This is a genomic window from Microvirga sp. jy35 (genome assembly GCF_056148915.1).
In genome coordinates, this window is record NZ_JBWBEW010000030.1 from 1 (window position 1) to 54,708 (window position 54,708).

57 protein-coding genes and 1 tRNA gene (1 of these 58 only partly in view) are annotated in these 54,708 nt (G+C 62.6%); 19 read left to right on the plus strand and 39 right to left on the minus strand.

Annotated features, from left to right (window positions below; translation table 11 throughout):
• Positions 1–391: 391 nt before the first annotated feature.
• Complete coding sequence (locus AC0QTX_RS19130; RefSeq protein WP_474605410.1) at positions 392–619, plus strand: DUF6894 family protein; 228 nt, start codon at positions 392–394, stop codon at positions 617–619.
• 164 nt (positions 620–783) lie between these two features.
• On the opposite strand, the gene AC0QTX_RS19135 is transcribed toward AC0QTX_RS19130, so the two are convergent.
• Positions 784–1,305: a calcium-binding protein gene (locus tag AC0QTX_RS19135; protein WP_474605411.1), complete on the minus strand. Its 522-nt coding sequence runs from the start codon at positions 1,303–1,305 to the stop codon at positions 784–786.
• 196 nt (positions 1,306–1,501) lie between these two features.
• Between AC0QTX_RS19135 and AC0QTX_RS19140 the strand changes: the two genes are divergently transcribed.
• From AC0QTX_RS19140 to AC0QTX_RS19150, 3 genes are read left to right on the plus strand one after another with little or no spacing between them, the layout of a single operon-like run.
• Positions 1,502–2,620, plus strand: a complete 1,119-nt coding sequence (locus tag AC0QTX_RS19140; RefSeq protein WP_474605412.1) for a M20 family metallopeptidase — start codon at positions 1,502–1,504, stop codon at positions 2,618–2,620.
• A 29-nt stretch (positions 2,621–2,649) separates the two neighbouring features.
• Entirely contained in the window at positions 2,650–3,081 is a 432-nt protein-coding gene (locus AC0QTX_RS19145) for a GNAT family N-acetyltransferase (RefSeq protein WP_474605468.1), read from the plus strand.
• Complete coding sequence (locus tag AC0QTX_RS19150) at positions 3,074–3,574, plus strand: RNA pyrophosphohydrolase (RefSeq protein WP_474605413.1); 501 nt, start codon at positions 3,074–3,076, stop codon at positions 3,572–3,574. The genes AC0QTX_RS19145 and AC0QTX_RS19150 overlap by 8 nt, the downstream gene beginning before the upstream one ends.
• Before the next feature lie 6 nt (positions 3,575–3,580).
• Here AC0QTX_RS19150 and AC0QTX_RS19155 read toward each other — a convergent pair whose 3' ends face one another.
• Positions 3,581–4,219: a MarC family protein gene (locus tag AC0QTX_RS19155; protein WP_474605414.1), complete on the minus strand. Its 639-nt coding sequence runs from the start codon at positions 4,217–4,219 to the stop codon at positions 3,581–3,583.
• A gap of 70 nt (positions 4,220–4,289) precedes the next feature.
• Between AC0QTX_RS19155 and AC0QTX_RS19160 the strand changes: the two genes are divergently transcribed.
• Together AC0QTX_RS19160 and gyrA are read left to right on the plus strand one after the other, a co-directional pair.
• Positions 4,290–5,144: a PP2C family serine/threonine-protein phosphatase gene (locus AC0QTX_RS19160; protein WP_474605415.1), complete on the plus strand. Its 855-nt coding sequence runs from the start codon at positions 4,290–4,292 to the stop codon at positions 5,142–5,144.
• A 1,213-nt stretch (positions 5,145–6,357) separates the two neighbouring features.
• The gene (gene gyrA, locus AC0QTX_RS19165) at positions 6,358–9,039 is read left to right on the plus strand and encodes a DNA gyrase subunit A (protein ID WP_474605469.1); all 2,682 of its coding nucleotides are present in this window, start codon (positions 6,358–6,360) and stop codon (positions 9,037–9,039) included.
• A 52-nt stretch (positions 9,040–9,091) separates the two neighbouring features.
• Here gyrA and AC0QTX_RS19170 read toward each other — a convergent pair whose 3' ends face one another.
• Both AC0QTX_RS19170 and AC0QTX_RS19175 read right to left on the minus strand, forming a co-directional pair.
• On the minus strand, positions 9,092–9,682 hold the full coding sequence (locus AC0QTX_RS19170) for a hypothetical protein (RefSeq protein WP_474605416.1): 591 nt from the start codon (positions 9,680–9,682) through the stop codon (positions 9,092–9,094).
• 78 nt (positions 9,683–9,760) lie between these two features.
• Complete coding sequence (locus AC0QTX_RS19175; protein ID WP_474605417.1) at positions 9,761–9,961, minus strand: hypothetical protein; 201 nt, start codon at positions 9,959–9,961, stop codon at positions 9,761–9,763.
• Between AC0QTX_RS19175 and coaD the strand changes: the two genes are divergently transcribed.
• From coaD to AC0QTX_RS19210, 7 genes are all read left to right on the plus strand, one after another.
• A complete protein-coding gene (coaD, locus tag AC0QTX_RS19180; RefSeq protein ID WP_474605418.1) occupies positions 9,960–10,460 on the plus strand; it encodes a pantetheine-phosphate adenylyltransferase in 501 nt (166 codons plus the stop codon). The genes AC0QTX_RS19175 and coaD overlap by 2 nt on opposite strands.
• 31 nt (positions 10,461–10,491) lie before the next feature.
• Entirely contained in the window at positions 10,492–11,040 is a 549-nt protein-coding gene (locus AC0QTX_RS19185) for a peptidylprolyl isomerase (RefSeq protein WP_474605419.1), read from the plus strand.
• Positions 11,040–11,549: a hypothetical protein gene (locus AC0QTX_RS19190; protein WP_474605420.1), complete on the plus strand. Its 510-nt coding sequence runs from the start codon at positions 11,040–11,042 to the stop codon at positions 11,547–11,549. The genes AC0QTX_RS19185 and AC0QTX_RS19190 overlap by 1 nt, the downstream gene beginning before the upstream one ends.
• Positions 11,550–11,594: 45 nt before the next feature.
• A complete protein-coding gene (locus AC0QTX_RS19195; protein WP_474605421.1) occupies positions 11,595–12,062 on the plus strand; it encodes a peptidylprolyl isomerase in 468 nt (155 codons plus the stop codon).
• Positions 12,063–12,176: 114 nt separating this feature from the next.
• The gene (queA, locus tag AC0QTX_RS19200) at positions 12,177–13,253 is read left to right on the plus strand and encodes a tRNA preQ1(34) S-adenosylmethionine ribosyltransferase-isomerase QueA (protein WP_474605422.1); all 1,077 of its coding nucleotides are present in this window, start codon (positions 12,177–12,179) and stop codon (positions 13,251–13,253) included.
• Positions 13,254–13,375: 122 nt separating this feature from the next.
• Positions 13,376–14,557: a tRNA guanosine(34) transglycosylase Tgt gene (gene tgt / locus AC0QTX_RS19205; protein ID WP_474605423.1), complete on the plus strand. Its 1,182-nt coding sequence runs from the start codon at positions 13,376–13,378 to the stop codon at positions 14,555–14,557.
• 117 nt (positions 14,558–14,674) lie between these two features.
• Positions 14,675–14,750: transfer RNA gene (locus AC0QTX_RS19210), tRNA-Lys, on the plus strand.
• A 78-nt stretch (positions 14,751–14,828) separates the two neighbouring features.
• Here AC0QTX_RS19210 and AC0QTX_RS19215 read toward each other — a convergent pair.
• The gene (locus AC0QTX_RS19215; protein ID WP_474605424.1) at positions 14,829–15,002 is read right to left on the minus strand and encodes a hypothetical protein; all 174 of its coding nucleotides are present in this window, start codon (positions 15,000–15,002) and stop codon (positions 14,829–14,831) included.
• Between the two features lie 223 nt (positions 15,003–15,225).
• On the opposite strand from AC0QTX_RS19215, the gene AC0QTX_RS19220 reads away from it, so the two are divergent.
• Positions 15,226–16,410, plus strand: a complete 1,185-nt coding sequence (locus tag AC0QTX_RS19220) for a metallophosphoesterase (RefSeq protein ID WP_474605425.1) — start codon at positions 15,226–15,228, stop codon at positions 16,408–16,410.
• Positions 16,411–16,637: 227 nt separating this feature from the next.
• Here AC0QTX_RS19220 and AC0QTX_RS19225 read toward each other — a convergent pair whose 3' ends face one another.
• The 21 genes from AC0QTX_RS19225 to AC0QTX_RS19325 form a co-directional block, all read right to left on the minus strand.
• Positions 16,638–17,189: a Spy/CpxP family protein refolding chaperone gene (locus AC0QTX_RS19225; protein ID WP_474605426.1), complete on the minus strand. Its 552-nt coding sequence runs from the start codon at positions 17,187–17,189 to the stop codon at positions 16,638–16,640.
• A gap of 28 nt (positions 17,190–17,217) precedes the next feature.
• The gene (locus tag AC0QTX_RS19230; protein WP_474605427.1) at positions 17,218–17,700 is read right to left on the minus strand and encodes a DUF411 domain-containing protein; all 483 of its coding nucleotides are present in this window, start codon (positions 17,698–17,700) and stop codon (positions 17,218–17,220) included.
• A 23-nt stretch (positions 17,701–17,723) separates the two neighbouring features.
• Positions 17,724–18,734, minus strand: coding sequence for a CDF family Co(II)/Ni(II) efflux transporter DmeF (gene dmeF, locus AC0QTX_RS19235; RefSeq protein ID WP_474605428.1), 1,011 nt, complete (start codon positions 18,732–18,734; stop codon positions 17,724–17,726).
• A 115-nt stretch (positions 18,735–18,849) separates the two neighbouring features.
• On the minus strand, positions 18,850–19,287 hold the full coding sequence (copM, locus tag AC0QTX_RS19240) for a CopM family metallochaperone (RefSeq protein ID WP_474605429.1): 438 nt from the start codon (positions 19,285–19,287) through the stop codon (positions 18,850–18,852).
• A gap of 26 nt (positions 19,288–19,313) precedes the next feature.
• Positions 19,314–19,688: a hypothetical protein gene (locus AC0QTX_RS19245; RefSeq protein ID WP_474605430.1), complete on the minus strand. Its 375-nt coding sequence runs from the start codon at positions 19,686–19,688 to the stop codon at positions 19,314–19,316.
• A 23-nt stretch (positions 19,689–19,711) separates the two neighbouring features.
• Positions 19,712–22,837 carry an efflux RND transporter permease subunit gene (locus AC0QTX_RS19250; RefSeq protein WP_474605431.1) on the minus strand — a complete coding sequence of 1,042 codons (3,126 nt, stop codon included), beginning with the start codon at positions 22,835–22,837 and terminating at the stop codon, positions 19,712–19,714.
• A 7-nt stretch (positions 22,838–22,844) separates the two neighbouring features.
• Positions 22,845–24,566, minus strand: a complete 1,722-nt coding sequence (locus AC0QTX_RS19255) for an efflux RND transporter periplasmic adaptor subunit (RefSeq protein ID WP_474605432.1) — start codon at positions 24,564–24,566, stop codon at positions 22,845–22,847.
• Between the two features lie 63 nt (positions 24,567–24,629).
• Positions 24,630–25,094, minus strand: coding sequence for a hypothetical protein (locus tag AC0QTX_RS19260; protein WP_474605433.1), 465 nt, complete (start codon positions 25,092–25,094; stop codon positions 24,630–24,632).
• Positions 25,095–25,227: 133 nt separating this feature from the next.
• Positions 25,228–25,656 (minus strand): cupredoxin domain-containing protein, encoded by a 429-nt coding sequence (locus AC0QTX_RS19265; RefSeq protein WP_474605434.1) that lies wholly within the window; start codon positions 25,654–25,656, stop codon positions 25,228–25,230.
• A 69-nt stretch (positions 25,657–25,725) separates the two neighbouring features.
• Entirely contained in the window at positions 25,726–26,232 is a 507-nt protein-coding gene (locus tag AC0QTX_RS19270; protein ID WP_474605435.1) for a DUF4396 domain-containing protein, read from the minus strand.
• A gap of 10 nt (positions 26,233–26,242) precedes the next feature.
• Positions 26,243–26,473 (minus strand): heavy-metal-associated domain-containing protein, encoded by a 231-nt coding sequence (locus AC0QTX_RS19275; protein WP_474605436.1) that lies wholly within the window; start codon positions 26,471–26,473, stop codon positions 26,243–26,245.
• A 61-nt stretch (positions 26,474–26,534) separates the two neighbouring features.
• Positions 26,535–26,801: a heavy-metal-associated domain-containing protein gene (locus AC0QTX_RS19280; protein WP_474605437.1), complete on the minus strand. Its 267-nt coding sequence runs from the start codon at positions 26,799–26,801 to the stop codon at positions 26,535–26,537.
• A 154-nt stretch (positions 26,802–26,955) separates the two neighbouring features.
• The gene (locus tag AC0QTX_RS19285; RefSeq protein ID WP_474605438.1) at positions 26,956–27,183 is read right to left on the minus strand and encodes a hypothetical protein; all 228 of its coding nucleotides are present in this window, start codon (positions 27,181–27,183) and stop codon (positions 26,956–26,958) included.
• Positions 27,184–27,378: 195 nt separating this feature from the next.
• Entirely contained in the window at positions 27,379–27,588 is a 210-nt protein-coding gene (locus AC0QTX_RS19290) for a hypothetical protein (RefSeq protein WP_474605439.1), read from the minus strand.
• A 614-nt stretch (positions 27,589–28,202) separates the two neighbouring features.
• Positions 28,203–28,958: an alpha/beta fold hydrolase gene (locus AC0QTX_RS19295; RefSeq protein ID WP_474605440.1), complete on the minus strand. Its 756-nt coding sequence runs from the start codon at positions 28,956–28,958 to the stop codon at positions 28,203–28,205.
• Between the two features lie 246 nt (positions 28,959–29,204).
• A complete protein-coding gene (locus tag AC0QTX_RS19300) occupies positions 29,205–29,933 on the minus strand; it encodes an amino acid ABC transporter ATP-binding protein (RefSeq protein ID WP_474605441.1) in 729 nt (242 codons plus the stop codon).
• The gene (locus AC0QTX_RS19305) at positions 29,930–30,676 is read right to left on the minus strand and encodes an amino acid ABC transporter permease (RefSeq protein ID WP_474605442.1); all 747 of its coding nucleotides are present in this window, start codon (positions 30,674–30,676) and stop codon (positions 29,930–29,932) included. The genes AC0QTX_RS19300 and AC0QTX_RS19305 overlap by 4 nt, the downstream gene beginning before the upstream one ends.
• Before the next feature lie 2 nt (positions 30,677–30,678).
• The gene (locus tag AC0QTX_RS19310; protein ID WP_474605443.1) at positions 30,679–31,377 is read right to left on the minus strand and encodes an amino acid ABC transporter permease; all 699 of its coding nucleotides are present in this window, start codon (positions 31,375–31,377) and stop codon (positions 30,679–30,681) included.
• 66 nt (positions 31,378–31,443) lie between these two features.
• Positions 31,444–32,277: an ABC transporter substrate-binding protein gene (locus AC0QTX_RS19315; RefSeq protein WP_474605444.1), complete on the minus strand. Its 834-nt coding sequence runs from the start codon at positions 32,275–32,277 to the stop codon at positions 31,444–31,446.
• A gap of 57 nt (positions 32,278–32,334) precedes the next feature.
• Positions 32,335–32,967 carry an RraA family protein gene (locus AC0QTX_RS19320; protein ID WP_474605445.1) on the minus strand — a complete coding sequence of 211 codons (633 nt, stop codon included), beginning with the start codon at positions 32,965–32,967 and terminating at the stop codon, positions 32,335–32,337.
• A gap of 40 nt (positions 32,968–33,007) precedes the next feature.
• Positions 33,008–34,210: an aminotransferase class I/II-fold pyridoxal phosphate-dependent enzyme gene (locus tag AC0QTX_RS19325; RefSeq protein WP_474605446.1), complete on the minus strand. Its 1,203-nt coding sequence runs from the start codon at positions 34,208–34,210 to the stop codon at positions 33,008–33,010.
• A gap of 18 nt (positions 34,211–34,228) precedes the next feature.
• Between AC0QTX_RS19325 and AC0QTX_RS19330 the strand changes: the two genes are divergently transcribed.
• Positions 34,229–35,224 carry a LysR family transcriptional regulator gene (locus tag AC0QTX_RS19330; protein WP_474605447.1) on the plus strand — a complete coding sequence of 332 codons (996 nt, stop codon included), beginning with the start codon at positions 34,229–34,231 and terminating at the stop codon, positions 35,222–35,224.
• 197 nt (positions 35,225–35,421) lie between these two features.
• On the opposite strand, the gene AC0QTX_RS19335 is transcribed toward AC0QTX_RS19330, so the two are convergent.
• The 7 genes from AC0QTX_RS19335 to AC0QTX_RS19365 all read right to left on the minus strand — a co-directional run bounded on the left by AC0QTX_RS19335 (position 35,422) and on the right by AC0QTX_RS19365 (position 42,521).
• The gene (locus AC0QTX_RS19335) at positions 35,422–35,637 is read right to left on the minus strand and encodes a hypothetical protein (protein ID WP_474605448.1); all 216 of its coding nucleotides are present in this window, start codon (positions 35,635–35,637) and stop codon (positions 35,422–35,424) included.
• Between the two features lie 393 nt (positions 35,638–36,030).
• Complete coding sequence (locus AC0QTX_RS19340) at positions 36,031–37,074, minus strand: hypothetical protein (RefSeq protein ID WP_474605449.1); 1,044 nt, start codon at positions 37,072–37,074, stop codon at positions 36,031–36,033.
• Between the two features lie 323 nt (positions 37,075–37,397).
• A complete protein-coding gene (locus tag AC0QTX_RS19345) occupies positions 37,398–38,420 on the minus strand; it encodes a DUF2279 domain-containing protein (protein WP_474605450.1) in 1,023 nt (340 codons plus the stop codon).
• Positions 38,421–38,882: 462 nt separating this feature from the next.
• Positions 38,883–40,586: an acyl-CoA dehydrogenase family protein gene (locus AC0QTX_RS19350; protein ID WP_474605451.1), complete on the minus strand. Its 1,704-nt coding sequence runs from the start codon at positions 40,584–40,586 to the stop codon at positions 38,883–38,885.
• Between the two features lie 70 nt (positions 40,587–40,656).
• Complete coding sequence (locus tag AC0QTX_RS19355; protein WP_474605452.1) at positions 40,657–41,313, minus strand: DsbA family protein; 657 nt, start codon at positions 41,311–41,313, stop codon at positions 40,657–40,659.
• 48 nt (positions 41,314–41,361) lie between these two features.
• Positions 41,362–41,892, minus strand: a complete 531-nt coding sequence (locus tag AC0QTX_RS19360; protein WP_474605453.1) for an isochorismatase family protein — start codon at positions 41,890–41,892, stop codon at positions 41,362–41,364.
• Positions 41,892–42,521 (minus strand): TetR family transcriptional regulator, encoded by a 630-nt coding sequence (locus tag AC0QTX_RS19365; RefSeq protein ID WP_474605454.1) that lies wholly within the window; start codon positions 42,519–42,521, stop codon positions 41,892–41,894. Before AC0QTX_RS19365 ends, AC0QTX_RS19360 begins: the two co-directional genes overlap by 1 nt.
• Before the next feature lie 107 nt (positions 42,522–42,628).
• Here AC0QTX_RS19365 and AC0QTX_RS19370 point away from each other — a divergent pair, with 107 nt between their 5' ends.
• Complete coding sequence (locus AC0QTX_RS19370; RefSeq protein ID WP_474605455.1) at positions 42,629–44,179, plus strand: 4-hydroxyphenylacetate 3-hydroxylase family protein; 1,551 nt, start codon at positions 42,629–42,631, stop codon at positions 44,177–44,179.
• A 398-nt stretch (positions 44,180–44,577) separates the two neighbouring features.
• On the opposite strand, the gene AC0QTX_RS19375 is transcribed toward AC0QTX_RS19370, so the two are convergent.
• From AC0QTX_RS19375 to AC0QTX_RS19385, 3 genes are all read right to left on the minus strand, one after another.
• Positions 44,578–45,672 (minus strand): site-specific integrase, encoded by a 1,095-nt coding sequence (locus AC0QTX_RS19375; RefSeq protein WP_474605456.1) that lies wholly within the window; start codon positions 45,670–45,672, stop codon positions 44,578–44,580.
• Positions 45,673–45,682: 10 nt separating this feature from the next.
• Positions 45,683–47,362, minus strand: coding sequence for a site-specific integrase (locus AC0QTX_RS19380; RefSeq protein WP_474605457.1), 1,680 nt, complete (start codon positions 47,360–47,362; stop codon positions 45,683–45,685).
• A 240-nt stretch (positions 47,363–47,602) separates the two neighbouring features.
• Complete coding sequence (locus AC0QTX_RS19385) at positions 47,603–47,809, minus strand: helix-turn-helix transcriptional regulator (protein ID WP_474605458.1); 207 nt, start codon at positions 47,807–47,809, stop codon at positions 47,603–47,605.
• 1,607 nt (positions 47,810–49,416) lie between these two features.
• Between AC0QTX_RS19385 and AC0QTX_RS19390 the strand changes: the two genes are divergently transcribed.
• Positions 49,417–49,650, plus strand: coding sequence for a helix-turn-helix domain-containing protein (locus tag AC0QTX_RS19390; RefSeq protein WP_474605459.1), 234 nt, complete (start codon positions 49,417–49,419; stop codon positions 49,648–49,650).
• Between the two features lie 77 nt (positions 49,651–49,727).
• On the opposite strand, the gene AC0QTX_RS19395 is transcribed toward AC0QTX_RS19390, so the two are convergent.
• On the minus strand, positions 49,728–50,030 hold the full coding sequence (locus tag AC0QTX_RS19395; RefSeq protein WP_474605460.1) for a hypothetical protein: 303 nt from the start codon (positions 50,028–50,030) through the stop codon (positions 49,728–49,730).
• Positions 50,031–50,159: 129 nt separating this feature from the next.
• Here AC0QTX_RS19395 and AC0QTX_RS19400 point away from each other — a divergent pair, with 129 nt between their 5' ends.
• Both AC0QTX_RS19400 and AC0QTX_RS19405 read left to right on the plus strand, forming a co-directional pair.
• Complete coding sequence (locus tag AC0QTX_RS19400) at positions 50,160–50,684, plus strand: hypothetical protein (protein WP_474605461.1); 525 nt, start codon at positions 50,160–50,162, stop codon at positions 50,682–50,684.
• A gap of 968 nt (positions 50,685–51,652) precedes the next feature.
• Entirely contained in the window at positions 51,653–52,393 is a 741-nt protein-coding gene (locus AC0QTX_RS19405) for a DUF4339 domain-containing protein (protein WP_474605470.1), read from the plus strand.
• On the opposite strand, the gene AC0QTX_RS19410 is transcribed toward AC0QTX_RS19405, so the two are convergent.
• A complete protein-coding gene (locus AC0QTX_RS19410) occupies positions 52,373–53,776 on the minus strand; it encodes a tyrosine-type recombinase/integrase (protein WP_474605462.1) in 1,404 nt (467 codons plus the stop codon). The two genes, AC0QTX_RS19405 and AC0QTX_RS19410, sit on opposite strands and share 21 nt — an antisense overlap.
• Before the next feature lie 718 nt (positions 53,777–54,494).
• Positions 54,495–54,708 carry the final stretch of a L,D-transpeptidase family protein gene (locus AC0QTX_RS19415; RefSeq protein ID WP_474605471.1) on the minus strand. The gene runs 491 nt beyond the window's last position, so only the last 214 of its 705 coding nucleotides appear in the window; its start codon lies beyond the right edge, outside the window; it ends in the stop codon at positions 54,495–54,497.

The following is a 54,708-nucleotide window of genomic DNA, read 5'->3' on the forward strand; positions in this document are numbered from 1 at the left end:
GCCGCGGCGGCGGCTCATCCGAGTTCGGCGACGAGGAGCCCGGCCAGATCAGAAGCGGCGGAGACTTCGGACGGTCGCCCTCGCAGGACCGCCGCCCGACGCCGTCCTCAGGGGGAGGCGGCAGCGGCGGAGGGGGAGGCTCCCGCTACAACGACCTCGACGACGACATCCCCTTCTAGGATTTTCTCCCTCGGGATCCCGCGATCCAAGCATCGGGTGGGGCCGCTGGCCGGCGGCCTTTCCCTGGCGCTGCCAGACGTTCAAAGGTGCCCTGGTATTCCGGCAAAACGGAAAACTTACCTTGCGTCAGTGCACGGAAACTGCTCATTTAGGAGTAGGCTCCGGAACAGCTTGAATCCGGTGGTTGACGAGTTTTCAAGGCTGCTTTTGAGTGCATTGTTTTTTTCACCTCGTGCACAGGCATGAACGGATCCTGGATGAGACCGGTATCGAAGTCTCGGATCTGGAAGCAGCCCATTACCAGGCCATCAAGGCCATCCAGGAGCTGCGCGACGAGGGCGAGCCGGACGAGGTCGACTGGCGCGGGTGGCACCTGGAGGTTGCTGACGCATCAGGCAGGGTTCTGTTCTCGATCCCCTTGGATGCGGCGCAGCATTGAAGCCGCTTCGGCCTTTCCGGCATGACGAGAGAAGAGGCGCCGGTGTACTACGTATAGTTATCTCAAGGTTATCGCGTAGAGTCCCGCCAGAACCCGGAGCTTCAGCGAAGTGGTTCTTCTTCGCCGAAAGCCGGAAGAGGGATCTCGGGATCGGGATTTTTTTTCTAGAGGATGAAGTCGGCGGCTGAGAGCTGAGCCTTCAGAACCTTCTCGAGCTTGATGTAGTGGCTCGTCCTAGAGAGGTTCAGGGTGTCCGCCCCGCCGCTTGCGTGGCTCTTCAGGCTGTAGCCGTCCCCGAAGAGCCGGTCATTGTCGTTGCCGCCGGACAACAGGTCGCCGCCCCTGGCCGAGCCCGTCATGGTGCGGGCATCGCCATAGAGCACGTCGTAACCGGCTTCGCCCCAAATTTTGTCCGCCCCGCCACGGGAGGAGGAACTCATCGTATAGGCATCGCCGTAAACGGTATCGTGATCGTACCCGGCCCAGATGGAATCGGCTCCGCCGCGCGCTGTCGACCTGAACGTCCTCGCATCGCCGTAAAGGTAATCGGCCCCGGCATAGCCGTGAATGGCGTCGCCGGCATTGACGCCTGAACTGCGGGTGCCGTCGCTGTCGCCATAAATGCTGTCGGAGGAGGAGGTGCCTTCGAGGAAATTTCCACGCAAGGAACCGATTTTGAGAACCATTCTTGCCGTACCTGAATCATCTGCCAAGTTAAGGATGCATACACTATCTTGATGTTATAAAGTCCCCATCAGGTGCGGCTGCGTCATATGGCCTTAGGTTCGCAAACTCGCGGCCGGCCCCGGCGCGCATGCGGACTTGATGTTTCCGGTCAGGGATGCTTAGCCAACAAACACATTCCCCCGGCATGAGGACATCATGAGCCGCTCCTCCCCATCCCTCGACACGCTCTTCACCTGGATCCGCACCGAGAGCCCGACTTCGGATCGGGCCGGCGTCAACCTGATGATGGACCTCGTGGTCGCGCAGATGCAGGACGCCCCGGTGGCAGTCGAGCGTGTTTCCGGCACCGATGGCCTGGGGGATGTGCTCGTGCTGCGGGCAGGTCCCCAGACGGGGGAACCCGGCATCCTGGTGATGTCGCATCTCGACACGGTGCATCCGCTCGGCACCATCGACCGCGACCTGCCCTTGCGGATCGAGGGTGACCGACTCTACGGGCCAGGCATCTACGACATGAAGGGCGGCGCCTGGTTCTGCCTCGAGGCCTTCAAGGATGTAGCGCGCAGGGGCACTGCGGCCCGTCCCATCACCTTCCTGGTGACGCCCGACGAGGAGATCGGCTCGCCGATCACCCGGCCCATGATCGAGGATCTCGGCCGCCGTTCGGCCTATGCCCTCGTGACCGAACCCGCCCGCGACGGCGGCCAGATCGTCACCGCCCGTAAAGGGGTGGGGCGCTTCGACGTGCATGTGGAGGGTCGTCCCGCCCACGCGGGCTCGCGCCACAAGGATGGACGCAATGCCATCTACGAGGCTGCCCGCCAGATCCTCGCGGTCGAGGCCATGACGGATTATGCGCGCGGCACCACCACGACAGTGGGCATGGCCTCCGGCGGAACGGCGATGAACACCATTCCCCAGCATTGCCGCTTCTCAGTGGATCTGCGGGTCGAGACCGTGGCGGACGGAGAGGCCGTGACGGCGGCGCTCCTCGGGTTGAAGCCCCAGAACCCAGATTTCAAGGTCTCTGTCACGGGCGGCATGAACCGGCCGCCCTATGAGTGCAATGAGGCGACTGCCCGGCTCTTCGACCATGCGAAGTCGCTTGCCGCCGAGATCGGCTTCGATCTCGTCTCCGCACCTCGAGTCGGCGGGGGCTCCGACGGCAACTTCACGGCGGCGCTCGGCGTCCCGACCCTCGACGGCCTCGGCATCGACGGCGACGGCGCCCACACGCTCCATGAATACGGCCTTGTCTCCTCCATCGCGCTGCGCCAGAGGCTCATGACGCGCCTGCTGGAGACCCTGCGCTGAGCAGCATCACGATCAGCGATCTGCGCGACCTGCCGGATTTTGCCGAGGCCGTTGCGGATCGAGTCTGGCGTGCCTTCTGGAAGGACAAGGGGCACCCGTTGAGCCTGCTCACCGGCCTGGTGCAGGAGAATTTCGGACCGGGTCCCATTCCCACGGCACTCGTGGCGCATGACGGCGGGCGCTTCCTGGGCACCGTCTCCATCATCGCATGCGATGAGGACACGCGCCCGCAATACACCCCCTGGGTCGCCGCTCTCTGGGTTGAGTCCGAACATCGGCGCCGGCGAATCGGCGCGGCGCTTGTCGAAAGAGCCGTCGAATGCGCGTTCGGGACGGGCGCAAGGCGTATCCATCTTCTCGCGGGTCCCCACCGACACTCCTACTATGAAGGACTCGGATGGTTCGTCATCGAGCAGACCGAGGATGGGATGTTCATTCTGGCCAGGGACAACAATGACTGAAGCTCTCTACCGGCCGAATGTCGGCATCGCTCTCTTCAACCGCGAGGGGCGGGTGCTGATCGCGCGGCGCCTGCGCGACGACGGCCCCGAGATCGTCCTGCCGGGGCATGAATGGCAGATGCCGCAGGGTGGCATCGACGGAGACGAGGATCTTCTGACGACGGCCGGGCGGGAGCTCTGGGAGGAGACGAACGTCACGAGCGCGGTTCCGCTCGGACAGTCGTCCGAATGGGTCACTTATGACTTCCCGCCTTATTCCGGACCGCCGCACAGGTTGTCTCCCTTCCGCGGACAGCGGCAGCGCTGGGTGGCCTTCCGCTTCACGGGCGAGGAGAGCGAGATCGAGGTGGCGGGCGTTCGTGGCGGCATGGTGCCCGAGTTCAGCGAATGGCGCTGGGAGAGCCTTGAGCGGCTGCCGGAACTGGTGGTGCCTTTCAAGCGCGCCGTCTACGAGCACGTTGCGCGGGAATTCCGGGCGTTCGCTGACGTCTGAAGGCGGTTACAGGGCTGCCGGCTGCAGCAGCGCAAGGATGCCGTTGATGATGAACTGCACGGCCAGCCCAGCCAGGATCACGCCCAGCAGACGGCTCAACACGATGTTGCCGGTCACGCCGAGCCAGCGCGAGACGCGCTCGGCCGCCATGAACACGGCAAAGCAGCTCGCGACGCCGAGGGCGATGAGGGCGATCAGGAAGCCGAGATAGACCGGGTTGCCGTCCGCCCGGCCGGCGAGCAGGATCGTCGCGGTGATCGCGCCGGGGCCGGCCATGAGCGGGATGGCGAGGGGGAAGGCTGCCACGTTGCGGATATGGTCCTCGGTGATGGCGATGTCGGCGGTGTGCTGCTTGCGCTCGTTGCGGCGCTCGAACACCATCTCGAAGGCAATCCAGAACAGCAGCAGGCCACCCGAGATGCGGAAGGCCGGGATGCCGACGCCGAGAAGGCGCAGCAGCACCTCGCCGCCGAGGCCGAAGAAGGCCAGGATGCCGAAGGCGATCAGGCTTGCCCTGAGCGCCACCCGGCGTCGCTCCGACGCGTTCATGCCCCGGGTCAGCGACACGAAGATCGGGGCCAACGCCGGCGGGTCGAGGGTGACGAGCAGGGTGACGAGGGCGGCGGAGATATAGTCGAAGAGCATCGGCTGGACCTTGGCTTAAGCTTTGCGTTATGGCGTTGCTGGCCGGATTTGGCGAGGGGGCGGGGCGACGATGTTCACGGTTTTGGATCGGATCAGCTGGCCCGGGCACCCCGACAAGCCCAACGAGGACATCTGCGGCGTCTCGGGCGACTGGGCCTGGGTGATCGACACCTCGATCTTTCCCGGCACGGCGCCGGTCATGCCCGGCAAGAGCGATGCCGCGTGGCTGGCGAAGTTCGCCGACGAGCGGCTCTCCAACCTCGCACCCCAGGCCGAAGATGGCGCTGCCCTCCTGCGGCACGTGATGGAGGAGGCCCGCACGGCCTACCGGGCCGTCGCGCCGGCCGAGCGGCATGAGGATTTCCTCACCTGGCCTCTCGGGGCCATGACCCTGGTGCGCCGCAGGGGGAATATGCTCGATGCCTGGACCTTCGGGGACACCACGGCCTATGTCCGGCAGCCTGACGGCCCGGTGCAGGTCTTAGGCGATGCGCCCGGCCTGCGCGACTTCGAATCCGCCAAGGCCGCCGAGCTGATGCGGCAGTCCGGCTCCAGGCCCACCGCCATCCTCGACGAACCCGTCTTCCTCGCCTGGCTCGGGGAGCGCCGCGAGCGCCAGCGCAGGAGCGGCATTCCGGCCGCCCTTCTGAGTCTCAACCCGGACGCCGCGGCTCGACTGCGGCACGAGAGGACGCCCTGCGGGGACGGCACGGTCATCCTGCTGGCCTCGGACGGCTTCTCGGCCCTGGTCGATCTCTACCGGGCAATGGACGCGGTGGCTCTGGTGGAAGCCGCGCTTACCTCCGGCCTGGAGCCCCTGGCGAGGCTGGCGCGGACAATCGAGACCGAGCGCGATCCGAACGGAACGCTCTATCCGCGGTTCAAGCAGAGCGACGATACGACGGCGATTTTGCTGAGAGCTTAACCCCGTCACCTTCACCGATGTAGGCAATGACGGGGGTGTCATCCCGGCGGCCGCGAGGCCGGGAAGAGGATCCATGGTGCCGAGCGTATGGGTGGCTTGCTTTCCCCACCGTTGCGCTCGTCGGGAACGACACCCTCCAGTCCTGCCGCCCTTCTCGTCATCGCCAGCCTCGTCCGGGTGGCCTGTGTCTTCACACGCTCTGTCCTCCTCAGGATGAGTGCGGAAGGGAAAGGGCAGTGTAATGTTCTCATTTTGTTCTTGACGGCTGGTGCAAGCTCGGCTATATCATCACCCATCCTCGTCCGATGAGGGGCGCGCTCGCGAGGCGTCGCAGATGCGGGGCAAGGAGCGGTCCTGCCGCAGGTCTCGCAACCCTGTGCTCGCGGGTGGCCGATCTGGCATGCCTCCAGGTCCGCTGAAACAAACCGCGCGTGACGAGCAGTTCGGCTCTCACTTCCCACCACACATCATCGAGCCGGGCTGCACGACACGCCACCCTCGATCACCCTGAAGGCTCGCAGCTCATGCTGCGGGCCCGAAGGCGCTGGCTCTTTGACAGCGAACGTCATCCCGGACGGAGCGTCAGCGCAGATCAAGATCGTGCAAACCAGCCGGCCCTGTCATCCCGGGGCGGCATCGCCGAGCCCGGGATCCATAAACGCCGACGGTGCAGAACAATGCGCCACGTGGATTGCCCTTTTCTGAGACGTCATGGTTATGGATCCCCACCTGCGCGGGGATCACAGCGGTGAGGATCCTGCACCAGTTCCCGAGCTCTGCTCCACACCTCCGAGTGGCGGAGGAAAGCAAGAAGTCCAGTCATATCAGCAGTTTAGAGTTTGCGGCAGGCCGGTGCCTTGCCTTCCGGGCAGGTCTGCGAAGGGGTTATGCTCCCAAGCCTTTCTCGAACCATGCTCGATCAGATAATAAGTTGCTGAAACGTAAACGGATTTTGGTCGTCTCCTTGCCTCTGGAAAACCCGTCAAAAAGCTTGAAAAAGGCGGCATTCTCCCCCATGTAAGAGCCTGATTTCAATTGGATTCGCGGGCCTGCCGGACGGCTTGACGAAGCGGCACCAAAAAGCCGCCTCTCGCGAAAGGGCAGACCGTTTTAAGAAAGACCAACCTTGACCGATCCGAACGATATCCGCTCCGGCGGCCCCGGAGGGGACCAGCCGGCCAGCGACATCAAGCTGATTTCCATCGTCGACGAGATGAAGCGCTCCTATCTCGATTACGCCATGAGCGTGATCGTGAGCCGCGCTCTGCCCGATGCGCGCGACGGCCTCAAGCCCGTGCACCGGCGCATCCTCTACTCGATGCACGAGAACGGCTATACGCCCGACAAGAAATACGTGAAGTCCGCCCGCATCGTCGGCGACGTGATGGGTCAGTACCATCCGCACGGCGACAGCGCGATCTATGACGCCCTCGTGCGTATGGCGCAGGACTTTTCGCTCCGCCTCATGCTGGTGGACGGGCAGGGCAATTTCGGCTCCGTGGACGGCGATCCGCCGGCGGCCATGCGCTATACCGAGTCCCGTCTCGCCAAGGCGGCCATGCCGCTCCTCGACGACATCGACAAGGACACGGTCGACTTCACCCCCAACTACGACGAGTCCAAGGACGAGCCGTCGGTCCTGCCGGCGCGCTTCCCGAACCTGCTCGTCAACGGCGCCGGCGGCATCGCGGTCGGCATGGCCACCAACATGCCTCCCCACAATCTAGGGGAGGTCATCGACGGCTGCCTGGCGCTCATCGACAATCCCGGCATCTCGGCGGAAGAGCTGATCGAGATCATTCCCGGCCCGGACTTTCCGACCGGCGCGCTGATCCTCGGCCGCGCCGGCGCACGCTCGGCCTACACGACGGGTCGCGGCTCCATCATCATGCGGGCCAAGTCCGAGATCGAGGAGGTCCGCAAGGACCGCGAGGCGATCATCTTCACCGAGATCCCGTATCAGGTGAACAAGGCCTCCCTGATCGAGAAGATCGCCGAACTGGTGCGCGAGAAGAAGATCGAGGGCATCTCGGATCTTCGCGACGAGTCCGACCGCGACGGCATGCGCATCGTGATCGAGATCAAGCGCGACGCCATGGCCGACGTGGTGCTCAACCAGCTCTACCGCTACACGCCGCTGCAGACGAGCTTCGGCGCCAACATGGTGGCGCTCAACGGCGGCCGTCCCGAGCTGATGACGCTGAAGGACCTGATCCAGGCCTTCGTCGACTTCCGCGAGGAGGTCGTCTCCCGCCGGACCAAGTTCCTGCTCAACAAGGCACGCGAGCGCGCTCACGTGCTGTGCGGCTTGGCAATCGCGGTCGCCAACATCGACGAGGTCATCCGCCTCATCCGCACCGCGCCCGATCCGAATGCCGCCCGCGAAGCCCTCATGGGCCGCGACTGGCCGGCGCACGACATCGCGCCCTTGATCGCGCTCGTGGACGATCCGCGCCACAGGATCAACGAGGACGGCACCTACCGTCTCTCCGAGACGCAGGCCCGCGCGATCCTCGACCTGCGCCTGCAGCGCCTCACGGCTCTGGGCCGGGACGAGGTCGGCGACGAGCTGTCGAAGCTCGCGGCCGAGATCTCGGATTATCTCGACATCCTGCGCTCGCGCGAGCGCATCATGGGCATCATCAAGGGTGAGCTGACGGATGTCCGCAACACCTTCGCGACGCCGCGCAAGACCCAGATCGTGGATTGGGATTCCGATCTCGACGACGAGGACCTGATCGCCCGCGAGGACATGGTCGTCACCGTGTCCCATGCCGGCTACATCAAGCGCGTGCCGCTCTCGACCTACCGGGCGCAGCGCCGCGGCGGCAAGGGCCGCTCGGCCATGACGACGCGCGACGAGGATTTCGTCACCCGCCTGTTCGTGGCCAACACCCACACACCGGTGATCTTCTTCTCCTCCGAGGGTCAAGCCTACAAGGAGAAGGTGTGGCGCCTGCCGCTGGCTGCTCCCAACGCCAAGGGCAAGGCCCTGGTGAACATGCTGCCCATCAAGCAGGGCGAGCGCATCACCACCATCATGCCGCTGCCGGAGGACGAGGCGTCCTGGGACAAGCTGGACGTGATGTTCGCCACCTCCCGCGGCACCGTTCGCCGCAACAAGCTGTCGGACTTCGTCCAGGTCAATCGCGGCGGCAAGATCGCCATGAAGCTGGATGAGGGCGAGCACATCGTCGACGTGCAGATCTGCTCGGAGAACGATGACGTGTTGCTCACCACGGCCAAGGGCCAGTGCATCCGCTTCCCGGTCACGGACGTGCGCGTCTTCAAAGGACGCGACTCCATGGGCGTGCGCGGCATCAACCTAGCCGAGGGCGATGACATCATCTCCATGGCGATCCTGCGCCACGTGGAAGCGACCGGCGAGGAGCGGGCGGCCTATCTCAAGATGCGCCGTGCCGTCACCGGCGAGCAGATGGGCTCGGATGCCGATGCAACGGACGAGGCCGAAGAGGCTTCAGCCGAGAACGTCTCTCTCTCACAGGAGCGCTATGCCGAGATGAGCGCGCAGGAGCAGTGCATCCTGACGCTCTCCGAGAAGGGCTACGGCAAGCGGACGCTGTCCTACGAGTACCGCATCACCGGCCGCGGCGGCAAAGGCATCACGGCCATGGCGGTGAACAGCCGCAACGGCAAGCTGGTGGCCTCGTTCCCGGTCGAGAGCTCGGACCAGATCATGCTCGTCACCGATGGCGGCCAGCTGATCCGCGTGCCGGTGGACGGCATCCGCGTCGTCGGCCGCAACTCCCAGGGCGTCACCGTCTTCTCCACCCGCGACAAGGAGAAGGTGGTCTCGGTGGAGCACATCGAGGGCGAGGATGCCGAAGAGGTCGAGGGCTTGGATGACGCCGCGACCGAAGGCGGCGAGGAGTAAGTAATTTCTCCAGGGTATCAACTGGGAAGGGCGCTTTCAGCGCCCTTTCTTTTCATCGCTTGTCGAGAATGCGCTGGTAGTCCGCCACCAAGTCTTGTGCCATCCGGCGCGCACCTGCGCCCGGATCTGCCGTCACTCGGATTTTCACGAACATGCCTTCGTGGAGGGTGACAAAGATGTAGGAGTCACGCTCCGTCCCGCGCTGCGTGATTTTCATGTGGGCCATGGCGAAGGAGCCTGATGTGGAACTGTCGAGAAGCTTGACATCCTGGTAGGCGCCGCTTTTCAAGGCGGTGCCGACATCACTGATCGCTATATCCAATTCCCGCTTAGCCTGTGGCAGCGCTGGTCCGGTCGGCAGCTTGAGCTGCTTGTCATAAACATAGATGTCGGCCCAGGCACCACTGGGGGCCAGATAGGTCACACTGAAGCCCAGTCCCGGCGTTTTGTAGTCCACCTTCGACTGGCGAGTGAAATTGCCGAGAGTCTTTGGAAATAGGAAGCCTTCGATCTCCGCCACTGAGATCGCGGTGGAGATTGCGCTGCGGACGGGCTGCGCCTGGGCCGGAAGAACTGATGCCGTGATCAGTGCGGCGAGAAGGCATCCGCCGAGGACGACGGATATACGCAGAGACTTCAGCATCGCAGCTCCCCTGTTTGTAAGTAAGTTACAGGGAAGCGGGCGCGCTGGCGAGTCTCTCAGAGACTGTGCCTAGAAGCTTTAGACGGCCAAGCTCGCCAGGGCAGCCGGGCTCAGCACGGCAATGGCGGTGACGAAGACGATGCAGAGGCGGACGATCATGGTGCTCTCCTGAAACCTTGACTTTAGGTTAGCTGGAATATTCCACGCCCCTGTCCGGGCCGCCGTGTGCCACCGCACGGCTTGCTTGGCAGCATCAATCCGGCTACGCCTTGGCCTCATGACCCGCACCGCCCTTTATACCGGGAGCTTCGATCCCGTCACCAACGGCCATCTGGACGTGCTGCGCCAGGCCTGCTCCGTGGCGGACAGGATCGTAGTCGCCATCGGGGTCCATTCCTCGAAGGCGCCAATCTTTCCGGCCGAGGAGCGGGCCGAGATGCTCCGCGCCGTCTGCGGGCCGATTCTGCAGGCGAGGGGCGTTGAGCTGGAGGTCGTGACCTTCAACGATCTGACGGTCGAGGCCGCCCGCCGGCATGGCGCCACCCTCATCGTGCGCGGCCTGCGCGACGGCTCGGATTTCGACTACGAGATCCAGATGGCATCCATGAACGCCGCCATGGCGCCCGAGGTCCAGACCCTCTTTTTCGCGGCTTCGCCAACGGTGCGCCCCATCACGGCCACGCTTGTGCGGCAGATCGCCGGGATGGGCGGCGATGTCTCGGCCTTCGTGCCGGGACTTGTCGCCGAGCGCCTGAAAGCCAGATTCAGGCAGCCATAGAGTTTCATCATCCACAGGGAGATACCCACCCATGAAGCGTTTGCTCGCAGCCGGAGCGCTCGTGCTTGCCGGCCTCGGACCAGCTGCCGCCCAGACCGCCGCCGACCCGCAGAACACGGTCCTCCTCGACACCAAGGATGGTCGCGTCACCATCCGTCTGCGTCCCGATCTCGCGCCCAAGCATGTTGAGCAGATCAAGGCGCTGACGAAGCGCGGCTTCTATGACGGGGTGGTCTTCCACCGGGTGATCGACGGCTTCATGGTCCAGACGGGCGATCCGACCGGCACCGGCACCGGCAAGTCCGACCTGCCCAACATCCCGGCCGAGTTCACCAAGACCCAGTACAAGCGCGGCTCGGTCGGCATGGCCCGGTCCCAGAGCCCGGATTCGGCAAACAGTCAGTTCTTCATCTGCTACGACGGCTGCGGCCCGCTCACAGGCCAGTACACCCTGTTCGGCGAGGTCGTGTCGGGCATGGACGTGGTCGACAAGATCAAGAAGGGCAATCAGGCCGCCAACGGCATGGTCTCGAACCCTGACAAGATCGTGAAGATGCAGCTCGCCGCCGACGCGAAGTGATGCTGCCGCGGCGGACGTCCGGGGCGCGGCTTGTCATGGCCGCGCTCGTGCTCGGCGGATTGGCGGCATCGCAGGCCGCCGCGCAGGTGCTCGCGCCTGCCCTCGACCCTGACGAGTGGGACGAGCCCCGCCCGCCGCCGCCTCCGCTGCCCGAGGGGCTCCGCGGAACGATCCGCCCACGCTCCGATGCGATCAGGATCGAGCGCATCGAGCGCATCACCCAGATCTTCCCGGCGATCCAGGCCTGCTGGCGTCCGCCCGCTGGCAGCGGCTACTCGGGGCAGGAGATCACCTTGCGCCTCAGCTTCAAGCGCAATGGGGAGGTGCTGGGTCGGCCTCGCATCACCTACTACAAGGCCGGTACCCAGGCCGATCAGCGCGAGCCCTTCACCCGCGCCGTGCGCGAGGCCTTCGAACGCTGTACGCCCCTTCCATTCACTGAAAGTTTCGGACGCTCCATCGCAGGGCGCATCTTCTCCTTCCGTTTCGTCGATGCCCAACCTATGTGAACGGGCAGACTATCTCGTCATCCATAACCAGCACAGGAGGCCTCAATGGCTGATCCGCAAAACACCATCATCATGGAGACCACCAAGGGCCGCGTGGTCATCGAACTGCGTCCCGATCTTGCCCCCGGCCACGTGGAGCGTATCAAGACGCTCTCCCGCCAGGGCTTCTACGACGGCGTGGTCTTCCATCGTGTGATCGAGGGCTTCATGGCCCAGACCGGCGATCCGACCGGCACCGGCAGCGGCGGATCCGATCTGCCCGACCTGAAGGCGGAGTTCAATGCTGAGCCGCATGTGCGCGGCACCTGCTCCATGGCCCGCACGAATGCCCCGCATTCGGCCAACTCGCAGTTCTTCATCTGCTTCGACGATGCCCGCTTCCTCGACAAGCAGTACACCGTGTGGGGCAAGGTGACCGAGGGCATGGAGAACGTGGACAAGATCAAGCGCGGCGAGCCCGTGCGCGATCCCGACCGCATCGTCTCCATGAAGGTCGCGGCGGACGCGGCATAAGCCCGTCCTGCTTCTACCGTCATGCCCGGGCTTGTCCCGGGCATCCACGTTTTTGCCGCTGCAAGACGTGGATGGCCGCAACAAGTGCGGCCATGACGAGGAGAAAAACCACCCATGCGCGTCGACCTCTTCGACTTCGACCTTCCTGAGACCAGCATCGCGCTCCGCCCCGTGGAGCCGCGGGATGGCGCGCGCATGCTCGTGGTCCGGCCCGAGGAGGGGCTTGAGGATCGCATCGTCCAGGATCTGCCGGATCTGCTGCAGCCGGGCGACGTGCTGGTGCTCAACGACACCAAGGTGATCCCGTCGCGACTCTACGGCCTGCGCGTGCGCGACCAGACTACGGCGCGCGTCGAAATCATGCTGCACAAGCGCGAAGGCGCCGACCGCTGGCGCGCCTTCGCGCGGCCGGCCAAGAAGCTCAACGTGGGCGACCGCATCCGCTTCGGCGAAGAATCCGAGAGCACGGCCTGCGAGCTCGTGCGGCTCGATGCCGAGGTGGAGGAGAAAGGCGAGGGGGGCGATGTGGGCTTACGCTTCTCATTCGCCGGAGCGTTCCTCGACGAGGCCATCGCCCGGCTCGGGGATCTGCCCCTGCCGCCCTACATCGCGGCAAAACGCCCGATCGACGACAAGGACCGGGCCGACTACCAGACCGTCTATGCCAAGGACGAGGGTGCCGTGGCCGCCCCGACGGCCGGCCTGCACTTCACCGACGATCTCTTCCGCCGCCTTGACGCGCGCGGCATTGCCCGCCATTTCGTCACGCTGCATGTGGGGGCAGGGACCTTCCTGCCGGTGAAGGCGGACGACACCGCCGAGCACCGGATGCATGCGGAATGGGGGTCTGTCTCGGAAGAGACGGCCCGCGCCCTCAACGAGGCTCGGGCCAGGGGAGGGCGCATCGTGGCGGTGGGCACCACCTCCTTGAGGCTCCTGGAGAGCGCAGCGCGGGCGGACGGGACCATCGCACCCTTCTCGGGCGACACCGCGATCTTCATCACCCCCGGCTACCGCTTCAAGGCGGTGGACGTGCTCATGACCAACTTCCACCTGCCGCGCTCGACCCTGTTCATGCTGGTCTCGGCCTTTGCAGGGCTGGATTGCATGAAGGCGGCCTATGCCCACGCCATTGAAACGGGCTATCGCTTCTACTCCTACGGCGATGCGAGTTTGCTGTTCAGGCGTTGATCCTTCTGTCATCTCCGGCGGTCCGCAGGGCCGGGAAGGGGATCCATTGATATTCCGCAGCGGTTATGGATTCCCTTCCCCTCCGTTGCGCTTCGGCCGGGAATGACACAGAGAGTTTCTGAATGACCACCGAGACCTTCACCTTCACCGTCAACAAGACCGACGGGGCGGCGCGCACCGGGGAGATCCGGATGCCCCGCGGCGTCATCCGCACACCGGCCTTCATGCCGGTCGGCACCGCCGCCACCGTGAAGGCCATGTATCCCGACCAGGTGAAGGCGCTCGGCGCCGATGTGGTGCTCGGCAACACCTATCACCTCATGCTCCGCCCCGGCGCGGAACGGGTGGCCCGGCTCGGCGGGCTGCACCATTTCATGAACTGGCCCTATCCGATCCTCACCGATTCCGGCGGCTTCCAGGTCATGTCCCTGTCGGCCCTGCGCAAGATCGACGAGACCGGCGTGACCTTCCAGTCGCATATCGACGGCTCGACCCATGTGCTGACGCCGGAGCGCTCCATCGAGATCCAGGGTCTGCTCGGCTCCGACATCCAGATGCAGCTTGACGAATGCGTGAAGCTGCCGTGCCCGGACGAGGTGGCCGAGAAGGCCATGCGCCTGTCCCTGCGCTGGGCGGAGCGCTGCCGGGTCGCGTTCGGCGAGCAGCCCGGCAAGGCCATGTTCGGCATCGTCCAGGGCGGCGCAGTGGAGCGCCTGCGCATCGAGAGCGCCAGGGAACTCGCAGGCTTGGACCTCAAGGGCTATGCCATCGGCGGCCTCGCCGTCGGCGAGCCGCAGGAGGTGATGCTGCGCATGATCGAGACGGTCGAGCCGCACATGCCGAAGGAAAAACCCCGCTATCTCATGGGCGTGGGCACGCCGGACGACATCGTCGAGGCGGTGCGCCGCGGCGTCGACATGTTCGACTGCGTCATGCCCACCCGGGCCGGCCGTCACGGTCAGGTCTTCACCCGCCACGGCCGCATGAATCTGCGCAACGCCCGCTTTGCGGAGGATACGAGTCCCCTCGATCCGGAATCGAAGTGCACGGCCTCCAATACCTATTCCCGCGCCTATCTCCACCATCTCGTCCGCTCCAACGAGATTTTGGGCATGATGCTGCTGACCTGGAACAACCTGGCCTATTATCAGGAACTCATGGCCGGTCTGCGCAAGGCCATCACCGAGGGCCGCCTCGAGGATTACATCGGCGAGGTCAAGGAGGGATGGGCCAGGGGTGAGCGGGACAGCAAGGCAGAGATCGGCCAACATGCCGACAACATGGCCATGGCGTCAGAGGGATAGCCCGGCTACCGCGCTCCTCTCGGCAAATTGTTCGGGCGCCGACCGGGATTAAGGTCCCAGGCGGGGCTTTTCGATTGACCTGAGGCCCGAGACCCCCTATCTCGGGCTCGACCCTGGGAGCGCGTAGCTCAGCCGGTAGAGCATCTGACTTTTAATCAGAGGGTCCTGGGTTCGAGTCCCAGCGCGCTCACCAACAAATTCAAAGGGTTACCGGCATTTGCCCTTTGAGCGATCTTCTTCCAGGTAGCCAATAGGTAGCCAGACGCCACTTTCAGCTTCGACCGTCTTCGGCTTGCCTTGGGGAAAGCACGTCAGCCCGCACCGTGAGCGTGTCAGGGTCGGTTCTCTCCGGGGGAGGGGCATCGTCGATGATCAGCAGGCCGCCATCGCCTGCCTCAAGCCCTTCCGGGTGATCCACATGCAGCCGGTAGGGCACTTCGGCCACTGTTTCGATGCGCTCAGGAGCAATGACGCCGGAGGTCTGAAGCGGAGGTGGCTAGGAACGGGTCTCGACATCGTGAGGTGACAGCGCCGCGCCGAGTACCCAAACCTGCCGCAGATCTTTAGGGACTGCGCGACAGGCTCTGTACCGACCCCATCGACCGTTCTAGGTAATCGGACTGCCAACCGACCGTTCCGGTCACCATCTCCTCGATCTAAGGGCGTTTATGTTCCACCTGACTTTCGCACTGCCCGCCCTCTATGTGCTGGCGCGGTTCGTGTGGCCGCTTCCGTGGGCGCCGGGCGGGAAGATTGCCCTTGCCATCATCGTGCTCGTGGCCTCGCAATACCATCTCTGGAGCCGCCTTTCGTCCGGCTCGGTCTTCTCTCCCGAGTTTCCCCGTGCTCTCGTGCTGATGTTCAACTGGGCGTTTGGGGCAATCGCACTGTTGGCGGCGATGCAGATCGCCCTCGATGTGACCGCCTTGATCGTGCGGCTGGTTCGGGGCGGCGGAGCCATACCGGACAGCGTGCGCTACACGGCCGCTACGGCGGCCATGCTGCTCTCGGCCTTCGGCGTGTACCAGGCGACGCGTGTGCCGCCCCTCAAGGATCTTGAGATCGCCATCCCGGGCCTGCCGCCTCAGTTCGACGGCTACAGGCTTCTGCAACTGACCGACCTGCACATCAGCCGCCTGTTCCCCAGGGAGTGGACCCAAGCGGTGGTCGAGCGCTCCAATGCGCTCGGGGTCGACCTGATCGTGGTCACCGGCGATCTGATCGACGGCTCATTCGGCGCGCGGCGTGCCGACGTGGAACCGCTGCGCGACCTGCATGCGAAGGATGGCGTCTGGGTCATCCCCGGCAATCACGAGTACTTCTTCGGCTACCAGGAATGGATGCTCCAGTACGCCAGCCTGGGGATGCAGGCGCTCGCCAACGATCACATCGTCCTGAACCGTGATGGCCGATCGCTCGTGCTGGCCGGCGTTACCGACCTGTCAGCGCCCAGGACCCGCAACCCGGCACCGGATCTGCATGCCGCCCTCATGGGTGCACCGTCGGACGCACCGATCGTGCTGCTCGACCACCAGCCGAGGAACGCCGCGCAGGCGGCTGCATGCGGTGTGGCGCTGCAATTGTCCGGGCATACCCACGGTGGCATGATCCCAGGACTGGACCGGCTGGTCGCACGCGCCAACAACGGCTTCGTCTCGGGCCGGTACCAGGTCGGCGGCATGACGCTCTACGTCAACAACGGCACAGCGTTGTGGCCCGGCTTCGCGCTACGGCTCGGGCGCTCGTCCGAACTGACCCGCATCACCCTGCGACGCGCGTCACCGCAGGATGGTCCTCCTGCCCATGCGCCGACGAGTTCGGAGTGGGCGCCTGCTCCGGCCACCGCAGGCTGAATTCACGATGACAACGCCGTCCAGCGGAATGGCAGCTAGGGTACACTCCGGACGGGGCCGAACTTCTGCTTTGGATAGGAACATCGGACGTTCCTGCCAGTGACCAAATTTCACTACCTGACCCGATGCCGACCTTCGTTGCCGATGGGATCGACGCACGATTGAGAACTCGCCGGACAGTTCTTGATGGTATCTTGGCAAGCATCGCGATGGAGGCGAAAGGGCAATCAGTGGTGGCCTTTGGGGCCATGCCCGTGGCCTGCCGAGGCCCCATAGCCACGCAGCTCGCCATACCGGCGCACCTGCTCGGGCGTGAGGACCTCCAGAGTGGAGAGGTGGTAGCGCAAGTGCGCTCCGCGCAGAGCGCCCTGGGTCGCGCCGATTTCGGCCGTGGTGGCCTGCAGGCTTGCCGGGGTGACCACCTTGGTGTCGAACTGCCGGTCAAGGTCCGCCTCCTGCGCGATCAGGCGCTCGCCCAGCGGCACTGTCGCTGTCCTCATGGCCGCATGGAGTTCCTGTACCCGGGTGCGCTGCTCCCCAGATAGCCCGAGTTGGTCGCCGAGTTCCAGGACATGGATCGGGCCGGGGTACCCATTGAGCTCCGCTGACAGCGCCAAGCCCATGCCGCGGCCGGCACGAAGATCGGCGATCTGCTGGTCGGACAGCGCCTTGATCTGTCGTGCCTCCATGCCGGCGTAGGGCGACGGGGAAGCATGCTGGGCTTGGGCGGTGCCAACGGCAACGAGGGTTGCGGCCATCACGATCCATAGGCGGGCCATGGACGATCTCCTTCCGTAAGGATAGGGGTCAGAGCAGACGCGCGCCCTCGTATCGGGCGAAGGTTGTCCGGCCTGACGGCCCGAACAGGACCACCTCGTAGGTTTCCGGAGCCGTGCCCTCCATCTCCATGCCGGGCGATCCCATCGGCATGCCGGCAACAGCCAACCCCTTGCCCGTCGGCTTCTCGGCGAGCAGGCGCTTAATCGCGTCGGCGGGCACGTGGCCCTCGATGACATAACCGCCGATCTCGGCGGTGTGGCAGGAGGCAAGATCATTCGGCACGCCGAGGCGCACCTTCACGCGGTTGATCTCCGACGTCTCGATCACGTCCGCGGTGAAGCCAGCCTGGCGCAGGTGGTTGACCCAGCCGGTGCAGCAGCCGCAGGTCGGATCCTTGCTGACGACTATCTTGGGAAGATCCTGGGCTCGCGAGGGGCGGGAATGCGCGAGCAGGGCGCTAGCCGTGAGGCCGGCGACGAGGCTGCGGCGGGTCATGAGCATGGTGTTCATCGGATCGCCTTTCCGGCAGCCGATCAGGCTGCCTCGCGCTGCGGGTGATTGGGACAAGCATGGACCTCGACGGTCACATGCGATAGGCCTTCGATGCCTGAGAGCCGCTGCTTGTAGACTTCGGGCGAATGAGGGGCGTCCGATACGACCGCGACGATCAGGCCGGCATGGCCGGGCCCCAAGCGCCAGAGGTGGAGGTCCGTCACGCGGTCCTCGCCGACCTCGATGCGTTCGCGCACCGACCGTGCAAGCGTCTGGTCGGGGACCGCGTCGAGGAGGGTGGCGCCGGCTGTGCGGATCAGCCCCCATGACCACTGCGCGATGACGACAGCGCCCACCACGCCCATCACGGGATCGAGCCAGCTCCAGCCATAGAAGCGACCGGCAAGCAGCGCCACGATGGCGAGAACTGAGGTCAGGGCGTCGGCGAGAACGTGCAGGTAGGCGGCGCGGATGTTCGTGTCGCCGCCATGATGATGTTGATTGCCGTGCGTATGGCCGTGGTGGTGATCTTCATGGTCATGATCGTGCTTATCGCCGTGGCCATGATGATGACCGTGATCATGGCCGTGATGATGGTCACCGGCCAGCAGCCAGGCGCTGGCGAGGTTCACGGCGAGCCCGATCACCGCAACCACCGTCGCTTCGCCAAACTGGATCGGTACCGGGTTCATCAGGCGCACGAGGCTCTCGTAGCCGATGAGCAGAGCAATGAGCGCCAGGATGATCGCGCTGGAGAACGCCGCGAGCTCGCCGACCTTGCCGGTCCCGAACGAGAAGCGGGGATCGTGGGCGTGCTTGCGCGCGAAGCGATAGGCCAGCGCAGCAATGGCGAGCGCCGCGGCATGGGTCGACATGTGCCAGCCGTCGGCGACCAGCGCCATGGACCCGAAGATCGTCCCGGCGACGATCTCGGCGACCATCATCGCCGCCGTCAGCCCGACCACGAGCCAAGTGCGCCGCTCGTGGCGGTCGTGGTGTTCGCCAAGGAAGACATGCTCGTGCTGCCAATCGTGCAGGGTATGATGGTGCATCTGATCGCTCTCGTTGCTCACGACTTAGATGGAGCCTCAACTGGTTCTGGGGAGCGGCCCATGGCCGCTCCGGGTTAGGGGCGTACATCTTGGCCGACAACCGGCCATGGGGATCCTACTTGCCGTTCTTCTTGAGCCAGTCCTGCATCTCGGCGATCTCCTTCTCCTGATCGTCGATGATCTTCTGGGCCATCCGCTTCGTCTCGGGATCCTTGGCGTGCTTGAGGGCGACCTTCGCCATCTCGACGGCGCCCTGGTGGTGCGGGATCATGTGGGTGCGGAAGTCCACGTCCGGGTTGCCGGTGTAGGGCACGTGCATGTTGTGCATCATCTTCATGTCCGCCGCCTTGAAGTCCTTGGTCGAGGGCGGATCGTTCGGCGACGGCATCATGTCCTGCATCATCTTCTGCATCGCGGCCGGGTCCATGTTGCCCATGGGCATGGCGCCGGACATCTGCATGCTGCCGTGACCCTGGTGCGAGGTCTGCGCGTACGCCACGCCTGCTAGGGCGGTGATCGCGAGGGCGGCGATAGTCTTGGTGATCATCTTCATCGTTTTCTCCTTGCTGTCAGGAAAGCTCAGTTATTGACGAAGCGGGCCTGCACGGCGTGGCCGTCGGCCATAGTGGCCGAGACAACCACGCGGGCGCCCGACCCGAGCGGCTGGGCCAGGGAGCCGACGAGCTTGTTGGGCTCGGCCGGCTGGAGTTGAACGGTCGCCGTCTTGCCGCCGTCCTGCACGATGGCACGGGCGTTCTTCGTGCCTGCGGACGCGAGCGGCTTGTCGTCCGACTCGGTGAGGAAGAGGACGAGCTCGGAGCCCTTGGCGACCATCTCGACGTGGTGGCCGGCGCTGTCGACGACCGGGCCGCCGTTCGGGCCCTTCGCCATCTCGTGAGCAGCGGCTGCCAGAGGCGAGGCTGCGATGGCAAGGGCGAGGATAAGATGCTTCATGGTGTTTCTCCTTGTGTCGTGGATCAGAAGGCTTCCGCAGGGGTGAGGCCGCCGGCGCGGCCCTCACGGCTGGCCTGGATGCGTTCCAGCGGTTTGCGGCCGAAGGTCAGGAACAGGACCGGGGTGAGGAAGGTGTCGATCAGCGTCGCCGAGATCAGCCCGCCGAAGATCGTCACCGCCACCGGGTGCAGGATCTCGCGCCCGGGCTCGTCCGCCCCGATCAGGAGCGGGATGAGCGCGAGGCCGGCGGACAGGGCCGTCATCAGCACCGGTGTCAGCCGCTCCAGGCTGCCGCGGATCACAAGGTCCTTGCCGAACTGCTCGCCTTCGTAGAGCGCGAGGTTGATGTAGTGCGAGACCTTCAGGATGCCGTTGCGGGCCGAGATGCCGGCGAGCGTGATGAAGCCGATCATCGACGCGACCGAGAGCGGCTGGCCGGCGATGTTGAGGGCGATCACGCTGCCGATGAGCGCCAACGGGATGTTGCCCATGATGATCAGCGCCAAGGCTGGCGACTGGTAGCGGCTGTAGAGCACCACGAACACCATCGCGAGAGAGAGGAGGGAGAGCGCCCCGATCCGGAGCGTCGCCTCCTCCTGCGCCTGGAAGGTGCCCTCCAGGCGGGTGACGTAGCCCTGCGGCCATTGCGTCTCCCCGGTGATGCGGCGGATGTCGGCGATGATGGCCGCCATGTCGCGCTTGCCGTCGGTGTTGCCGAGGACCGCGATCCGGCGCTGGCCGTTCTCGCGCAGCACCTGGTTCGGCCCGTCCGTCTCCTGGACCGCCGCGATCATGCGCAGCGGCACGTGGCCCGTCGGCGTGGCGATCAGCAGGTCGCCCAGGCCGGTGGTGGAGCGATCCTGGTCGGACAGGCGCATCACCACGTCGAAGCGGCGGTTGCCCTCGACGATCTGCGAGACCGTGCGCCCGTTCGACATCGTCTCCAGGCCCTGGGTCACCGTCGCCGGCGTGAGGCCGTAGAGGGCGGCCTTCTCATAATCGACGTCGATGCGCAGCTGCGGGATGCGCACCTGCTTCTCGACCTGGAGATCGACGAGACCTTCCACGCCTGAGAGGCGCTCGCGCAAGCCTTCCGCCAACGTGCGCAGCGTGTCGATGTCCTCGCCGTAGATCTTGAGCGCGATCTCGGCGCGCACTCCCGAGAGCATGTGGTCGAGGCGGTGCGAGATCGGCTGTCCGACGTTGAGCGTCGCCGGCAGGACGGCCAGACGGGCGCGGATGTCGCCCATGACCTCCTCCTTCGAGCGCTCCGACCGCTTCAGGTCGACGTCGATCTCGGACGAGTGCACGCCCTCGGCGTGCTCGTCGAGCTCGGCGCGGCCCGTGCGACGCCCGACCGAGATCACCTCAGGCACGTCCTTGATCAGGCCTTCGGCCACCAACCCGAGCCGGTGGCTCTCGGCCAGAGCGATGCCGGGATTGTAGGCGAGGCTGATCGTGAGCGTGCCTTCGTTGAACGGCGGCAGGAAGGCGCGGGGCAGCAGCGTCGCCCCGTAGGCCGCCAGGCCGACGCCCAGCAGGATGGTGGTGAACAAGATCCCCCGGTGCCCGAAGGCCCAGCGCAGCAGGGCCGCGTTGCCGCGCTTGAGGTGTCGGACCACGAAGCTGTCGTGCTCGTGTCCCTTCACTCGCCCGGAGAGCAGGTAGTAGGCCAGCACCGGCGTCACGGTGATCGAGGTGACGAGCGAGGCCAGGATCGACACGATGTAGGCCACGCCCAGCGGGGCGAAGAGGCGTCCCTCGATGCCGGACAGGGCGAAGAGCGGGATGAACACCAGGATGATGATCATCGTCGCGTAGACGATGCCGGACCGCACCTCCTGGCTTGCCGCCGCGATCACCTCCAGCACCGGCCTAGGGTCGGAGAGTTCCCGGTTCTCCTTGAGCCGGCGCAGGATGTTCTCGACGTCGACCACCGCGTCGTCGACGAGCTCGCCGATGGCGATGGCCAACCCGCCCAGCGTCATGGTGTTGATGGTGAGCCCGAAGGCGTTGAAGACCAGCACCGTCACCAGGATCGAGATCGGGATCGCCGTCAGCGAGATCACGGTCGCCCGCACGTTCATCAGGAACAGGATCAGGATGATGGCGACCACGGCGGCTGCCTCCAGCAGCACCCGCTTCACGTTATCGACTGAGGTCTCGATGAAGGTGGCCTGCCGGAACTGCAGGTTCGTGGCCGACACGCCCTGCGGCAGCGTTTTCTGGATCTCGGCCAGCGCGGCCTCGATCTTGGTCGTCACGTCGACCGTGTCGGCGCCCGGCTGCTTCTGGATCGACACGATCACGGCGGGCTTGCCCTGGAAGCCGGCGTCGCCGCGCTTCACGCGCGGGGCGAAGTCGACCTGCGCGACCTGGTGCAGGAAGACCGGCTGGCCCTGCTTGTGCACCACCACGGTGTTGCGCAGGTCCTCCAGCCGTTTTGTGACACCCACGTTGCGGATGAGGTACTCGCGCCCGTGCTGGTCGACGAAGCCGCCGCCGGTGTTGGTGCCGAAGCGGGTGACGGCGGCCTCGATCTGCTCGTGCGTGACGTCGAGCGCCTGCAGGGCCGCGATGTTCGGCACGATGCGGTACTGCCGGACCTCGCCGCCAATGGGGATGACCTGGGCGACGCCCGCGATGGTGAGGAGCTGCGGCCGGATGATGAAGTCGGCGATCTCGCGCACCTCCATCGGGGAGACCGTGTCGCTGGTGACCGCGACCAGCATGATCTCGCCCATGATCGAGGTCACGGGGCCCATCTGCGGGGTGACGCCGGTTGGGAGCTGCTCGCCCACGAGCGCCAGGCGCTCGGCGACGAGCTGGCGCGAGCGGTAGATGTCCGTGCTCCAGTCGAACTCGACATAGACGATGGAGAGGCCGACACCGGAGACGGAGCGGACGCGCGTGACGCCCGGCATCCCGTTCATTGCGGTCTCCAGTGGGTAGGTGACGAGCTGCTCCACCTCTTGCGGGGCGAGGCCCTCCGCCTCGGTCATCAGGGTGACGGTGGGGCGGTTGAGGTCCGGGAACACGTCCACCGGCACCCGCGGCAGGATCCACGAGCCGTAGGCGACGAGGACGAGCGCCGCCGCGATGACGAAGAGGCGGTTCTTCAGGCTGTTGCTGACGAGGAAATTGAACATCGCCGCCTCACCGGATCTGGTTGATGAGCTCGGAGCCGCGGATCACGATCCGCTCGCCCTCGGCGACGCCGGCCCGGATGACGAGCCGGGTGGCGTCGAAGGGCTCGGTCCGCACGGGCCGTGCCTCGAATCGCTCGTGATCCGTGTGGCGCCAGACGACAGCCTCGCCGTTGGCGCCGCGCACGACTGCGTCACGCGGCATGATGATGTCCCTGACGGAGGCTCCGTTCTGCGCGAAGACCGTGACCGGCGAGCCGACCGACAGGTTGCCCGGCGGGTTCTCGATGGCGAACTGCACGACCGTGGCCTGCTGCTGGAGCGCCTTGCTGAAACCCTGGAAGGCGAGCTTCAGCGGCGTGCCGTCGACGGCGGTGGCGCTGGCGCCGGTGACCTTGGCGGGATCGATCTCGCCGTAGACGAGCGCCTCGACCCAGAGCCCCTTCGGGTCGAGGATCTGGAAGACGATGTCCTGGGAGGCGACCACCTGGCCGGGGACCACACGTGCGGCGGCGATGGTGCCGTCGATGGGGGCGCGCAGGACCTCGGACTCGATCCGCGTCTGGCGCACGATCTCGCGGCGGCGGCGCAGCCCCTCCAGCTCGATCTCGGCGTCGGTGACCTGGCTCGGCGGCGCGACGCCGCGATCCGAGAGCTGGCGCACGCGCTTGAGCTTGGTCTCGGCGACCGCGATCTCCTGCTCGATCTCGCCCACGCGCTCGGACAGCGTGGTGCGGTCGGCCTGGGGCACCGCCTGCTCGACCAGGGCGAGCACGTCACCCTTCCTGACCGCCTGCCCGATGCGGGGGAGCCCCTTCTCGGGAGCGATGATGCGCCCGCCGTTGATGCTCTGCACGAGGCCGGAGCGGTTCGGATCGGCGATGACGCGCCCGATCAGGCTCACGGCCTTCTGCGCCTCCTCCGGCTTCGTCATGGTGGTGCGCAGGTTGAGCAGGCGCTGGCTCGGCTTGGGCACGAACACCGTGCCGTCCGGCAGGCGGCGTGGGGTGTCGCCGGCGGGGAGAGCGGCCTTGGCCGCATCGGCCCCATGGTCATGTCCCTCATGGGCGAAGGCATAGGCCGTCGAGACGACGAGCACGACGAGCGCCATGCCCGCGACGGGCACCAGCCTCCTGCGGCTCCGGGCCACAAGGCCGAGCAGGAAGCCGAGCGCGAGCGCGACGCCGGCGATCACGTAGGGGGTGGCCACCTCGATGCTGCCGAGCCGCACGGTCGGGGTGTTCTGCAGGACCTGGAGCGGGGTGCCCCGCGCCGGGGCCGGAGCCGTGGCGACTGCCTTGGCGGGCAGCTGCAGGGTGCCGATCAGCAGGTCGTCGCCGCTTGGAGCGGTGACGGCGAAGATGAGCTCCAGCGGGCCTTCGCCCGCGAACTTGGGCGAGGTCACCGTGTAGGTGCCGTCGGGAGCGGCTTCGGCCTGGGCTTCCTCGTCGCCGCCGACGGTCACCGCGATCTTGGCGTCTGTCACGGGCTCGTTGGAGGCGAAGCGGTCGAGATAGATCCCAAGGCGGTCGCCGCGGAGGACGCCGACGAGCTCGTAGGCATCCGACTGGGCGGTGACCCGCGGATTGCCGGTGGTCACCGCGGCGGGCGGCGGGGCGCCGTGGTCGTGCCCCTCATGGGCGACCGCCGCGGCGGCGATGGTGGTCAGAAGGCCCAGGCCGGCCAGAATGGCCTGGATGCGGCGCAGGGCGCCGTTCGAACGGGTAAACATTGGGAGAACCCCGGGTCATGAGCACGTCGTCGGGAGCGACGCGGCGTCAGGCCGGTCGCTCGGTTACGCGATGCTGGGGGTTCGTGGCGGGCGCTTGAGGCCGTCGAGGCTCATGCCCGAGCCGTTCTGGGACGTGGGCAGGAGCGCGACCGCGATGCCCATCGGTGCGGACATGGCATCTGAGCCGATGGCCGTCATTGCGATGGCGCAGACGCTCGCACAGCAGGGCGAAGGCTTCGCGTCGGAGGCAGGATCCCCGGCGTCGACCGTGTCCAAGGCCGTGTCGGCGTGCTGATGGGCGGCACCGTCCGCATGGTTATGCGCGCCCGGGTGGGCATGCGCGGAGGAGTGGTCGTGAACAGAGGCCTGGTGCGTGTGCCCCGCCGGGGCAGCCGGTGCGCATTCCGTCGAGCCTGGGCCATGCTGGTGCATGCCCGCCATGGCGCCGCCGTGGAGCACGAACGACGCCATGGCCACGAGCATCAGGCTCGCGACGAGACGACGGAAGTGGGTCCACAGGGTGTTCAACGATTCGCTCCTGACATCAGGTAATGATCTGATGGGCAGCCGGTTTCCAAACCGTTACCTCTAGGGTCTTTGTGGCCACTGTGGGCCGCGGGGCCTGTTATGGCGGATTCGTTCGCCATGGCAAACCGGGCCTTCATCGCACCACCACCGTTCCAACCATTCCGGCCTCGCGGTGGCCAGGGATCAGGCAGGCATACTCGAACGTCCTGGCCTGGGTGAACTGCCAGCGCAGCACGCCGGAGGTCTTCGGGTTCAGGCGCTTGGCGTTCGGATCCTCGTGCGCCATGTCGGGGTGGGCGGCCATGGCCTCCGCATGCTGGCGGTTGGCCTCGACGGTGCCGATGACGAGCTCGTGGTCGAGTTCGCCGCCGTTGCGCAGGACGAACTGGACCTGCTCACCCTTGGCGACCTCGATCCGCTCCGGCGCAAAGGCCATGCCGCTGTTGGTCTCCTTCATGACGACCTGGATGACGCGGCCGCCCTTGGCGGGATCGCCGGGACGTCTGTAGGCCGCTTCGACGGCGTGGTCATGGCCGGCATGGCCCGGGTCGGCCCAGGCCACCGAAGTCGGCACAAGGGCCAGTGCCGTGGCCGCCAGTATCCTTGGAAGAACACGAATGACCGGTCTCCTTCAGTGGTGGGCGTGCACGAGGGCGTGCCCCCGCCCGCGGGCGATGAGCCAGCGGTTGAGCGGGAAGGCGAACGCACCGGCGATCACGAGGGCGACCGCAAGGCTGCCCCAGAAGAGCGGGCTCGACAGCGGCGCGTCCATGGCCCCCGGGATCACCAGCATGATGGCATTGTCGACGATCTCCATGAGGGTGATCGAGGCGGTGTCCGAGGCAAAGGCCAATCCGACCGCGGTGCCGAATGCCATCCCGCTGCGCAGCAGGGGCAGCATCGTGAGCGCGTAGCCGAACAGGAAGGCAAGCGTGACCGCCAGCGCGATGGTCGCGCCGGCGCCCCAGCCCAGGGCGGTGCCGATCACCATGCCGAGCACCTCACCGATGGCACAGCCCGTAAGGCAGTGGACGGTGGCGCTGAAGGCCACGCGGTTTAGGCTCGGGGCAGCGGCCTGTGAGCCGTGGTGACCCTGGTGATCGTGATGGGCATGGTGGTGATGAGCGTGGGTCTGCATGACGATCTCCTTAGCCGAGAGGTTGCAGGACAGGCTCGGCGTCAAAGCCGGCCTCGCGCAGGGTTCGCAGGAGTGCGGACTCGTAATGCCGTGAGACGACCCGAACGGTCCGCGCCATCAGGTCGGCCTCGACACGGGCAAACCCGTCTAAGGCGTGCAGGGCGCTGGTCAGGGCGGCGACGCAGCGGTCGCACATCATCTTTGGGATGTGGAAGAGGTTGTATGCCTGGAGGCGGTGCATGGTCCGGGTCCTTGATTGTGGCAGCCAGCGGGATCTGGCGAGGCCAGGATCCCGCCTGCGCTTATCCGAGCGCCGGAATAGACGGGGTGTAGCCGGCACCGGTGATCAGAGCCTCGACCTTGGCGACGTCTTGCGTGCCTTGGATTGAGACGAGCTTGGTGGCCGGATCCGCCTGCACGCGGGTATCTGGCAGCCCAGCCTCGATGGCCTTGGTGATCGTGCTGGCGCAGTGCCCGCAGGTCATGTCCTCGACCTTGAGGATCACGGCCGTGGGATCCCGCTCCGTGGTGGTGCTCGACTGAGCTTGGTGGGTGCTGCATCCGCACATGGTCTGAACTCCGGTTGGCGTTGACAATGTGCAGACGGTGCACCTTCCCATCATGGGAAGGTCAAGCGCCTTCTCGCAGATCATCCTCGAACCGTATGGACATTGGAATTGCCCGGGTGAAGTAGCGATCCATGCGCCTTGTCCGCGTCGCCCCTCAGATGATGGCGTCGGACTCGACAATGTGTTCCCCGCGCGGGGCGGTGACCGCCGCCTCCAGCAGAACCCTAGCTATGTGCTCGTGCGGCACGATGCGATAGCGGCGGGGTAGAAGCGGTTCGGCCAGTCGCAAGACCCGCATGGCCGCGAACTCCGCGGGCCGGAACTCGTCCCGGTCGCCACCGATCAGGGCAGGACGCACGATGGTCAAGGATGGGAACTCCACAGCCCGAAGCGCCTCCTCCACCTCGCCTTTGACCCGGTTGTAGAAGAAGCGTGATCCGGGATCGGCTCCTGTTGCTGAGTTCAGGGCAAAAGCTTGCGCACCGTGCTGCCGGGCGAGCCGCGCGACGGCGAGTGGGTAGTCGTAGTCAACCCGGCGGAAGGCCTCCTGCGAGCCTGCCTTGCGGATCGTGGTTCCCTAGGTGCAGATCACGCTGTCTACGGCCCACCACGGCGCATCGGCCGGCAGGTGCTCGAAATCAACCAGTGGGTTTTCGAGTTTCGGATGGGGCGGCAGTTCGCGCCGGGTCGGGGCGACGATCCGGTCCACGCGGGTATCACTCTGCGCCTGCCGCAGGACTGCCCCGCCGACCAGGCCTGTCGCTCCGACGAGCATCACTGTCGTCATTCTGGTTGCCCTGCCTCCGTGACCCTTGCGAATTGTATTTCAATCCCCATATCAGGTTTACCCCAGCGGACATCGTATGTGGACTTCGAAGCGACGGGCGTCACCGCCAGCTTCGATGAGATCGTGCACGGACGGATGTACTCCGGTTCGGTCTGTTCCTGCGCTTGCCTGACAATGCGAGCGCCCGTCTGGTAGCCGATCAGCCCAGGCCCGTAGTGCGCGAGGCAGAGATGCGAAGGCATCCTGTCCGTTCGCCCCGGAGCCTGGGCTTTTTCATTTCGGCAATGCCTTTCACTGACGGTGTGCCGCAGATCCGGATGATTGCGAATGGCCGCTCCTGGCACTTCTGAGACGTAAGCGCTTGGTCCGCTTCAGCCCTCAAGAGCCGACGCTTGGTGAGCTCTCGGAATGTGAAATTTTGACCCTCAGCGGACACTGCCGGTGCCAAGGTTTGCCGGCGATTTCCGCCGGGCCTGACGGAGCGCATCATGGACCGGAGCGACCACTCCTCCGCTTTCGTTTCGGCAATCGAGGACATGATAGCGGACGTTTGCGATTTCTCCCGCCAGCTCCAACGATAGGTCCTTGCGCGTGCTCGGCAGAGGAAAATCCGACTATGGATCCTTGTACGGTTCAAGCAGCCAGTCCCGAAGCGCCTCGATGACAGCGGCAGGGTTCTCGAGCGGGGTCATGTGCCCACTCCTGGGAATGACGACCAGCTTCGCCTGTGGAACCAGACGGGCCATCTCGTAGTGGTCTGCCAGGGGCGTCACCCGATCGTTCTCGCCGCACAGGATCATGACGGGGCATGTCAGGGACCGAAGGACATTGGTGCCGTCCTTTCGTTCGATGCCGTTCTGCCTGACGAAGGTCTCCGCGCCGAGTCGCTCCGTCATGGCCCTAATCCTCGCAACGATCCGCTCATCCGCGACATGGGAAGGATCGAGGTAGGTGGTCAGGAGGCGATCGCCGAAACCGTGGAACCTGCCGGGCGCAAGAGCCGCCTTATTGAGTGCATGCCGACCAGCCAGTCGCTCCGATGTATCGGAGCGAAAGGACGTATCGAGGAGGGCGAGATGCGTGATCCGGTCATGGGCAAGGCGGGCGATCTCCTGAGCCACATATCCCCCCAGGGAGAACCCGGCGAGCGCAAAGCGCGCCGGTGCGTCGGCCAGTACGCTCTGGGCTAGTTCCCTTAGGGTCCCGCCCTTGGTGATGTCGGCAATATGGCACGTCGCGATCCCGGAAAGCCCGCTAACCTGATCGCGCCAGAGCTCAGCATCGTTGAGTAGGCCAGGGATCAGGATTAACGCGGCTCGTTCAGCACCAGCCGAGCGGCTCTCCGTCCGGCCCTCCGCCCTCAGTTCCATCCTATGCTCTCCTTGCTACCGGACCGCGCGCATTCCTTACACCTCACAAACCACAGAATTTCCGCTCAGGCGAGCAAAGCCATGAAGCCTGACCCTGCGCTTGGGCTTGTCTGCTGAGAGGCTAAACAGGAAGGCGATAAGGTTGTACTATCTGCCCGGCGGTGGATCCCATAGAAGCCTGAGAATTTAGACGCGGGCGAACTGCTTATGGCACGCTTGAGCACCTAGCAGCCCAAATCGGAGTGGCTAGTGCCGCAGGTCTGCGAGGAAACGTTGCGCGCGGGGATGCTTGGGGCTGGCGAAGAACGCGTCTGGCTTCGCGTCTTCCAGAAGAACACCTTTGTCGAGAAACCAGACACGGTCCGCCACCTCACGGGCAAACCCCATCTCGTGAGTGACGCACATCATGGTGATGCCCGTGTGTGCGAGGCCCTTGATGACGGCCAGCACTTCCCCAACCATTTCCGGGTCTAGCGCCGAGGTTGGCTCGTCGAACAGGATGATCGGCGGATCCATGGCGAGCGACCGTGCAATGGCGACCCGTTGGCTCTGCCCGCCGGACAACTGGCTAGGATAGGATCCGGCCTTGTCTTCCAAGCCCACGCGGGCAAGCAACGTCCGCGCCTTTTCTTCGGCCTCGACTCGGCTCATGCCGCGGAGCTTACGCGGAGCCAGGGTGATGTTGTCCATCACGCTCATGTGCGGGAAGAGGTTAAACTGCTGGAAGACGAAGCCAATGTCCCTTCGCAGACGGTTGACGTTAACCGTCTTGGCATGGGTCTCCTGTCCGTTGACCGTAATCTTTCCGCTGTTGATTGGCTCTAGGCGGTTGATGGTGCGGATGAGCGTGGTCTTGCCCGACCCGGAGGGGCCGCATAGGACGACCACCTCACCCTTGCTTACCTCGGCGGTGATATCGTTGAGGACCTGAATATCTGGCCCGTACCATTTATTGACTTTGTCGAAGCGGATCATGGCATCGGTTCCGTGGCCAGAATATTTGTCTGGGGTTGCGCCCCGCGTCCCCCGGTCGTGCCTTGGCGGCTGCGTGCGATACGCTGTTCAAGCCAGCGTGCCGATTGCGTGAGCGTGAAGCAGATAATGAAATAGGTTACGGCGAGGATGGTGAAGACTTCCACAGGCTGGACAAGGAGCTGACTGTTCAGCTGGGCGGCCGCATAGGTAAACTCGTTGACCGAGATCACATAACCGAGCGAGGTCTCCTTAATTAGCGAGACGAACTGGCCGATGAGCGCCGGTAGCGAGTTGTAGAGCGCCTGTGGCAGAATTACGAGCGTGAGAGTCCGGAAGTAGCCGAAGCCCAGCGAGCGAGCCGCTTCCTCCTGTCCCTTAGGCAGTGCCTGGATGCCTGCGCGGATGACCTCGGCCAGATAGGCGCTCTCGTAGAGCACCAGCGCTCCGACCAGGGTCCAGAAGCCACTGAGCGGCCGTCCGATGAGGACCGGCAGCGCGAAGTAGCTCCAGAAAAGGACCATCAGGAAGGGAGTGCCCCGTACCACGTGAACGATGGAGGCTGCTGGCAGGCTTACCCAGCGAAATGGGCTGATGCGAGCAACGGCAAGAAGTACCGCCACAGGAAATGCTAGCGCCAGTCCGGCGACCGCGAGCAGAAGCGTCGCGACGATGCCCCCCAAAGGGCCGTTCGGATACTGGCCAATGAAAAGCAACACCCAGTTGTTCTGAATGATCTCCAGCATGGTTATCGGACCCGCATGCTGAGGCGGCGTTCAGCCAAGTTGCCGACGGCCATGATGATGAAGGAGAGAAGGAGGTAGAGGCCCGTAGCGACCAGGAATATCTCGAAGGTACGGAAGGTGTCGCTATCGATCTGGCGCGTCTGGTAGGTCAGTTCATGGACGCCAATCGCGATTGCGATTGAAGTGTTCTTAAAGAGCAGCAGTGAGTGATTGACCAATGGCGGTATCGACAGTCGGAGGGCCTGCGGTACCACGATGTACGACATTGTCTGAATGTAGTTGAAGCCGAACGAGCGCCCGGCCTCATACTGCGTCACCGGCACTGCACGGAGGCCGCTCCGGAGCGCCTCGGAGATGTAGGCGGCGTGACAGAGCGCGATGGCAATCATAGCGAGGATGAACTCGCTGTTGTTGCGGTTTAACCATTCACGCCAAGCTTCCGGAAGGATCTCCGGCATGGCGAAGTACCAGAACAGGATCTGCACCAGCAGCGGGATGTTCTGGTGGATCTCGACGAAGATGGAAACGAACCAGACGGCGGGCCGGAAACCCGTCGCTCTTAATACTGCCAAGGTTGTGCCCAGTACGAACGCAAGCACCCATGCGCCCGCAGCCAGCAGCAGCGTGACGCGAATGCCCGCCAAGAGCCAGTCGATGTACTGGTCTGTAAGGACGGCCGAGAAATCAAACACATAGCCCATGGCAATCCTCTAGATGCAGTCAGTCCCCAGTCACAGGACTAGGTACTGAAGCTCATGGTACCTGTATCAAGACGCTGGGCGCAGGACCGGATCGCTGACAGGCTTGTCGAACTTGAACGGCTTCTTCATCTTATAGACGGTCGTTTCGCCGAGCCATTTGTCGAAGATCTTCTGGCCTTCACCGCTCTCCTCGAGGCGCTTCAGCGTAGCGTTTACCTGCTCCAGAAGGGCTGGCTCGTTCTTGCGAATGCCGAGGCCCCAGAACTCTTCCGCCACTGGCTGGTCAATGAACTTGAACTTCTCGCCGGTCTGCGCGACGAATTTCTCCGCGTTGATCTCGGACAAGATCATTGCGTCGACCTTCGATTGAGCAAGCGCCATGAATGCCGACGGCGGATCTTGGAAGGTCAGCAGCGTCGCCTGGGGGAGAGCCTCGCGCACATAACGTTCGGAGCTTGATCCCTTAGGTGCGCTGATTTTGCTTTTTGCGAGATCGTCGATCTTGGAAAAGTTGGAGTCGGCCTTCACGAGAAGCTTCTGGAGGCTGACGAAGTACGCTGTGGTATAGGCGATCTGCTGGGCGCGCTCGGGCGTGTACCCGAGGTTTCCGGCAAGGACATCTACGCGTGCCTGAACGAGTTCAGGAATGCGCGCCTCAACCGACATCGGCTTCATCTGCAGCTTCACGCCTATGTCATCGGCAATCGCCTTGCAAAGGTCGATGTCGTAGCCGACGATCTCGCGGGTGCTGGGATTGGCAAAACTGAACGGCTCGGCCGTTCCCAGCGTTCCGCAGATCAGCGTGCCGCGGGACTTGATGTCAGCCAGCTGGTCGGCGGTGCCGGTGCCGACGGATAGCACCGTGGCCACCAGGGCAATTGTGAAGCACTTGAGTTTCATAGTTGCGTTTCCCTCACGTTGTTATTTCGGCATATACAGGCTGAAAGCCCTCAGTAGTCAGGCCTGTGCGTAGGCTCCAACATAAGTTCCTTCGGCGATCTGCCGAAGCATTTCTTCTTCCTTGCGCTCTTGGGCTCGGACCGCCTGGAGGAGTTCGCTGGCTACCGTCACTGGGAACGCGACCACCCCGTCAGCATCACCCACTACGATGTCGCCTGGGTTAATGACCATTCCGCCAATGCAGACCGACTCTCCGATCGCGCCCGGACCGTGCTTGTATGGCCCCCGGTGGATGGCAGCGCGTGCAAAGACAGGAAAATCGTCACAACCTATGGTGCCGCTGTCACGGATTGCGCCATCAATCACGAAACCAGCGAGCTTCCGGCTCTTAGCAATCGCGACCATGATTTCACCGATGAGCGCACGGGACGTCTCGCCGCCGCCGTCCACCACGACAACATCACCCGGTTGAGCCAGGTCCAGTGCCTTGTGGATGAAGAGGTTGTCGCCTGCGGCGACTTTGACGGTGAACGCCCGGCCGACCATCGTGCCGGCAATGCGATGGAACGGATGCAGGCCAACCGCGCCCGGCAGGCGCTCAAGATTGTCACTGATCACCGCCGTCGCCGCTGTGCGGAACTCGGACAGCAACGCATCGGAAAGATCATCGTGGGCTGCAACTGTCGACATCGTTGTCCTTTTGTTTTGGAATTGCGTCGGACCACGGGTCCTAAACGAGAGCCTTGCAGGCCTTGCGGATGGCCCGGCAGCCGGCCTCTATGTCTTCCATCGCCCCGCCGAACGACATCCGGAGATAGGGAGACATGCCGTAGGCGCTTCCGTCGAGGACAGCCACATGGGCGCTCTCGAGCAGATAGAGAGACACATCGAGGTCGGACGTCAGGACCTTGCCGTCGGGCGTGGTTTTCCCGATCAGGCCGGCGACGGACGGATAGAAGTAGAACGCCCCCTCCGGCTTGCGGATGTCCATGCCGGGAGTGCCGTCCAGCAGCACGAACATGCGGTCGCGGCGCTTCCGGAATGTCTCGGTAGCCTCTGCCACACAGGCTTGGTCCCCGGAAAGGGCAGCGGCAGCAGCCGCCTGACTCACGGAACTCGCACACGACGTGCTCTGGCCGATCAGCTTGTTCATGGCGGCGATCAGAGCGGCCGGACCGGCCGCGTAGCCGATGCGCCAGCCCGTCATCGCATAAGCCTTGCTAACGCCGTTTACGATCAGGAGACGGTCCTTCAGGTCCGGCGCCACCTCGCCCAGGCTCAGAGCCTTTCCTTCGTAGGTGAGGTGCTCGTAGATCTCGTCAGTCATGACCGACACGTGAGGCGACCCGCGCAGCACCTCCGCCAGCGCCGACAGGTCCTCTCGGGAGTAGACCGTGCCCGTTGGGTTGTTCGGTGAGTTGAGCACCAGCCACTTCGTCCGGGGCGAAATAGCGGCCCTCAAGGTCTCTGGCGTGAGCTTGAAGCCGTTCCCTTCCGGGCAGGGCGCGGTGATGGGCTTGCCGCCGTGGATCGTGGCGATGTCGGGGTAGCTGACCCAGTAAGGTGCCGGGACGATCACCTCGTCGCCCTTGTTCAGGGTCGCCGCGAAGGCCTCATATATGAGCTGCTTGGCGCCGACGCCGACGATCACCTCGTTCAAGGCGTAGTCCAGGGCGTTGTCTCGTCTGAGTTTCTCGATAATCGCCTTGCGGAGAGCGGGCGTACCCATCGGAACGGTATAGTGCGTGTCCCCACCTTCCGCGGCCGAAGTGGCTGCACTGACGATGTGGGCCGGCGTATTCAGGTCGGGTTCGCCGATGGTGAGGTCGATCACAGTCTTGCCTGCGGCCTGCAGTTCCAGGACCTTCTGCTTGGCAACGATGCTTGCCGAAGGTTTCAACGCGATAACGCGTTCCGCAAGCCCGATCGTCATCTCACGCCTCCCGCTCAGGTGGATCTTGACGAACTTCAGGCTAATGTTGACCGGTTATTGAAAAAAGAGATATTAAATCATGCCAATCCATCACTTTTTGGCATGACAATGCTCTCGCTCCGGCAAATTGAAGCACTCGTCTGGATCGCCCAGCTCGGAACGTTCGAACGTGCTGCTGCCAGACTCAACACGACGCAGTCAGCAATTTCGAAGCGCATGAACGAGCTAGAGGCTACCGTCGGCTTCGCGCTTTTCGATCGGTCCCAGCGCGGTTCAAAGCTGACGCAACGTGGCGAGGAAGTGCTCGAGATCGCGCGCAAGATGCTCGAGCTTCGGGATGAGGTCGCAGCGATCAAGTCTGGTAGTCGCGCGAGGATCCAGCGCCGGGTGCGGATCGGCGTCACCGAGCTGACCGCTATCACTTGGCTTCCTCAGCTGATCTTCGCAATTCAAGAAAGGTACCCGGGCATCACAATCGATCTTGAAGTCTCAAGCAGTCGTACGCTGTACGAGAGCCTTCAGAGCGGCCAGCTCGATATCATCGTCTGTCCCGATGTATTCAACGAAACTAACGTGAAAACAGTCCACTTGGCGAAGGTCGACTTCGGCTGGATGGAAAAGCCGGGCTTTACAGGACAAGGCCGGGTTCTTCCCGTGCAGGAGCTAGTATCTTATCCGCTGCTGCTGCAGGGAGGCCGTTCCGGAGCGGGATCTCACCTGGCCAAGTGGCTCCTGTCCGAGCGGCTCGTATTCGAACGCGTTTTGATCACCGACAGCTTGATGGCGGTTGTTGGCATGACGGTATCGGGACTCGGCATCAGCCACTTGCCACGGCTCTGCTTTAAGCACCTGATCGACGATGGAAGGCTGAGGATCATCGAGACGAAGCCACTACTGCCTGAGATCCCGTACCTAGCCATTTTTCGGCAAGATCATCCCTCGCAGTTCATCGGGGCACTCGCGGAGCTAATGCGGGAGCTTTGCGATTTCTCGGAGGGCCTCGCGAAACCATGACTATCGCCTGTTGACGCTGCGCCAAAGTCAGTACTCCGCACAGCCGATCGGGATGTGGGCCAACGCCCGGGTGAGAAGATGCCGGGTAGAGCGCAGGGCCTCGAGCAGCTTGCTGGCGATATCACCGTCATCATGCGCCGGGACCGTCTCGAATGACCATGCTGCATGTGATCGGACCTCCGGGGCGGGTCGGCACGTCAGCCGGAATGCCGTGGATTGATGCCGGTTCGGCCGCGGACGTATCCGAACGAGAGTGCCGATGCCAAACGCGCGATCCGCTGCTCCAGGATCTCCTGCTCGACGAGGAGGGCCCTGATCGCCAGTTTCGGGTCACCTCCGCAAGCCCCGATCACGGCTAGGACTTGAGCGTTCATCTCGTCCAGGTCGGATACGGTCTGTGTCTGGTCAGTCATCGTCACCTCCATCATGGAGAGCGAGGTTACTGATTCTGGGGCTGGGACACTACCGAAATGTTCTTGCTTTGTTCAGTGTTTGTGGAATGTGGGGACAGCCCGAATGTTTGTAGAACCAGGTTCAGGTATCTGGCGTTCATGCGTGCCTGAGTGGATTGGAATTCGCCAACTGCTGAAGGTCTGGAAATGGCACATCTGAGACATTGCGGTTTTGTCAGCTTTGAAGGGTAAAGCAGACATCTTCAGCAGAAAATTTCCGGCACAGGTTTGCTGATCCTGTGCTTCCTACACAGCATCCAATGAGCAGGAAAACGGATCGACAGGCTAATCAAGCCGAGCAGTGGCGTAGATTGAGCATTGAGAAGCTACAAACCGAAAGAGGAAAGATCTCCCTCAAATCCAATACGGCATTCGCGGCTTCATGTGGCTCGGGAACTTCGCGCTCATGAGCGGCTCCGCCGATGTGAAAAGCAGTCTTCGACGGAATGCCGGAGGCGTCTCCACGATCTCGATGTCCCGTGCCGTCGGCTCCGTGGACCAGAAGTCGGGAATGCCGTTACCCATGAATGGCTCCTCCTGTGTCCAGCAAGGCACCCTGAGGCTCCAGCGCTGAGCCAAATGCTCCCCGATGGCACCGATCCACGCGTCGTTCCAGTCAAGGTCTAGCGGCACGGGCGCCGGATCGAGCATCGCCTGCTGGGTGTGCCTGTCCTGCTCCAAGTAGAAGGCCTCCTGGAACTGGTACATGGCGTGGTGGAACCAGTCTGGATTCCCGCGAATAAGTTCAGCCACATCGGCAAGCGACTTCGGCTTGTACTTCAATGGCGGTCCCAAGCCGAAGCGATCGAGGCCCTGCTCGAACGTGGACAGTCTCCACTCGACAACCTTCCGCAAGTCACTGTCCTCATCCGTCCTCCTCTGGATGTACGGCATGACAAGCTTTCTGAGGCCCTTACCCGTCCTGATGCCAGCATCGGCTGCGATCCGGAAGGCTCCCTCCAGGTCCTCGACAGTGGTGTCGGGCATTGGACGCATAGTGGCGAGGAACACCATTGCGAGTAGGAGATGGGGCGGAGCCGCCAGTACCCGAAGCCCGGGCCTTTCCCACGAGGGATACATCCCGGTGGGGAAGTCGCCAGACTGCGGGGTGCCATCCCGGCACAGTCTGGGCAGGAGGCGCTCGACCCAGCCATCGGGAAGCCATACGACCTGTCCTGCCCGTTCGCAGGCCTGTCGTATGGGACCACTTTTGCCATCGAACGAGATGTCGACCTGTTCGATGGGGTTGCCGTCATCGTTCCATCCATAGTGCAGGAGGAAGACGTGGCCGGAGCAGACCATGATCTCGCCCAGCATTCTCCGGTCGCGGAGTTCCTCGCCCGCGAGGTTCAGGGCCTTAAGGATGAGGTCAGGATTGACGAGCGAGAAGACGGACATCGCGTGACGCCTTGCCAGGGACCGCCCTATCTAATGTGATTTCGACATCATGGTTTCCGAAAACGAGGAGGTTGTTTCCGAGGCAAAGTAACGATCCTCGCGGTTTCCCATCAGCCTATCAGCCTCGTTCCGTCGCGGGATAATGGTTGATAAGGATTTGCGCATACGTTCGCGCCAGATCCAGCCACGTTGCGATCATCAGATCTCCCCAGACATCATCGCGCTCGCTGCCATTGGGCTGACGCTGAGCCAACGTTCGAGAGCTATCGCTTTTCGCCTCCAGTGGGCTCTGAGAGCCTGAGCGGCCAGCGCTTTCCGTATGCCTAGTCCTGGAATGTTGTGCCCACACGGCGGATCGTCGAGAAGCGGCTCTCGGCATAAACCGACGTGTAAGGCACCTGGACATATTCAAAGGTTTTCCGAACAGCCCAGCTCGGCAGCCTGTCCCTGTATCTGGCGAAGTTCGGATGGGGTCCGGCTCCGAAGAGGACCTCGTTCAGGTTCAGTCCGACCCCAACATAGAAGGATCGTTCAATCGGGTAGCCGAGCTCGCGCTCCTTGTCCTCAAAGCCGCGCGCATCGAAGCCGGCGTGCAGTTCGACGTAGCGTAGAGGCGTGTTCTTGAGCGTTTCAAATCCGCTGCCCTTCAGCGCTATGATGTACCGCTGGCGCTCGTATGGGGGCAGAATACCGTTTTCCCCTGTGATGCCCGGTCGCTCAAAGCTCGCAGGCGTGTACATGATCCGCCAGTCCAGCTTCTCCCGCAGCCCCGGGACGGAATTCCGGAAGACTGAGAACAGCGCGCCAACGCCGTTGGCGACGATGTCCTCGCGCGAGAAGCGGTGCCGGCCGGTGAAGCCGTCAACGGTCTCCACCAACCCCATGATGCCGAATGCGACGAGTGCGGCCGTGATCGGAGCGCCCGTGGGATTGGACGCATTCGCCCGGATCCTGTCCGTCAGAAGGTCGGCAATGACGTAGGTCGAGAACGAGTGGCCGATCTTGTCCATGCCGCCGTGCCGGGTGTTCCTGGAAAACCATCCTTCCTCGATGGTCTGGAACCCGGAGGTGTTGCCCCAATCCCAGTCCTTGATACCGACGGTGACGATGGCGGCCCCAACGACAGCGAGTTCCCATCGGACCGCATGCAGATGATCGCCTAGCTGGCTGAGCGAGTAGAACGTCGGAGGGAGAGGCGTTGGCTCAAGGTTTTCCGCCATAGTCGGCGGAGTCGAGGTGGCCGCGACCGCGGGCGCTCTCGCAGGCTGCTCCTGCGCTAAGGGTGTCTCGGGGCGCAAGGCAGCGCCCAGGATTGCAAGACAAGCAACGAAGGCAACCACCCGCATTGGCCGATCCTCTTCCAGCGCCCCCTTGCCGTACCTTTCTATGGCAAGTGGCGGAACTCAACCCCCTTGGCGGAAGCGATCTGCCGCAGGGGACGGATAACTGGCCACAAAGGTAAACGAAGCCTCAAGGCGCAATTGGCTGACGCACTCCCTTGAAACAAGGAACATCTGGAAATGGCACATTCACGAAGTAGACCAAATGTCTGCTGACAAAGGGGGCAACAGACATTCCCGAGGCCTCAGCAATTTCCTCGGGTGACCCAACCCGGACCTTGCGCCGGGTGAAACCCAAAGGGGAGGGGAGCTCTGATCAACGTCCGGGGCTCCGCGATCTTTACGGCAGGGAAGGTTACCTTCGGGTGGCTAAGCATCCGCGCTTCAGTCGAGTAGTCTCATTGATCAAGTATTGCCCCGCCGCCATGAAGCTCGCTCCAGCAGGATCCAGGCTCGTGCCGATGATTGTCACCGGGAAACCATGGCGCGTTCCATGACGGTCTTGGCGACAGACTGGGTGACTGTCATGGCCAGGGTTCCGTAGTGGGAGCCCCACGCGCCCGAGACGCCCGGGGGGCGTGTGCCGAGGAAGATATCGTTTACCTGCTGCGTACTGTAACGCAGCAGTTCAGCCCCCTGAAGAAGGCGGGCTACCGCCTCGGTCATCGGACGGGCGAGGAATTCATCTTTGACCGCCTCACGCACCAAGATCTCGGTGTGCTGGATCATTGCATCGAAGCGTGCGTCCTGGCCCTTCAGAGGCCTCACTTCATCGAACAGAGCGTCGATGGTGCGTGGGTCCTTGATCATCGCGCGGCGCACGTCCATGCACATCATGTTGGCCGTGCCTTCCCAGATGCTGTTGAGCGGGGCTTCACGGTACAGCCGAGCCATCGGGTTTTCCTCGATGAAGCCGTTACCACCATGACATTGCAGCGCCTCGTAAGCGATGGACGGCGCCCGCGAGCAGTTGAAGAATTTGGCGGCAGGTGTTGCCACACGGGCAAGCAGCCGCTCATGCTCGACGGTGTCCAGATCATCGGTGGCACGGGCCACACGCAGCGCCATCAGCGTCGCCGCCTCAACTTCAACGGCCATGTCGGCCAGCACATTGGTCATCATCGGCCGATCCGCGATCGTGGTGCCGAAGGCGTCGCGGGTCGTCGTATGGTTCAAGGCAAGGGTCAACGACTGGCGCATGAGGCCGGCCGAGCCGACAGCAAAGTCAAGCCGGGTCAGGTGCGCGTGCGAGAGGATCTCCCGAATGCCCTTGCCCTCCTCGCCGACGCGGATGGCCAGCGTTCCGGCATACTCCACCTCACTCGAGGCGTTTGACTTGTTGCCCGCCTTATCCTTAAGCCGCTGCACGAAGAACCGGTTGTAGCTGCCGTCGGGCAAGGTTCGGGGCAGGAAGAAGCAGGTCACCCCTCCATCGACCTTGGCCAGCGTGAAGAAACCGTCGGACTGCGGCACCGAGCAGAACCACTTGTGACCGGTCATCTCGTACCAATGAGCCGTCTTGCCGTGATAGTCGGCGGAATGCGAGAAGCGCGCCGTGGTCTGCGTCTCACGCAAATCCGAGCCGCCCTGCTTCTCCGTCATCGCGTAACCGATGACGACCGACGGTTTGTCACCCACTTCCCTGCGGCTGAATTCGTATTCCGTTCCCTTGGCCTTCTCGGCCCAGATGGCGAGCGCAGGTTCGGCCGCGAAGCCTGCATAGGAGGCATAGGCCATGCCTGTTGGGCAGGCCGTCCCCTGCTCGACCTGGTTCCAGACGTAGGACAGCACTGCCCGGGCATAGTGCCCGTTCTTCTGGTTGGTGCGCCAAGCGAGGTTAGAGACTTCGTGCTTCCACGCCAGCGACATCAGCTCGTGCCAGCTCGGGTGGAAGTCGACCCAGTCGATGCGGTTGCCGAAGCGGTCATGCGTCTTAAGTTCGGGCAGATGGCGGTTCGCCAAGCGGGCCAGCTCCTGCACGTGCTCATCGCCCGCGAGTGCCCCAAGTGCCTTGCAGCGATCCGCCGCCCAGGGTGCCTCGCGCTCGATGGCGGCCTTGAGGACTACATCGCCCGTGAAGGCGTTGAACCCAGTGGCAGGCTGAGCCTGGTTGAGAACCTTGTGCGTGCCGTAGCGGTCGGTGGCCGCTTGGGGCGAGAAAGCCATGATCATGGGAGCCTCCAGACAATTTTTATCATTGGATCACATCCATTCGGCCTATCAGACGCGAAGCCCAGCGGCTTCATACTGTTGGAGCAGCAGTCACTTGCTGGGCTGATCGAGCCAACGGGTTCGCGATCGTATCGACAGACGCCATCCTTCCGGTTCGGAAAAGATCCGGGTCGGAGAGGTAGGCCCGCGCAAGCGGCAGCGCATCGACACCCCAGAAGAGCTCGCGACCTATGACGAGAGTGGGCACCCCGAAGACCCCCTGGGCAATGGCTTCGTCCGTGTTGCGACGCAGGGCCGCCTTGGCCGCGGCGCCGTCTCCCTGGCGGTCTGAACGGTCAATCCCGAGATCTTGCCACAGCTCCTCCCAGGCACCGTCCTCATTAGGATCATGCCCCTCGCGCCAAACGTAATCCATGACGCGCCGAACCACTCCTGGCTCGGCGCCGAGGGCGCACAGGACGCGAAGCGCTCGAAGCGGATTGAAGGGGTGAACCGGGGGGAAGCGCAGATCAATCCCGCGCCGCTGAGCCTCGAAGATGCACAGGCGGTAGGTGTGGATGCGCTTCGAGGGGATCTCGGCGGGGCCAAGATGTCCGTAGTGCTTGAGCAGGCCCGCGAACAGGACGGGTTTGTACGTGATCGGGATCGTACGGCCCAACTCCTCAACCTCGCCCAGGGCGAGATAAGCGTACGGTGACACAACGTCGAAGTACCAAGTCGCTTCCATCCCCATCCCCCTGCTTGTTCGCGAACACCTCAGTTTCCGCATCCCGTTTCACTTGATGAGCGCGGCGACCTCCCGAAACCGGGGGTGTTCGCAGGTGGTGAGCCATTCGAAGCTCACCATCTCGGTTGTGACAATCTCAGCGCCGTGCCGCTCCATGCGGCGAACGGCGGTTTCCTTGCTCTCGGTACGCCGGGATCCGAGGGCATCCCGGACTACGAAGACCTGCCTGCCATGCGCCAGGAGCCCGAGCACCGTCTGCAACACGCAGACATGCGCCTCGCAGCCGGCCACGATGATCGCCCGCTCCGCCGGCAACCTGTCCAGGAAGCCCGGCGAGCGTACCGCGTCGAAGGTCATCTTGTGGGCGACAGGACCGGACGGAGTGAGTTCCTGCACCGTGGGGCCTAGCCCAGCCGGGTTCTGCTCCGTGAACAGGACAGGGACATCGAGGATCGCCGCCGCATCGACAAGACGCCGGGCGTTGGCAATGACGGCGGGCCCGTCCTCGATGGCCGGCATGAGCCTGCCCTGGATGTCAATGACAAGAAGGGTGGAGTGCTCGCGATCGAGACAGGGCATTACCGCGTCTCCTGTTTCAGAAGGCTTATGCGCTCATCGATATAGGCTTCCATGCGCTCGGCTGCGGAAGCACCAAACATGCGGATGCGGCCCGTGTGGAGCAGCAGCAGGAGCCCCGTGGCATGAGCGAAAGTGTCGACCATGAGAAGGTCCGCGTCCGTGCGTGGGGAGCCCATCGCCTCGGCGGCGTCGGCGATCGGACGAAGGGCCGCTTCGAGGCCGTCGTTCAGGGACACGTCACGCACACGGCCAAGCCCCTTTGGCTTCATGCCGCCCCGGAAGAGATAGAAGCCGAGGTCGAGGTCGCGCGGGTTCTCGGCATAGAACCGGAAGAACGCCATCGCGGCCGCCCGCAGCCTCGCATCGGGTTCCCGGGCCTTTGCGACGGCATCGTCGACGGCAAGGCCGAGTGCGGCCAGCGACCCGTGTAACACCTCGGCGTAGATCGCCTCCTTGGAGTCGAAATGGAAGTACAGCGCCCCTGGGGTGTAGCCGGCCCGCGTCGCGATGGCGCGCAGGCTCGCCCCCTCCAACCCCTCGGCGGCAAACACCTCACGCGCCGCCTCCAGAATGAGCGCGCGCTTGTGGTCGCTGACCGCCTGCCGTCGCTCCGCCCGCCGAACCGCCATGTCGAACACCTCCGAGTCCGAAACAGTTGACAGAAATTCTAACACTGTTCAAGTTCGAGCGGTTCTAACAATCAAAATTGTCCGGAACAGCCATTGAGGAGGAAGCCATGCTGATGGACGCCGCCGCCTACCGCGAGTCCCTGCGCGCCTACAGCCCGCGCGTATTCGTCAGCGGCCAGAGGGTTGAGAGCGTCGCCGACGAGCCGCTGCTGGCTCCCGGCATCAACGGCGTCGGCGTGACCTACGACTTCGCTCATCGTCCCGAGCACCAAGCCATCATGACGGCGCGGCAGGGCACATCGGGCAAGACCGTCAACCGGATGCTGCACATCAATGAGACTTCGACCGACCTGCTCTACAAGCTCGAAGCGGTCCGGCTGGTGTGCAAGGTCTCGGGCTGCGCCCAGCGCTATCTCACCCACGATGCGCTGAACGGGCTATTCCAAGCGACGAAGCGCACTGACGACAATCACGGCACCGACTATTCGCAGCGTTTCCTGAATTATCTGCATGACGTTCAGGATCGGGACCTGACGCTCGGCGTCGCTATGACGGATGCGAAGGGCGACCGCTCGAAGCGACCGGGACAGCAGTCGAACCCGGACGTCTACGTGCACATCAAGGAGCGCCGATCCGACGGCATTGTCATTCGCGGTACAAAGGCCATCGTCACGGGTGCGCCCTACATGCACGAGTTCCTCGTCATGCCTTGCCGCACGCACACCAAGGAGGACGCGGATTTTGCGGTGTGCTGTGCCGTCCCTGTGGACGCGCCTGGCGTGACTATTGTAGCGAGGCCCGCAGGCCGACCTGGCGAGGCCGCGGCGAAGTTCTCGGCCAAGTACGGCCAGTCCACGGGCGTCGTGATCTTCGATGACGTGTTCGTGCCGCACGACCGCGTATTCCTTGCGGGCGAGTACGAGGAGGGCGGCTTTCTCACCACCTCCTATGCCACCCACCACCGTCACTCCTGCATCGGCGCGCGTGCGGGCTTCGGGGATCTCCTCATCGGCGCCGGTGCACTAATGATCGAGGCGAATGGGCTTGATCCGGACCGCCATGGTCACATCCGAGAGCAGATGGTCGATCTGATCACCATCACCGAGAGCTTCTATGCCTGCGGTGTTGCGTCGTCCGTCTACTGCACGAAGGACCCGGCTGGCTCTGTCATGCCGGACGCAGTGTTCTCCAACATCGGCAAGCTGCTGCTCGCGACCAAGATCTACGACATGCACAAGATCGCGCATTACGTCTCGGGCGGTCTGATCGTAGCCCTGCCGGGACCAGACGAGGATCATAACCCTGAGACCGCCGCCTCGCTGACGGCCGTGCTCGGTGGACGCCCCGATATCCCGATGGAGCAGCGCATGGAGGTGGCCCGCTTCATTGAGGATCTTACGGTCTCACACCAGGGCGGGTGGTACTCTCTCATTTCCCTGCACGGCGGCGGCTCGCCCGAGGCGATGAAGCGGGAGATCTGGCGCAACTACCCGGTCATGGAGAAGGTCGAGCTCGTCGAGAGCCTGCTCGACCGCGGCGTCCTCGACCAGGGCCAGCGCGTCTCCAAGCAACCCGGCCGCTGCTGCGCTACCGGATGTGAGGTGCCGGCCCTCCCGCAGGCAGCCGAGCCGGTCCCGATCGCGCCTGCTGCCGAGTGAACCCGTGGGCCGGACCCGACTGCCGCGCCTGCCATCGCCAACACAAGCATTGAGGGAAGAGGACCACGATCAAAGGTTTATTGGCGCTGGATGCGGTCGAACTGGCGCTTTGTGGCAAAGTGGCAGGCCGGCAGAACGTTACGTGAGTTGTTGCCCAGACTTTGATTTTGCCATTATCGGGGGAGCGATGCGCTGTGGAGGCTAAATGTCTCTTGATGGCACATCTGAGACCTAAGGCCTTGGTCAGGTTAGAGGCATAAAGCGGACATCTGAAAGGGCAGGAGATTTCCCTTGCTCCTCCTTCCCTCAGAGGCCTGCGGTGGTGTCGATCCACTTACCAAGTAGATCAGCAGCTTCGGTCCTGACTTAAAGGGGCTCCTCAGAACACACATAGAGGGCTATTTCGTGAGCCCCCGTATTATTGCGGTCAGCTCAAGGCCTGCTCGCCGGGTTGAGTCGCTGTCGTAATGCTCATCTCCGACACGAGTGCTGTTGTGTTGCAGCACCCCTTGCGTGAGGCCGCGATGCTCCCCACCGGAATAGGTCACTGTGGTCCTAACAGCACGGCGGAATGCATGCGGGCTCAGCCGGACCCCGATTGTCGCTTCTACGGTGTCGGTAATAGCAGCACCGACAGCCGAGTAGGTGAGGGGCTCTCCCGTGACAGCGATCCATAATGGGCCGCACATGACCTCTAATGAGCAGTCCGGAAGCGATCGCGTGGCTTTGGCTTGGGCCATTCCACAGCCAGAAGTGGCAGCCTGTCGGGCCAGCAGAATAGGCCGGAAGGTGGCGAGATATCGCTCCACTAGCGGGTTGAGATACTCCGGCACCTGCCTCTCGTCCACTCGGCCGCCCTTCGTGTCCTCGGACTCGAGGATGATCCACCAGCTACCGTCAAGACGGCTGAAGCTGGTTCCCAGCGTCAATTCGCCAAAGTTCTTGTGGCGGAAGGGACAGACCGCGAGCAGGGCTACCATCAGCCCATTGCGGGCCAGACACGCGCGTTTCCTCGGGCTGAGGTGAGTGGCGCTCTCAGCCTCCTTGAACAGAACTTCCCCCGCCTGTAGGAGCTCATTGGTTGTTACGTACTCGCGACGGCGCTTCGGGCGTGCCTGGGCCCGTAGATCCGCCTCGATCGCACGCAGCCAGACCAAGTCTTTCTCGGGCGCCAAGATCTCGGTCATCCGCCTCAGCTTGAACACGGACTGAGATCTGGTGACGCTACCCCAATGTGGCTCGACTAGCGCGATAAACCGCGCCACGGCCTCTGGAGTAATCTGGGCGCCTCGAAGTGCACTCAAGTCGAGGTGCCCTGCCTGCATCAAGGTCCAGAGGAAATAGCCATAGCGCCGCGCGAGATCGTCCTGGGACACAGGCTTTATATGCGAAGCCCGGCCACCAAGGCGGAGTCGCTGCGTCGGACGGCACGCCTCAGCCCAGGCACGCTGGTCGTCGTCTGGCCAGAAGGAGAGGGGAAGGGAGCGGATCATTTCAGTCACCTCATGCCAGCCGCTGAGAGCGCACGTTCTCGCGAACGAGTGCTGCAAAGATCTGATTAGCCTCAAGCGTCTCGAGCCCGATGTAGTTGTTCATGGATGTCGCTATACTCTTGTGTCCGAGCACCTTCGCAACGAGCGCATAGTTACCGGGGAACTTCTTGAGCAGCATCGCCGCGGCAACGTGACGGAACTGATGTGCCGTGACCCGCAATCCCGTTCGCGTCTCGACCATGTTGCGGATCTGGGCACTCAGCAGGTGAGGGGCCTTGAACCATCCCCTGTTCATTCCCGGAAAGAGCCAGCGCTCGTTCGAACCACACAGCAGTACCGGTCGGTGCACCTCGATGTATTCGGTCACGAGGGCCGTCAGTTCAGCGTCAAACGTGAACTCGAGATCCACATGGTTCTTCACCTCTTGGGCTTCGTACTGCAGCCAGAAAAGCCCTCTCGGTCCGCCGACCCGGAAGAGATGCCGATCGAGTTTGGTTGCAGCGAGATTGCCGATGCGCACTGGCGCCACCGTCAGGATGGCAATTGCGACAGCTATCTGCGCTTTGAGGGCAGCCTTGTAGGGGCTGCTGGCCTTTTCCCGCCGTGCTTCGCGCATCAGGATCTCAGGCAGCGCGCCGACCCGCGCCCAAACACCGGTTGACTTGACCGATCGGATGACACTCCGGTTCTTCTCGGTCAGGCCGCGTGGCTGCTGCTTCTGTGCTGCGGACCGGATCTCCGACAGTTCTCTCAGGGCCTCCGGCTTCAAGCATTGGGTGCCCTTGGCAACAACGAAAAGCCTCCAGGGCAGGTCGACCGTGTAGCGCTTGGGCTTTTCACCGTCTTCGGCCCAATACGCCTCGACTACATCCCGGACCAATGCGGGGTCCATGAGAACAGACAAGGAGGTGAGGGTCTTGATCGGGTATCCGATCGAGACCGCTTTGCCGGCGAAGGCGATGAGCTCCCGCCGCCGGGTCTGGATGGTTCTGGGCGAGCAACGTTTTGCATTACCTGTTCCGAGCCGCTGCGGATGGCGCGTGATGCCATCGAAGTAGGCCTCGACTTCGGCCCGGAGGCTCTCTGGAAAGTCGGTCCAAGCTGGTCCCTTGTAGCGCCGGTCGGACGGCACGATGAGTTGCTGCTGGGGCCAGCCTACAATGGTTTCGACACAGAGGTTCCATGCCCGAGCGATCTGCCGTCGCTCAGAAACACCGTAGGCTTCTGGCGTTTCCTCCTCTCGGTAGCGCATGTGGGCATCGAGGACCGGTTCACCGACCTCGTCAGGCCGGACATCCTGGGCCGAGCAGTACTTGATCAGTGACCCCAACCGCTTCTTCGGGGTCTCATCCACGAGGAGCGCCCAAACTGCCGCCGAGGCTGGAGTAAGCTTCCTGCCCGTCTGCTGAGACGTAGAGTTTGGCTGGAACCACTGCAGGGCCTTGCGCAGGCAGGAGCGGTGATTGGCTGCAGTCTGAGGAGTCCACCCGATTTCGGCCGGGTGGATCCGCTCAACACGAGAGCGAACCCTGCTCCAGGAGGCGGGCAGTTCGTCAGGCCGACGATCCAGGGCTTTTGCGATCCGTCGAACGGAGCACGTCAACTGGCGCCGCCTCAGCAGCGGGAGTGTCGTGTCATTGGTGAGGGCGTTGATCAGATCCTGCAGGGATGGCTCCGGGGCAGGGCTCATTATGATCTCCCAAACATAGCTGGTTATTCCCCAGGAAGTATTGTGATGTACGTTAGTTAACATTGTGAATACGTCAAGTGAATACCATCGCCTGGTACTTCAATGTGCCATACTAATCTTGATATCACAAAGTACATCTAAGTTGATATTTGTTCTTTATTGTTTCCGGTTGTTCCGAAGTGCCGAGAGCGGCATAAACGTGATCGAAAATGCCCGGCATGACGCCGGGCGCTTAATGTTTTAGTACTCACTCGTCGATGTGTGAGTGTTGGCCTTTTCGTAAAGCTCCAGCGCAGCCAACCTGTAGCGGATCGCCTTCTCTCCTATACGGACGAAGGAGGGACCATTCCCTTTCATCCTTGCTTTCGCCAGGAAACTTCGGCTCACCTTGAGGCGTGTGGCAGCTTCCTTTTCGGTCAGCAGCCTCTCAGATTGTTTGTCGTTCATTGCATCTCCTCCATAGCCCACGGCGTACAGCCATAGACAAGAGGTGCCGAACAATAGCTCACGATGCACGCCGCAAATGGCGCATGCGCATTTTGCTGAATTTGCCTGCTAAAAGCGCCTCTCTGCCGCTCTAAGAACCGTATCGTTGCTGGGCTTCTGGTAAGGTCGGCCCGATCGCTCAGCCTCCCTTTGCAGGTGTATTTGTACGTCGTTCCAAAGCGTTTTGTTCGAAACCTCAGCAGACGACGGAATTCCTCCATAAACGGAGATGATTGCGGCTCTGGCATTGGCTAGCTTTGCTCCGCCAGCCTTCTTAGGTTGTCGCTCTCGGTCAGTAGCCTCGTGTTTGGTGCTCCCAACGCTGACTGCATCAGGGTACGAAACCTCAGTGGCTTCATCCAGTATGGGCTGCGCCAAGTAGCGTTCCGTGTCGAGTATTGGGGTTGCCGTGCGAAGTGAGTACAGAAAGGTATTCGGCCAAGAATGGGAGACTTCTGATCTGCATTCGGATGTGGCTCGAGACGACAATGCCCCGTCGCCCGTGTTCTCATAGTTCTTGGTTGGAGCAAGGTGAACTGAGTACAAGGTGTCACCGCTTGTCGCTTTTGCAGTGCCTCGGGCCCAATCGGTAATTTCAAAGTTGCACCATACGTCTGGTGGTATCACGCTGAACGGTGCCGTCGGCTTGTCGACCCGCGCTACGATGTGCCAGCTTTGCTGTGCAAGTTCTGCATTGGTGATATCGAGAGCCGTCGTCCAGATACGATGGACCACATCAAAGAGGCTGAATTCGGCTGAGTTTAGCTCTGTCTCCTCCTCGACATCATACCTAACGATATCCCAGAAATGCACGCTCCAGATGTGCTCACCATCGTAGGTGGCGCTAAAACGCAAGGCACTCATGTCTATTGAAATTTTGAAACTGTCTAAGACAAGGTGTTTCAGGATCTTTGATCGCTTGCAAAAGGCAAACTTTGGCTTCGATCGAACTAGGCGTTGTCTCATGCGTCGCAGAAAGATGGATCTAGTATCGACATCCGTAGCTACTATTGCGAATGGAGCTTGGGGCAGGAAGATCCAAGTTGGGTTCGGTAAGATGATAAGAGGCATATGCTTCCAGGTTGTTCGACGAACGGTCTGACGATCAACTGCGAAATCGATCCATGATTGGTGCATTATGGTATGTAGTCGAAACCAACACGGGGTTCCGAGCTATATTTGAGTGCCAAGGATGCTCAGCCAAGTCGGGCTTAAGTCCGATACAGTAATGTAAGGTGTACTAGCCATCTATAGAGCCCGATCCGAACCTCTCGAACTTCCCAAATCAAATCTTCGGCCTGCTGGCGCAGAGAGTTTGGGAGGCTGCCAGAGCAGATCCAGTAATGCCTGCTCTAGCGGTTGCAGCGCCGAAGCCTGCAAGGATCGAGCGGCGTGTGATACTGGTACAGGTACCCATGAGACGCTCCTAGAAAGCGTTGATAGGATAGGCCGTGTTCGGTGTGACACCACCCGGCGCGGCTGTATCGTTCTTGTTCTGAAATCAGAACCACGTTACGATGATGCGCTCTGACGGTGCTATCGCTTAAAATCGTAACCTGGTTCTGAAAATGCTTCCTGTTCAATGCAAGATGGCGAGGGTTGCCCTAGGCCTAGGTGTCCGAGAGTTGGCTGAAGCCGCTCAGGTTTCGCCAGACACGATCGCTCGTTTAGAGCGGGGCGAGGAGCTCAGGCGTCGTACGGTTGCTGCTGTTCAATCAGCTCTCGAAGCTGCCGGCGTTGAGTTCATTCCCGAGAACGGTGGTGGGGCTGGGGTGCGCCTAAAGAAGGACCTTGCATCGTGAGTGAGTTCGACAACCTGTACCCCCACGCTCGCACCCGAGACGATAGGCCCGGTTGGCCTAAAGGCGTTAAAGGTATCTCAATGGAAGGCGTCGATCAGCTCGGCGTTGATGATGACGGAAATCTCTATTGGGCAGGTAAACGCCTTGAAGTTGCCCGCACAATCACCCTCAACACTTTCCAGCAGGCAATTGCCGTAATCGGAGTTCTGACGGCGGTTGCTGTAGCCCTTGTCGAGTGGCTTCGCTTCTTTGGCTATGGGGTCCGTTAGGCAGGAGCGGTTTTCGCCTGTTTGGTCATTGGGCAGGCTTGAAGCCCTCGCACCGCTATGAGATTGTGAGAAATCGAGAGGTGATAACAGTGAAGAAGATCGGCCGATCATCAGCCAGCGGCAAGTTCATATCTTCAGGTACGGCCAAGCGCAGTTCCGGGAAGTCCGCGGCCAGCAGTAGCCTAACTCAAGCTAGCATTAAGAAAGTTGCAAAGGCGTTGCATTCCGCGAATAAGCAACATGAAACATTTAGGCCTAAGCGTGATGCCAGCAAATGAACGCGAGGTCTTTGAATACCTCACAAGCGATGAGTCAACGCCTTACGAAATTGATCTTTTAGCTTACGCAATCTTCGGAAGTGAACTTCAAGAGTGGATTTCCCACGTATCGACAAAGAACGGCACCCCTCCCACGGACCAAGATATTTGTGAGTGGATCGCAAACCTGACCGAAGGCCGCTACCAGCAAATGCGGAATGAGGCCGCTGGCTTTTTCGACACGGCTGCTCGTGAGTACTTGGCTGACGAAATTGAGGAAGAGAAGCGACGGGTGTTGGAGGCCGAGATCCTCACTGAGGTGAAAGCAGGAGGCAACTTCTGGCGGCAACTTTTGATTGCTCTCGTTACGGCGATCCTAGCGCCGCTGATCATAGGTGGCATGATAGCGGCCGCCATCGTTTATAATGATCGTTTCCCGACGATAGACGCTATTCAGCAGGGCCTTCGCCCACCACCCGCTCACCAAACACCGCCCCTCAATCCATAAGTAATTGGGCCAGGCAACCTCGCGAGCTGATCCCGGCCCATCGTGTGTTTGGGCTATTCGAACATTCAAGCAGGAACGCTATCAGCAGAATGGGTTCGGCCGGTTCCAGGGATCACGGCTCCGTCCCCCTGGGCCTGAGTAACATCCGCCGCCCGGCCCAGCGTATGCGCCACCTCCAGGTCCCGTATACGCGCCACCGCCCGGCCCCGTATAGGCACCTCCTCCAGGTCCCGTGTATCGGCCTCCTCCGGGTCCAGTATAGGCACCGCCCCCGGGCCCAGCATATGCACCACCCCCAGGACCGGTGTAGGCGCCGCCTCCGGGCCCTGTGTAAGCGCCGCCACCAGGTCCCGTGTACAATCCGCCGCCCGGCCCGGTATAACAAGGCCCTCCTGGGCCACTGTAGCCGATGCAACGCGCAAAGGATGGATTAGTAAAAACCAAGAAGCCCACTGAACAGACAAGCACCAACGTAATACGCACCTAAGCCCCCAAATTATTCCAACAGATAGATCTTAACTCCTATTCGAGCTGAACTGAAACAGGGCAATTGGGTTAATCAGACGAGGGAAATCCTCGCAGAGGCTCGGCTCATATGTCAGCAACACAGAAAAGCTAGGCACCCCTGCGAGACGATTCCGGCCAATTCACCATCGGATTAGACAAGCAAAGGAGAGAACTTGTCCTTCACGAGTGATAATCAGGCTAATGATACAACCGAGTCCGCTGCAGGTGTTGGCAGTAGGGGATTTACCAGGTTTCCCCTCGCGTATCTGAAGGATCTCGCAGAACGGCATTGGGCCGATCCGGATACCCTGCGCCAGATCGAAGGCGCACTAGCTCCTAGGTCCACTCCGGCCGCTGTTCGGCTACAGATCAGAATTCAGGACAGGCTCTCTGAGCTCGATAGCCAACCGAACCCCAAGCCTGAAACTGAGATTTTCCAGGAGCACCCTCCTGCAGTTCTGATGAGTTATGAGGGACAAGGGGCGAATGAAGCATCCAGGGCTGTAGAGCAGGTTCACACAGACAAATTTTGGTATATCCAGCATGACGGCCAGAACGAGGGACCTTACGAGCTTGCTCAACTTGTGCAGTTGATCTCTACTCATAAGATTGTGCCAAGTACTCTGGTATGGAGAGCCGGTTGGCTTGAATGGCAGCCAGCAAGGGTGGTACCTGGACTGTTTGTCCCTCCGTCTCAGCATGAGAGCTCCGCTTATACTACTCGTGATAATACACTTGGCTCATCCCCTAGCGGATCGCATCCAGTAGGCACTTCGACACTTCCAACGCATCAGCCAATCCGATCTGCGTCGACAGCCGTTCCTCTGCCTGAAGGAGCATCTTCTATACCGGAAGTCGCAGCGCCTATCGACAGTAACTGGTTCGCTCGCCATTGGCGGGGTGGGCTGAGCCTCGCGCAGTCATTTTGGCTTGTCGGTGTAGGTTTATCTGCTCTAACCAACATCAGTGTTCAGCTTATACCTATGGAAGAAATTGGGTTATTGGCAGCAGCTGTCGCGGCGATAGTTGCCATATCAATTTGGCAGTTGGTTGGGTTGTGGCGCTCCGCCAACAATCACACACGGCGTACGGGAAAGCGGTTTTGGGTCTATGTTGTGAAACTCTACGTGTTTCTTGGAGCTACTCTGAACGCATTCACTCTACTCGCTGTCATCCGATATTTAGATACTGTTTTGCCATGAGCCAGCCGTCTCGCTAGGGGCTCCCGAGAGGACGGAATCCAATCTCGATCCTAATTTAGGATTGCGGGGAGTTCTCCCACTGTTCGCTTCCGAGATGTGGGGGGACAGGGGAGTGGTTGGCCTTCGAGCCCTTGATCCTTCAAGAGTTTGGCTAGCGCTGCCAGCGAGGATCGAACTCTCGACGTCTTCCTTACCAACGGAGTGCTCTATAGATGGGAGGTTGATCGAATTGATGTGGTTACCCCAACGTTGCAGCGCCTCCTTCCTTTCCGGCATGAACTCATGTCGTTGATAGACAGCGGCGACCCCAGAGATGGTGCCACTCTGGTGGTTGAGAATCTTGTCTGCTACGTGCGGTGCCACGCCAAGGCGCGCCATACCCGATACAACTGTGCGGCGCAGATCGTGCAGCGTCCAGCCACTTACACCTGAGATGCTATCGAGCCGTGTTTTGGCCTTGGAGTAGCCCTGAAACAGGGTCGTGCCATTTGCAGAGAATACCAGGTGGCCGGTTTGAGGTGTTTGGGACAAAAGCTCGAGGGCTGGATGAGTCAAGTGAACCGTGTGGGGTTTGCCATTCTTGGCGTGCTCACCCGGAACGGTCCAAAGTCCTTTTTCCAGATCCAGATCCGCCCATGCCATGCGCCCGACCTCATCTCTACGCTGGCCCGTCAGAGCCAGCATCTCCACGATCGAGCCAAAGGGAAACCCAATCTCGCGGGCTGCACGCACGACCTTCGATAACTCGTCATCAGTCAACATCCGATGCCGTGCCTGCTCGCGGGCAGGCGCGGCGACCCCGGCGCAAGGGGAGACATCGAGGATGCCTTGTCCGATGCACCAATTGAAGAACTTACGAACGGCCGCCAGCACCCGATTTGCCATGATGGGTGAGCCTCGCTCGCGGACGCGGTCGAGGAGAGCAATCACGTCCCTCTTGCGCACCTCAGCGACTGTCCAGGAGCCCCAGTAGGGCAGAACCTCCCGGTTCATAATGCGTGTGGTCTCTGTGGCCGTCCGGTTTTGTGATGCGTGCCTGACGATGAACTCCGCCGCAATATCCGCCACCTGTTCAGAAGCGATGCGGCGCTTGGCGATCTGCTTCTCCGCCTGAGGGTCACGCCCGGCCGCCCGCTCGGCCAAGACCCGCTGGGCCTCGACCCGGGCCTGATGAGGCGTGGTCGGGCCATATTCTCCGATTGTGTACTTGCGAGGATTGCGGCGGTCGCCCGCCGGCCGGTACTGAACGAGGAACACCTTGCGCCCTGCTGGGGTGATCTTCAGACCGAAACCTTTGAGGTCTTCATCCCACCAGATCTCGTCGCAACTGGCAGGGGCGGGGAGGGTATCGATGATGCGCTTCGTGAGCTTGCAAGTGGGCATGATGGGTGGGGCTCGTTCTTGGCTACCTGGATGGCAAATAGGTAGCCAGAAATTTGCAAGCGGAGCCATCGTCAGGAATAATCAACCCACAGAAATTCAGAAATACCAATCATTTATGCTCACCGGGCTATCGTCATCAATCGCTGGAATGGTCCCGCTACCTGACTTTTAATCAGAGGGTCCTGGGTTCGAGTCCCAGCGCGCTCACCACTTTAAACCCTTAACCGGCAAGGGTTTCATAGCTTCTTGCTTTTTCCGTTCCACGGCCTTTTCTGCCAGGAAATGCGCCAGGTAAGTGCGGACGAACATCAAGCAATCTGCGGTTGGCTCGACCCACTGTGCGCCGGGACATCCGAACGTCTGAAGTGGCGCCACGAGCCGATCTTTGCCGCGGTGCGCCAAATGGCTGTGGTTGACCCGAAGTAGACCTTCGATCCGGCAAATGGGCATGAATCGGCAGGCTAGCTGCCGCGGAAACGCTCCAGAACTTTATCGCCGCACCTCCCGGTTCTCCGGCATTCGGCAGCAACAACCACTGAGCGATCAGTTAGTGTCTGAACCGGAAATGTGTCGAGCTTCCTGGCGTCTTTCGTGCCGATGGAGGTCGCGTCATCGACCTTTCAGGGATCACCGCCCGTAAAATCCTTCAGAGACCAAGTACGAGCCTGTCGTTTGCGCTGCCCGCACCGGCAGCGCTCCGACCTGGGTTGCGCGCTGGCTATGCCGGCAGGACGACCACCTTCGTCTTGACCGGCGTGCGTGAGTACAGATGCATCATGTCCTGAGTGAGGAGGCCGACGCAGCCGCTCGTGATGCCGTTGCCGATCGATTCGGCGTCTAGGCTGGCGTAGATGGTGTAGAGCGTGTAGGCGCCGTTCTGATAGAGATGGAGCGTGCGGGCGCCGAGCGGATTGTCGAGGCCCCCCGGCATG

Excerpts from the sequence above, each read along its gene's own strand:
- AC0QTX_RS19135 (WP_474605411.1), bottom strand. The coding sequence starts at position 1,305 with ATGGTTCTCAAAATCGGTTCCTTGCGTGGAAATTTCCTCGAAGGCACC.
- AC0QTX_RS19140 (WP_474605412.1), top strand. The coding sequence starts at position 1,502 with ATGAGCCGCTCCTCCCCATCCCTCGACACGCTCTTCACCTGGATCCGC.
- AC0QTX_RS19150 (WP_474605413.1), top strand. The coding sequence starts at position 3,074 with ATGACTGAAGCTCTCTACCGGCCGAATGTCGGCATCGCTCTCTTCAAC.
- AC0QTX_RS19155 (WP_474605414.1), bottom strand. The coding sequence starts at position 4,219 with ATGCTCTTCGACTATATCTCCGCCGCCCTCGTCACCCTGCTCGTCACC.
- AC0QTX_RS19160 (WP_474605415.1), top strand. The coding sequence starts at position 4,290 with ATGTTCACGGTTTTGGATCGGATCAGCTGGCCCGGGCACCCCGACAAG.
- gyrA (WP_474605469.1), top strand. The coding sequence starts at position 6,358 with ATGAAGCGCTCCTATCTCGATTACGCCATGAGCGTGATCGTGAGCCGC.
- AC0QTX_RS19170 (WP_474605416.1), bottom strand. The coding sequence starts at position 9,682 with ATGCTGAAGTCTCTGCGTATATCCGTCGTCCTCGGCGGATGCCTTCTC.
- coaD (WP_474605418.1), top strand. The coding sequence starts at position 9,960 with ATGACCCGCACCGCCCTTTATACCGGGAGCTTCGATCCCGTCACCAAC.
- AC0QTX_RS19175 (WP_474605417.1), bottom strand. The coding sequence starts at position 9,961 with ATGAGGCCAAGGCGTAGCCGGATTGATGCTGCCAAGCAAGCCGTGCGG.
- AC0QTX_RS19185 (WP_474605419.1), top strand. The coding sequence starts at position 10,492 with ATGAAGCGTTTGCTCGCAGCCGGAGCGCTCGTGCTTGCCGGCCTCGGA.
- AC0QTX_RS19190 (WP_474605420.1), top strand. The coding sequence starts at position 11,040 with ATGCTGCCGCGGCGGACGTCCGGGGCGCGGCTTGTCATGGCCGCGCTC.
- AC0QTX_RS19195 (WP_474605421.1), top strand. The coding sequence starts at position 11,595 with ATGGCTGATCCGCAAAACACCATCATCATGGAGACCACCAAGGGCCGC.
- queA (WP_474605422.1), top strand. The coding sequence starts at position 12,177 with ATGCGCGTCGACCTCTTCGACTTCGACCTTCCTGAGACCAGCATCGCG.
- tgt (WP_474605423.1), top strand. The coding sequence starts at position 13,376 with ATGACCACCGAGACCTTCACCTTCACCGTCAACAAGACCGACGGGGCG.
- AC0QTX_RS19220 (WP_474605425.1), top strand. The coding sequence starts at position 15,226 with ATGTTCCACCTGACTTTCGCACTGCCCGCCCTCTATGTGCTGGCGCGG.
- AC0QTX_RS19225 (WP_474605426.1), bottom strand. The coding sequence starts at position 17,189 with ATGGCCCGCCTATGGATCGTGATGGCCGCAACCCTCGTTGCCGTTGGC.
- AC0QTX_RS19230 (WP_474605427.1), bottom strand. The coding sequence starts at position 17,700 with ATGAACACCATGCTCATGACCCGCCGCAGCCTCGTCGCCGGCCTCACG.
- dmeF (WP_474605428.1), bottom strand. The coding sequence starts at position 18,734 with ATGCACCATCATACCCTGCACGATTGGCAGCACGAGCATGTCTTCCTT.
- copM (WP_474605429.1), bottom strand. The coding sequence starts at position 19,287 with ATGAAGATGATCACCAAGACTATCGCCGCCCTCGCGATCACCGCCCTA.
- AC0QTX_RS19245 (WP_474605430.1), bottom strand. The coding sequence starts at position 19,688 with ATGAAGCATCTTATCCTCGCCCTTGCCATCGCAGCCTCGCCTCTGGCA.
- AC0QTX_RS19250 (WP_474605431.1), bottom strand. The coding sequence starts at position 22,837 with ATGTTCAATTTCCTCGTCAGCAACAGCCTGAAGAACCGCCTCTTCGTC.
- AC0QTX_RS19255 (WP_474605432.1), bottom strand. The coding sequence starts at position 24,566 with ATGTTTACCCGTTCGAACGGCGCCCTGCGCCGCATCCAGGCCATTCTG.
- AC0QTX_RS19270 (WP_474605435.1), bottom strand. The coding sequence starts at position 26,232 with ATGCAGACCCACGCTCATCACCACCATGCCCATCACGATCACCAGGGT.
- AC0QTX_RS19275 (WP_474605436.1), bottom strand. The coding sequence starts at position 26,473 with ATGCACCGCCTCCAGGCATACAACCTCTTCCACATCCCAAAGATGATG.
- AC0QTX_RS19280 (WP_474605437.1), bottom strand. The coding sequence starts at position 26,801 with ATGTGCGGATGCAGCACCCACCAAGCTCAGTCGAGCACCACCACGGAG.
- AC0QTX_RS19290 (WP_474605439.1), bottom strand. The coding sequence starts at position 27,588 with ATGACGACAGTGATGCTCGTCGGAGCGACAGGCCTGGTCGGCGGGGCA.
- AC0QTX_RS19295 (WP_474605440.1), bottom strand. The coding sequence starts at position 28,958 with ATGGAACTGAGGGCGGAGGGCCGGACGGAGAGCCGCTCGGCTGGTGCT.
- AC0QTX_RS19300 (WP_474605441.1), bottom strand. The coding sequence starts at position 29,933 with ATGATCCGCTTCGACAAAGTCAATAAATGGTACGGGCCAGATATTCAG.
- AC0QTX_RS19305 (WP_474605442.1), bottom strand. The coding sequence starts at position 30,676 with ATGCTGGAGATCATTCAGAACAACTGGGTGTTGCTTTTCATTGGCCAG.
- AC0QTX_RS19310 (WP_474605443.1), bottom strand. The coding sequence starts at position 31,377 with ATGGGCTATGTGTTTGATTTCTCGGCCGTCCTTACAGACCAGTACATC.
- AC0QTX_RS19315 (WP_474605444.1), bottom strand. The coding sequence starts at position 32,277 with ATGAAACTCAAGTGCTTCACAATTGCCCTGGTGGCCACGGTGCTATCC.
- AC0QTX_RS19320 (WP_474605445.1), bottom strand. The coding sequence starts at position 32,967 with ATGTCGACAGTTGCAGCCCACGATGATCTTTCCGATGCGTTGCTGTCC.
- AC0QTX_RS19325 (WP_474605446.1), bottom strand. The coding sequence starts at position 34,210 with ATGACGATCGGGCTTGCGGAACGCGTTATCGCGTTGAAACCTTCGGCA.
- AC0QTX_RS19335 (WP_474605448.1), bottom strand. The coding sequence starts at position 35,637 with ATGACTGACCAGACACAGACCGTATCCGACCTGGACGAGATGAACGCT.
- AC0QTX_RS19340 (WP_474605449.1), bottom strand. The coding sequence starts at position 37,074 with ATGTCCGTCTTCTCGCTCGTCAATCCTGACCTCATCCTTAAGGCCCTG.
- AC0QTX_RS19345 (WP_474605450.1), bottom strand. The coding sequence starts at position 38,420 with ATGCGGGTGGTTGCCTTCGTTGCTTGTCTTGCAATCCTGGGCGCTGCC.
- AC0QTX_RS19350 (WP_474605451.1), bottom strand. The coding sequence starts at position 40,586 with ATGATCATGGCTTTCTCGCCCCAAGCGGCCACCGACCGCTACGGCACG.
- AC0QTX_RS19355 (WP_474605452.1), bottom strand. The coding sequence starts at position 41,313 with ATGGAAGCGACTTGGTACTTCGACGTTGTGTCACCGTACGCTTATCTC.
- AC0QTX_RS19360 (WP_474605453.1), bottom strand. The coding sequence starts at position 41,892 with ATGCCCTGTCTCGATCGCGAGCACTCCACCCTTCTTGTCATTGACATC.
- AC0QTX_RS19365 (WP_474605454.1), bottom strand. The coding sequence starts at position 42,521 with ATGGCGGTTCGGCGGGCGGAGCGACGGCAGGCGGTCAGCGACCACAAG.
- AC0QTX_RS19370 (WP_474605455.1), top strand. The coding sequence starts at position 42,629 with ATGCTGATGGACGCCGCCGCCTACCGCGAGTCCCTGCGCGCCTACAGC.
- AC0QTX_RS19375 (WP_474605456.1), bottom strand. The coding sequence starts at position 45,672 with ATGATCCGCTCCCTTCCCCTCTCCTTCTGGCCAGACGACGACCAGCGT.
- AC0QTX_RS19380 (WP_474605457.1), bottom strand. The coding sequence starts at position 47,362 with ATGAGCCCTGCCCCGGAGCCATCCCTGCAGGATCTGATCAACGCCCTC.
- AC0QTX_RS19385 (WP_474605458.1), bottom strand. The coding sequence starts at position 47,809 with ATGAACGACAAACAATCTGAGAGGCTGCTGACCGAAAAGGAAGCTGCC.
- AC0QTX_RS19390 (WP_474605459.1), top strand. The coding sequence starts at position 49,417 with ATGCTTCCTGTTCAATGCAAGATGGCGAGGGTTGCCCTAGGCCTAGGT.
- AC0QTX_RS19395 (WP_474605460.1), bottom strand. The coding sequence starts at position 50,030 with ATGATCGGCCGATCTTCTTCACTGTTATCACCTCTCGATTTCTCACAA.
- AC0QTX_RS19400 (WP_474605461.1), top strand. The coding sequence starts at position 50,160 with ATGAAACATTTAGGCCTAAGCGTGATGCCAGCAAATGAACGCGAGGTC.
- AC0QTX_RS19405 (WP_474605470.1), top strand. The coding sequence starts at position 51,653 with ATGAGTTATGAGGGACAAGGGGCGAATGAAGCATCCAGGGCTGTAGAG.
- AC0QTX_RS19410 (WP_474605462.1), bottom strand. The coding sequence starts at position 53,776 with ATGCCCACTTGCAAGCTCACGAAGCGCATCATCGATACCCTCCCCGCC.